Genomic DNA, 55,399 nt, shown 5'->3' with positions numbered 1-55,399 from the left:
GGTGCGCACGTACATCGCGCCCTCGCCCTCCACGCGGGCGAGGTAGTCGACTTCGATGGTGCGGGTCTCGCTCATGGCCGGTTTCCTGATTCTTCGGGCGGTGCCGTGCCGCTCTCCTGACGTTCGCTCTCCTCGCGGAAGGCGTCGGCGCCGGCGTTGAAGGTGCGGTAGAAGCGCACGCGCGTGGCGCGATCCATGCCCAGGGTCTCCAGCTGGCCGGACAGGCCCGGCGCGTTGGGGGTCTCCTTGGGCCCGAAGCAGCCATAGCAGCCGCGGTTGCAACCAGGGCACAACGCGCCGCAGCCGGCGTGGGTGACCGGGCCGAGACAGGGCGTGCCATGGGCGACCATCACGCAGACCTGTCCCGCCCGCTTGCACTCCTCGCAGACGCTGGCGCTGGCGACCTGCGGGCGCCGGCCGTAGAGGAAGGCGCTGACGACCTCCAGCAGCTGGTACTTGTCGATCGGGCAGCCGCGCAGCTCGAAGTCCACCGGCACGTGCTGGCTGATGGCATCCGAGGTGGCCAGGGTCTCGATGTATTCCGGGTGGGCGTAGACCTGGCGGGTGAATTCTTCGACATCCGCGAAGTTGCGCAGGGCCTGGATGCCGCCGGTGGTCGCGCAGGCGCCGATGGTCACGAGGAACTTCGATGCGCGGCGGATCTCGCGGATCTCCTCCGCCGCCTGTGGCGTGGTGATCGAGCCCTCCACCAGCGTCAGGTCCCACGGCCCTTCGATGCGGGTGCGCGTGGCCTCGGGGAAGTGCGCGATCCGGATGCGGTCGGTGACTGCCAGCAGCTCGTCCTCGCAGTCCAGCAGGCTGAGCTGGCAGCCGTCGCAGGAGGCGAACTTGAACACCGCCAGGGTGGGCTTTTCCCGACTCATAGCTCGCGTACCCGGAAGGCCGGTTCCATCACCGGGTAGGGGAACACGGGGCCGTCGCGGCAGACGAAATGCGCCCCGATCTGGCAGTGGCCGCAAAAGCCCACCGCGCAGCGCATGTTGCGTTCCATGGAGACATAGATGTCCTCCGGCTTCAGGCCGCGGCGCTCCAGCGCGGACGCGGTGAAGCGCATCATCACCTCCGGGCCGCAGGTCAGCGCCAGGGTGTTGCGCCGGTCGAAGCCGCCACGATCGACCAGCTGGGTGACCACGCCGACATCGCCGCGCCAGGCGGCGGTGCCGCGGTCCACGGTGATGCGCAGATCCACATCATCCCGCTCGGCCCAGGCGTCCAGCTCGTCGCGAAAGATCATGTCGCCGGGCGAGCGCGCGCCGTAACAGACCACCACGCGCCCGAACTCCGAACGGCGTTCCAGCGCCGCGTGGATCAACGGCCGCAGCGGCGCCAGGCCGATGCCGCCGGCGACCAGCACCAGATCGCGCCCGCGCGCCTGCTCCAGCGGCCAGGCCGTGCCGAACGGGCCGCGCAGGCCGACCACCGTGCCGGCCTCCAGATCCTGCATCGCGCGGGTCACGCTGCCCACCGCGCGGATGGTGTGCACGATGCCGCCGTCGTCGGTGATCGCGGAGACCGAGATCGGCACCTCGCCCACGCCGAAGAGGTAGAGCATGTTGAACTGCCCGGGTGCTGGCGCGGCGCCGGGCTCCACCCCCGGCTCGGGGTACAGCGTCCAGCTGAAGACCTCGTTGCTGGCCACGTCGCGGCGCACCGAGTGGATGCGCCAGGGCTCTGGCGCCATCGCCTGATCCGGCAGGGTTGCAACCGCGTCAGTTGCCATGACCGGGCCCTCCGTGGCTGTAGATATCCAGCGCCTGCAACCGCGCCGCCTGCAGGCGCTGGACGATCAGCGCGGCGAAGTGCTTCATCAGTACGTAGCCGAACGCCGGGTTGGCCTCCATGCGTTCGCGCAGCACGCCGGCATCGAAGCGCAGGGTATGGATGTCGGTCACCGCCCGCGCGTCGTAGCTGGCGCGGTACGGCGGCAGCAGCCAGGACCAGCCGAGGATGTCCCCGGGCCCGAGGGTCTGGAACGCCACGCTGCCTTCCCGCAGCGGGCTCTCCAGCGCGACCTGGCCTTCGCGGATCAGCCAGAAGGTCTCGGTCGGCTCATGGTCGCGCATCAGCCGGGTCCCGGGCGTATAGCTGCACTTCGCCGCGCAGGCCGCCAGCAGGCGCCGGTGCTCCGGCGCCATGTCCTCGAAAAACGGCTGTTCCTTGATGATCGCCAGCAGCTCGTTCATCCCCGGCCCTCCGGATCGCGGCGCACCGCGGTGACTTCCTCGGTGATGTCGATCCCCACCGGGCACCAGGTGATGCAGCGCCCGCAGCCGACACAGCCGGAGGTGCCGAACTGGTCGTGCCAGGTGGCCAGCTTGTGGGTGATCCATTGGCGATAGCGCGCGGCCACGGACTCGCGGTGTGGCCCGCCGACCAGGTGCGAGTGTTCCTGGTTGAAGCAGGAATCCCAGCGCCGCACGCGTTCGGTGCGCTGGCCTTCCAGGTCTGGCACCTCCTCGACCTGCGAGCAGAAGCAGGTAGGGCAGACCAGGGTGCAGTTGGAGCAGGACAGGCAGCGCTCGGCGGTTTCCTCCCAGCGCGGGTGCTCGAAGGCCCGGTTGAGCACCTCGCGGGCATCGCCGGGCATGCTCCGGCCCATCATTGAAGGCGCCTCGGCCCAGACGCGTTCGGCCGCAGCCTGCTCGGTGTCCGAGGCCGGGCGCGGCTCCAGCCGGTCGAGCATCGCGCGTCCGGCGTCGGACCCGGCCTCGGCGACCAGAAAGTGCTGGGTGGCGTCGATCACCTCGGTCAGCGCCAGGTCGAATCCCTCGCGGGCGCGCGGGCCGGTGTCCATGGAGGCGCAGAAGCAGGTGCCGCCCGGCTCGGCGCAGCTGACCGCGACCATGAACAGGTCCCGCCGGCGGGCGGCATAGCCGCGGTCCTGCACCGCCTGGCCGAGGAATACCCGGTCCTGCACGTCGATCGCCGCCAGCTCGCAGGCGCGCATGCCGATGAAGGCACGGCGCGGCGCGTCGGAGGGTCCGGGCTCGGTCACGAAGCTGCCGTCCGGCTGGCGGGTCAGCCGGAACAGGGTCTCCTCGGGCGGGAACAGGTACTTCTTCCAGGAATGCGGCCCGACCACGTAGCCGAACAGCGCGTCGTCGTCGCGTTCGCGCAGGCGGTAGTGCCCGGGGGCCTGCTCGTCGGTCCAGCCCACCGGCAGGTCCTCGAGGCCGCCCACCCGGTCGTAGACGATCGCGCCATCGCGCCGTGTCGGCCCCACCACCTCGTAGCCGTCGCCGCTCAGCAGGCGGATCAGCGTATCCACGGCTTGGGGTGCGATCACGTGCATGGGTCACCCTCGAACGCTTGCCACGGCCTGAGCCGAACGCGCTGGACGCAGCTCCGATCATAGTGCGCCAACCGCAGGTCGCGTTCCAGCCCGTACGCTGCCAGTCCCGGGTATGCTGGGGCGGAGTCCAGAGACCGTGCGAGGGTCCGATGAAGGTCGCCGTATTCAGTACCCAGCAGCATGACCGCGAGAACCTGATGCCGGCGCTGGTGGCGGCCGGCATGGCACCGGTGGTGTACGCCGAGCGTCTGACCGCGGAGACGGTGCACCTGGCGAGGGGTGCGGATGCGGTCTGTGTCTTCACCAACGACGACCTGCACCGGCGCGTGATCGACGGGCTGGCGGATCAGGGCATCCACGTGGTCGCGCTGCGCTGTTCCGGGTACGACAACCTGGATGTCGCGCGGGCCCGCGAGCGCGGCATGCGCGTGGGCCGGGTCCCGGCGTATTCGCCGAACGCGATCGCGGAGCATGCCGTCGCTCTGCTGATGACCCTGAACCGCCGGGTGCACCGGGCCTGGGAGCGGACCCGGCGTGGCGATTTTCGCCTGGACCATCTGACGGGCTTCGACCTCGCCGGGCGCACCGTGGGGGTCGTTGGTACCGGGCGCATCGGACAGGCCTTTGCCCGGATCATGCTCGGCTTTGGCTGCCGCGTGCTCGCGCACGATCCGTACCCGAACGCGGAGCTGCAGGCCGGGGGTGTGATGTACCAGGACCTGGATACCCTGCTGGCCGAGTCCTCGGTGGTGAGCCTGAGCTGCCCGATGACACCCGAGAACCGCCACATGATCAACGCCGATACCCTGGCCCGGATGCCGCGCGGGGCCTTTCTGATCAACACGGCGCGCGGCGCGCTGGTGGATACCGATGCCGCCGAGGTGGCCCTGGAATCCGGCCAGCTGGGCGGCTTTGCGCTGGATGTCTACGAGGGCGAGGCGGGGCTGTTCTTTCAGGACTGGTCACTGTCCGGTCTGCCGGATCGGCGCCTGGCACGGCTGATGCAGCGCGACGACGTGCTGGTCACGGGCCACCAGGCCTTCCTGACCCGCGAGGCCCTGACCAACATCGCCGACACCACCGTCGCCAACCTGACCGCGTTGCACCAGGACCCGGACGCCCAGCCCGAAGGCCGGGTCGTCTAGGGAGACGCTGATTGAATCGCGCGCTCACCTGCCTTGATCTAGAACAGGGCCATCTCGGCCTCCTGATAGGCGATGTTCGCGTTGCGCGGGGCCAGGTCGTCGAAGTCGGCCAGATCCTGCCAGGGCGAGTCGTCGAAGGCGCGGATCGCCGATTGCATGTCCGTGCCGATGTCCGCCGCTTCAAACATGTGGTCCCACAGCGCGCGCAGATAGTCGTGCGTGGGGTGCTCGAAGGTCGACAAGGCACCCGGTTCGCCGTGGCCCGGGACGAATTTCGCGTCCGCGTATTCGTTTTGTAGATGTTCGTAGGCCTGGAGCCAGCCCTCCACGCTGCCGTCGGGCAGGATGGCCAGCAGGCGCCCGCTGTAGAGCACGTCCCCGGCGAACACGACATTGTCCGGTTCGACCACTGCGATCAGGCTGCCGTGGGTGTGGGTGCTGCCCACGTGACGAATGGTCACGCTCACACCACCAAGATCCAGTTCCTTGTCCTCCTCGATCATCACATTCGGTGGTTCGGGCTGCTCGGTGGACCCTTCCGGCCGATCCAGGGCGTTCTCCAGTTGCATGGCGAACATCGAGGCGCTGCCCTGCATGCGCTCGACGGCCTCGGGCGCGGCCAGGATGTCGGCGCCGGCCTCGCGAAACACGTCGTTGCCCATGAAGCGATGCGGTTGCGAATTGGTGTTGATCACGTAGCGCACCGGCTTGTCGGTGGTGGCGCCGATATGCTCCAGCATCGCCTGCGCCATCTCCGGCGTGTAGCCGGAATCGATGACGGCCACGGCGTCGTCGCCGACCACGTAGCCCAGGTTCATGCGAAAGCCCTGGTTCTCCGCATCGGGTCCGCCGTAGGGGCCGATCCAGGCATGGGCGTGATCGGAGATCGCTTGCGGTTCGGGCAGGATCGGGGTGTCGTCGGCACCCAGGCTGACGCCGGGCGCCAGGATCAGGAGGGCCATTCCGGCCAGGGCCGAGGTGCGGGTGGGGTTCAGCATGGTGCGGACTCCTACAGCAGGAGCCGATACCCGGCGCCGAGCACGGCGCAGACGAGGATCAGCGGGATGATGCCCACCCGGAAACGGGCCAGGGCAATAAAGGCGGCGATGCCGAGCAGGGCCGAGAACCACTCGAAGCTGCCCTCGAAGCCGGCAGGCCACAGGACGTGCCAGGTAAAGAACACGGCCAGATTCACGATCACCCCGACCACGGCGGCGGTAATGCCGGTCAGCGGTCCGGTGAAGTGCAGATCGCCCCGGGTGCGCTCGACCAGGGGTGCGCCCACCAGGATGAACAGGAACGACGGCAGAAAGGTGAAGAAGGTCGCGACCAGCGCCCCGAGCAAGGCGGCGAGCAGCACCTGATCGGGGCCGAGGAAGGCCTGGGTCCAGCCGCCGATGAAGCCGACGAAGGTGACCACCATGATCAGCGGCCCCGGCGTGGCCTCGCCCAGTGCGAGCCCGTCGATCATCTGGGTCGGGCTCAGCCAGCCGTAGGTCTCTACCCCGCCCTGGTACACATACGGGAGCACCGCGTAGGCGCCGCCGAAGGTCACCAGGGCGGTCTGGGTAAAGAACTGCCCCATGCGGGTCAGCGTGGCGTCCCACCCAAATACCGCGAGCAGCAAGCCGAAGACGGCGGCCCACAGGCCGAGGCCGACCACGAGGAAGCGGATCACGCGCGACCAGCGAAACTGCATCCAGGGTGCGGGAGGAGTGTCGTCATCCACCACGGCCGGCCCCGTCGCCTTGTGGCTGCTGGCGCTGTGCGATTCGCCGCTGCGGAAGCGCTCCGGCCAGACCCGGCTGCCCAGCCAGCCGAGCACGCCCGCGGCGATGATGATGTACGGGAACGGGATGTTGAGCGCGAAGATCGCCAGGAACGCCGCCACGGCCATGAGCCATAGCAGGCCGTTGTTCAGGACACGTCCGCCGATGCGCCAGCCGGCATAGACGATGATCGCGATCACCGCTGGCTTGATGCCGTAGAACACGGCCTCCACCGCGGGCACGTCGCCAAAGGCCAGGTACACCCAGGACAGCCCGGTGATCAGGACCAGCGAAGGCAGGATGAACAGCAGCCCGGCCATCAGGCCGCCGAAAGTGCCGTGCAGGAGCCAGCCGAGATACGTGGCGAGCTGCTGCGCCTCCGGCCCCGGCAGGACCATCGCGTAGTTCAGCGCGTGCAGGAAGCGGTTCTCGGAGACCCAGCGCCGCCGTTCCACCAGCTCCTCGTGCATCATCCCGATCTGCCCGGCGGCCCCACCGAACGAGATGAAGCCGAGCTTCAGCCAGTAGCGAAAGGCCTCGGCCCGGGTGGGCCGGCTCGGACGTTGCGTGGTCGAGGTATCGGGGTCGGTCATGCGGGGTCGCGTCCGGATTGTTGTTCAAAGGCCTGGCGCAGGTCGTGCAGTACGGGCGTTACGCGGGCCAGCAGGGCATCGTCGTCTGCGCACTGCTGCTTCGCCCCGGTCAGGATGCTCTCGAAGCCCGCGGCCTCGGCGATGGGGCGCCCGCCCACGTCCAGGAAATGCACCATCTCCGCCAGCCCGGCGAGCCCGCTGTCGCGTTCTAGACTGAATGCCGCCAGCAACACTTCGAAGGTGACGCGTTCGCCGAAATGGGTGAACGCGGCGCCGTCGAAGTCGAAGCCAAGGGCCTCGGCCGGGCAATCGGCCGGGGTTGCGAGCCAGACGAAGCGCGCGTCGGGGTCGATGAATTCGCGGATCAGCCAGGCACTGGCGACCCGGTCTACCCACATTGCCGCGCGCGTCGCCCACAGTCGGCCCCGGTAGTCCGTCGGCTCCAGCCTGGCAATGCCCGCGTCCGGCTCGGGCGAGGGTTCGTCAGGCGACAGGACCGCCTGCGCGGCGGAATCCAGGCGGGCCAGCTGCGCCTCCAGCGGTGCGCGACCGGGGCCCGGGAAGTAGTCGGTGCGGCGCAACTGGTCGGCCTCGCGGTGGATCTGGCGCAGGCGCTTGAGGAGCTCGGATTCGCCCAGTCCGGGCAGCTGTCCCAGCAGGGTTTCCGCGTTGCCTTGCAGTGCCCGGTATTCCGTGTCCCGGTCGAACAGGCTGTGGTAATGCGCCTGCTCCTCGGGGTTGGCGGCCACCGGCAGGTGGTAGGCCTGGTTGCCCGCCGCGCGCGCCGACTCGGCCAGTTCCAGCAGGGCGTCGCGCAGGTCCGAGCGGTTGGGCAGCAGGTAGACCCCATCGCGCAGGGTGGCTGCGCCAAGTGCCTTCAGCGCCCGCCACAGTCGGACCCGGGTCGAGTCCTGCCCGCTCTGAAAGGCGAAGATCAGGAGTTGCCAATCGGTATCCCGAAAATTCATGTCACATGTATATCAGCAATGTAACGTCCGTTACAAATTCAGGGGGTGCGCGCACAAAAAGGCCCGGCGCCTTGCGGGGCCGGGCCTTGGGGAGCGCATCGGGGTGCCCGATGCGCGAGGGGGCTTAGCCCTCGTTGTGGTAGCGGGTGATCCGCTCCACTTCGTTCTTCGCGCCCAGGACTACCGGCACGCGCTGGTGAATGCCCGTGGGGCTGATATCCATGATGCGCTCGCGACCGGTGGTGGAGGCACCGCCGGCCTGCTCGATGATGAAGCTCATCGGGTTGGCCTCGTACATCAGGCGCAGCTTGCCGGCGGTGCCCTTGGCCTGCATCTTGGAGTCCATCGGGTACATGAACACGCCGCCGCGCGACAGGATGCGGTGCACCTCGGCGACCATGGAGGCCACCCAGCGCATGTTGAAGTCCTTGTCGCGGGCGCCTTCCTTGCCGGCCAGGCATTCGTCGATGTAGCGCTTGACGGGGGCCTCCCAGAAGCGGCTGTTGGACATGTTGATCGCGAATTCCTCGGTGTCTTCCGGGATCTGCACGCTGTCCTTGGTCAGCAGGAACTCGCCGAAGTCCTTGTCCAGGGTGAACATCTGCACGCCCTTGCCGGTGGTCAGCACCATCATGGTGGACGGACCGTACAGGCAGTAGCCGGCGGCGATCTGCTTGGTGCCCGGCTGCAGGAAGTCCTCGGTCTTCGGATCGGAGACGCCTTCCGGCGCCTTCAGGATGGAGAAGATCGTGCCGACGGAGACGTTCACGTCGATGTTGGAGGAGCCGTCCAGCGGGTCGAACAGGACCAGGTAATGACCGCGCGGGGCGCCGGCCGGCATCTCGCAGATCTCGTCCATCTCCTCGGAGGCGAGGCCGGCGGCGTGGCCATTGTGGCCCAGGGCCTCGATGAACACCTCGTTGGTGATGATGTCGAGCTTCTTCTGCGTCTCGCCCTGCACGTTCTCGGAGCCGGCGGAGCCGAGAACGCCGACCAGGTCACCCTTGTCGACGAGGTCGGAGATCTTCTTGCAGGCCACCGAGATATCGTTCAGCAGGCCGGTGAATTCGCCGGTCGCGCCCTGGATACCGCGCTGAGTCTCGATAATGTAGTTGGTCAAAGTCGTGCCGATATGCATGATGCAATCCTGATGCTGTTGTGAATCGGGTGACACCGCGCAATCGAGGTGCGTGAGCACCATGACGGGGCGAACGGCCCCGGTGCGCCGAGTGTCTTAACCGGCATAGTGTAGCAAAAGCACCCGGATGGGCCGATCCGACGGGTAGTTCATGGCTTGAGCGGGCTGGCACTTGTCGTGCATGGCATCCGGGGCTGTATCCACAAGGGAGATTCGCATGCCGCAAAACGCGCTGTACGCCCAGTCCGGCGGGGTTACCGCTGTCATCAACGCCAGCGCCTGGGGGGTGATCGAGGCGGTGCGCGCCCATCCGGCCCATTTCGGCAAGATCTATGCGGCGCGCGACGGCATCCTCGGTGTCCTGCGCGAGGAGATCATCGATCTGGATCAGGAGGACCCGCTGACCCTGGCGGCCCTGCGTCATACCCCCGGCGGGGCGTTCGGCTCCTGCCGCTTCGACCTGGGCGATCCCGACCAGGATCCGGAGCAGTACGAACGCCTGGTCGAGGTCTTCCGCGCCCATGACATCGGCACCTTCTTCTACAACGGCGGCGGCGGTTCCATGGATACCGCGCTGAAGATCGCCAGGATGGGGGATCGCATGGGTTTCCCGATCAAGGCGATCGGCGTGCCCAAGACGATCGACAACGATCTCGCCGTGACCGACTCCAGCCCCGGGTTCGGCTCCGCCGCCAAGTTCATCGCCACGGTCGTGCGCGAGGCCAGCCTGGATGTCGAGTCCATGCACACCAGTTCCACCAAGGTGTTCGTGCTCGAGGTAATGGGTCGGCATGCGGGCTGGCTGGCGGCCGCCGCCGCGCTGGCACAGGAGTTCGATGGCCAGCCGCCGATGCTGATCCTGTTCGCCGAGACCCTGTTTGACCAGGACGACTTTCTCGAGCACCTGAACCGGACCATCGAGCGTCACGGCTACTGTGTGGTGGTGGTCTCCGAGGGTCTGAAGAATCCGGATGGCACCCTGTTCTCGGTGGCACAAAGCCATGATGTGTATGCCTACACCCAGCTGGGCGGCGCCGCCCCGCGCCTGGCCGAGCTGATCCGCGAACAGACCGGACACAAGCTGCACTGGGCGGTGGTCGACTATATCCAGCGCTCCGCGCGGCATATCGCGTCGAAGGTGGACGTGGAGCAGGCCTATGCCTGTGGCCGTGCGGCGGTGGAGGGCGTGGTGGCCGGCGAGGATGCCTTCATGCCGATCATCCGCCGCGATTCCAACGATCCCTACCGCTGGAGTATCGGTTTTACCCCGCTGGAGACCGTGGCCGACGTCGAGCAGGGCATGCCGCGCGAGTACATCACCCCGGACGGCTACGGCATCACCCAGGCCGCGCGCGATTACCTGCGCCCGCTGATCCAGGGCGAGGACGCCCCGCCGTTCGACCAGGGCCTGCCCTGCTACCCGCGCATCCGGGGCGAATTGCTGCCCAAGCGTTGCCCTCCGTTCGAGGTCAAGACCGACTAGTCATTTCCGGGCGAGTGGGCGTCGGCGTCCAGCCAGGCCCGCTGGAAGGCGAAGAACTGCCGGGCGACCCTGTCCGCCTCGTCGACGCGCAGATAGTCCGCGTGTTCGGCCGGTGCACAACGCGCACAGACGAAGGTGATGCCCTCACAAAGGCTAATGCAGCACGGGGTGTTGTCCGTGCGGCGCGGCCGGTAATGCACCCAAACGGAGGCCGTATCCGCAACCGCGGTGGGCCCGGATTCCAGGCTGAGCGCGGCGCCGCAGTGGCTGCAAGCCGCCTCGATCCGGCTATGTGCACCGCTTAGCATCGGGATGGCCAGGGCATCGACGGCGCACATCGCGGCGACCGGGCTGCCATCGGCGACGCTGACCGTGATGCTGCCCGGTGCGGCGCTGTACGGGTAGCAGCCCAGACCCTGGGCCTGATGCGCCACGGCATCCAGCGCGGCCAGTCGCTCCAGCGCGCGGATATCCAGCTCCCGGGCCTCTGGTGGCCGTCCGCGCTGGTGCCAGTGTTCCAGGACTTCGAGATAGGCGGCGCGCACGGCTTCGGGGGCATCCCGCAGGCGCTGTTCCAGCGGGAAGTCGCCGCGCAGGCGTCCCAGGGCGGCGGTCACGTGCGCCGGCCTCATGACGAGGCGCAGCAGCCGCCCGGGCCCTCCTGCTGAATGGGCGGACAGGGCACGGTGCCGTAGGAGCAGAACACGCAGCAGTCCCCTGGAAGTGGCCGGAGCAGGGCCCCGCAGCCGGTGCATTCGTAGAACCACTGGCAGGCGTCGGTGGGCATCGTCTCCGTCTTCTGGTGCCCGCATTCCGGGCAGGTCAGGGTCGAATCGGGCACGATCTCGTTCATATGCGTTTCAGCTCGGTTTGCGAGGATGGGAGCCAACGACCGGGGCTGGCGGGAAAAACCCCGCCAGACAACCGGAATCGGCACAAACGCCGTCTGGCCAGCGTCTATTCTCTGCCAAGCCCGCGCAAGACGGGCCCATAACCGGATCCCGGATGGAGGAAATCATGTACTCGCGCATTCTCAATCGCACCCTCGCCCTGACCGCTGCCAGTGTGCTGGCCGCCGCGTTTGTCGCGCCCGGCCAGATCGCGGCCCAGGGCGCCTACTTTGCCCCGGCGGACGGTTCGCCGGACGAGGTCGCCTTCGAATACCGCATGCACGAATACGGCTGCGCCAATGTGCGCGGACAGTGGCGCGCGACCAACAACACGGATGACTGGCTGGAAGTCCGGGTCACCAAGACCGCCTACAACTGCCCCGGAGAGCTGGAAGACGACGTGCGCACGACGACCCGCCTGTGGCGCACGCTGGGTCCGGGCGAGACCCAGGAGCGCACGCGCGACAACTCCGTGTGCGGCGGGGCCTGGGCGCGTGGTGTCGAGGTCCTGGAGTACGAGATCAAGGTGGTCGACGCCCCCGACGAAAGCTGACAGACGTGTGAAACCGGCCGCGATTTTCGTTTGCGGCCGGTCAATTCGCGGTTCTGGCGGGCTACACTTCTAACAACCGTTCACCGATTTCAAGGAGTCTGCCCATGAGCGTTCATTCGTTCCGTCGAGTTCTGTCCGCACCCGCGGCACTGCTGGTCGCGCTGGCCCTGACCCTGCTGCCCGCCACCCCGGCATTCGCCGATGTCGGCATGCTGGATACCGGCAGCATGATCCAGCAGGCCAGCGCGGACGACACCCGCGCCCAGTTGCTGGAACAGCTCAATGACGCCGAGGTTCGCGCGCAGCTGATCGAGATGGGGGTTGATCCCGAACGTGCCGAGCAGCGTGTGGCCCGTCTGACCGACGACGAACTGGCGCAGCTGGAGGCGCACATGGAGACCGACCCGGCCGGCGCGGCCAGCGTCCTGGGTGTGGTCGCCATCGTGTTCGTGGTGTTCGTGATCCTGGATGCGGTGGGTGTGACCGACATCTTCTCGTTTGTCGGGCCGTCCCGCTAAGCCACGCCCTGCATGGGGTTCATCTCGACGCGGCGAGTCACGGCGTTTCTCGCGCTCGCCGCGCTTCTCTGGCTGACCGGTTGTGCCACCGCGCCGCAGAGCGCGGGTCTGGCGAGCGAGCGTCCGACGGACCTGCCGGCGCGCGTCGAACTGGCTGACACGCCGTTCTTTCCCCAGGAGCAATACCAGTGCGGCCCCGCCGCGCTGGCCACGGCGTTGAATGCCCGGGGTATCGATGCCGCGCTGGATGATCTGATCGAGGAGGTTTACATCCCCGCCCGCGAGGGCAGTCTGCAGACCGAGATGCGCGCGGCGGTGCGCGCGCGCGACCAGGTCGCCTACCGTATCGAGCCCCAACTGGAGGCGATCCTGCGCGAGGTGGCGGCGGGCAACCCGGTGGTGGTGTTCCAGAACCTCGGGGTGGCCCTGATCCCGGAATGGCACTTTGCGGTGGTTATCGGATACGACCTGGAAGATCGGGAGATCTTCCTGCGCAGCGGCCCGATCCAGCGCCACGTGAATTCCTTCGCCCGCTTCGAACGCACCTGGGCGCGGGGTGAGCGCTGGGCCTTCCTTGTGATGCCCCCCGATACCCTGCCGGCCACCGCCCAGCCGCTGCGCTGGCTGCGTGCGGTCAACGAACTGGAACAGACCGGGCGCTTTGCGGCGGCGGCCACGGGCTACGAAACCGCAATGGACCGTTGGCCCGATGAACCGATCCCCTACGTGGGTCGCGCCAACGTGGCCTTTGCCCAGGGCGATCTGCCGGCGGCGGAGAATGCCCTGCGGGCGCTGGTCGAGCGCGATCCGGCCCGCCACGAGGGCTGGAACAACCTCGCGCACGTGCTGATCGCTCGCGAGTGCGGCGAGCAGGCGCGCGAGGCCGCGAGCTGTGCGGCCGATCTGGCGGGACCGGGAGCGTATGCGCGCACCCTGGGCGCTGCGGCGGAGGCTCCGGACGGCGGCGCCGAGTGTCGGGCCCTGCCGCCCTGTGGCGTGGCGACCGAGGCACGCGCGCGGTAAGACCGCACGGGTTCCGTCATCGCGAGGCGCGAAGCCCGCGGCGATCGGCAGGGTGTGGATGACCGCGCAACGCTCGCAGGGACAGTCCCTGTTGCGTCAGGCCGAGCGTTTTTCCAGGGCCTGTTCGGCGTGCTTGAGCACCAGGCCCAGGTTCTGCTTCTCCACGTCCGTGACCTGCGGGTCATTCTTTACCGCTTGACGCAGGTGCTCCACCAATTGCGCCAGTTCGTCGCGCGAGATCTGATGGAAGTTGAAGCCGCCGCCGTAGCGGGACTCGAGCTGGTCCCAGTAGTCGGCGAGCGGGGGGCGGTAGTCGTCACTCATCGGGCAGTCCTTGTTTGATGCGGGCGCGGCGTGCGCGAAAGGCATTTTGTCTGTTCGCGGTGCTTGCGGTCTAATGGGGGCTTTCCCGACCGGCCTTTCGCCCATGTCCGTTACTGCCATCTATCCTGGCACCTTCGACCCGATCACCCACGGTCACACGGACATCGTGCGGCGTGCGGCACGGTTGTTCGATCGCGTGGTAGTCGCGGTGGCCGCCAGTCCCAACAAGGGTCCGGCCTTCCCGCTGGGGACCCGCGTGGCCCTGGCCGAACAGGCGGTAGGTGATATCCCCGGCGTGGAGGTGCAGGGCTTCGATGTCCTGCTCGCGCACTTTGTTCATGCGCAGCAGGCCAACGTGATCCTGCGCGGATTGCGCGCGGTGTCCGACTTTGAACATGAATTCCAGCTCGCAGCGATGAACCGGCAGCTAGCGCCGGAGGTCGAAACGCTGTTTCTGACGCCAGCGGAGGAGTACAGCTTCGTCTCCTCCAGTCTGGTACGGGAAATCGCCCGACTGGGCGGCGACGTCTCAAAATTCGTTAGCCCCGGTGTGGCGCGCATGCTGGCCGAACAAAACGGCGCAGCACGCTAGCCGGGCCCCGCCACTGGATACGAGGAACGGCCCATGGCCCTGATGATCACCGACGAATGCATCAACTGCGATGTCTGCGAGCCCGAGTGCCCGAATGAGGCCATCTACCCGGGGGACGAGATCTACGAGATCGACCCCACGCTGTGCACCGAATGTGTCGGCCATTTCGACGAGCCGCAGTGCCAGCAGGTCTGCCCGGTGGACTGCATCCCGCTGGATCCCGATCACAAGGAGACCCGCGAGCAGCTGACGGCCAAGTACGACGCCCTGATGGCCGCGAAGTAGGCCGCGACATGGATTGGCGCCGCCCGCTCCTGCACTGCACGGTCCTCGTCACCCTGTCGCTGGCGGCGCCGCTGGCGCTGGCCGGCCCGGGGCAGCACGCAGTGGCGAGTGCGCATCCGGCCGCCACCGAGGCGGGCGAGGCCGTGCTGCGCGACGGCGGCAACGCCTTCGATGCCGCCGTCGCGATTACCGCCGCCCTGGGTGTAGCCGAGCCCTACGGCTCCGGGCTCGGGGGCGGCGGGTTCTTCCTGCTGTACGAGGCATCCTCCGACCGCAGCGTGATGCTCGATGCCCGCGAGACCGCCCCGGCCGCGGCCGACCGCGACATGTATCTGGATGCCGACGGCGAGGTGATCGACGGCTTGTCGCTGGATGGCGTGCTTGGCGCCGGCATCCCCGGCATGCCCGCCGGCATGGATCACCTGGCGCGGGAATACGGACGCCTTTCGCTGGCCGACAGCCTGGCACCGGCGATCCGTCTGGCCGAGGACGGTGTTCCGGTCAGCGGCCGCTACCTGCAGATGGCGGGCTTTCGTCATCAGGCCCTGCGCGACGGGGCTGACGCACGAGACATTTACCTTGAGGCGGGTCGCCTGCCGGACGAAGGCGCGATTCTGCGCCAGCCGGAATTGGCCGTGACCCTCCGGCGCCTCGCGGACGAAGGCCGGAGCGGTTTCTATACCGGTGACCTGGCCGAGCGCCTGGTCGCCGGTGTGCGCGAGGCCGGTGGTATCTGGACCCTGGACGACCTGGCGGGGTACGCGGTCGTCGAGCGTGACCCCGTGCGTCTGGACTATCTTGGCGCCACGATCACCACCGCCTCGCCACCATCTTCCGGCGGGGTCGCGCTCGGCCAGATCCTGAACATCCTGGCGTTCTACGACCTCGAGGCACTGGCGCCGGATATGCGCGTCCACCTGACCATCGAGGCGATGCGCCGCGCCTATCGTGATCGCGCCGAGTACCTGGGCGACCCGGACCATGTGGATATTCCGCTGGAGCGGCTGCTGTCACGCGACTACGCAGCCGGTCTGCGCGCCACCATCCATCCCGACACGGCCACGCCCAGCCGCTACCTGCCGCTGTCGGTGGAGCCGCAGGCCGAGGTTCCGGGATCGGCCGCGGCCGAGAGCCGCGAGACGACGCACTTTTCCGTGATCGACGCCGAGGGCAACCGGGTCGCGGCCACGCTGACGCTGAACTACCCGTTTGGGTCCGGCTACGTGGTGCCCGGGACGGGCGTGCTATTGAATAATGAGATGGATGACTTCTCGGCCAAGCCGGGCGAGCCCAACGCCTATGGCCTGGTCGGTTTCGAGGCCAATGCCATCGCGCCGCAGCGCCGCCCGCTGTCGAGCATGAGCCCGACCTTCGTCGAGACCGAGGATCGCGTGGCGATCCTGGGCACGCCGGGTGGCAGCCGCATCATTACCATGGTCCTGCACGGCGTGTTCGGCGTGCTCGAGGGGCAATCCATCGAGGAGGTCGTCGCGGCGCCTCGCTATCACCACCAGTATTTGCCCGATCGGGTGGAACACGAGACCGGGGTGTTCGATGCCGAACTGCGTGGCCAGCTGGTCTCGCGTGGGCATCAGCTGGTGCCGCAGGTGCGTCCGTTCGGTGACATGCACGCCATCCTGTGGGAGCGCGGGGCGGGTCGCCTGGAGGCGGCTTCCGATCCGCGCGGCGAGGGCGAGGCGCGGGTGTTCCAGCCCTGAAGACGCGCTGATGGACGCGCGTGCCGGGAGGCGCGCGAATGGATCAGAGTATCCTAGGCCTTCACGAATTGCGCCCACACAAAAAGCCGCACCCCGAGATCGGGGAGCGGCTTTTTTCGATTCACTGCAACCGCCGGGCCGGCAGTGCCGGCCCGGAACCCGGGGGCTTAGCCCTGGGCCAGATCGCGGATGCGGGCGTTCAGACGGCTCTTGTGGCGAGCCGCCTTGTTGCGGTGAATCAGGCCCTTGCTCACGGTCTTGTCGATCACCGGAACGGCCTCTTTGTAGGCCTCGGCGGCCGCCTGGGCATCGCCCTTGTGCAGCGGCTTCAGCACGGCCTTCATGGCCGTGCGAAAACGGGAGCGCAGCCCCATGTTGTGGGCGCGGTTCTTGACCGCCTGACGGGCCCGCTTACGGGCAGAAGCAATATTTGCCAAAGTACTTCCCTCGCGTTAAATCGCTAGGTTCTGGAAAGGCGGCAGAGCATACCCCCGGGGCACTCCAGCGTCAACCGGGTCCTGCGCGTGATGGGGATGGCCTGGGGCCGTCCATGCGTCTACTGTAGAAGAAAGAAAGCCATTCAAAGGAGAACAGGATGAATCGATTCAACCAGACCCTTCGGGCCGCACCGGCGACAGCATCGGGCATGGCCCTGCTGTTCGCGGCGCTCCTGCTGGCGAGCATTGCCTTCATGCCGCAGGCCAAGGCCTTCGAGCCGGAGGCCAAGGTCGTCTATCACGCCGACTTCGCCGACCCGCGCCGCTTCTCCGCGATGCTGACCAGCATCAACAACATGATGACGCATTACCAGAACGAGTTTATCGATGCCGACGTGCGCATCGTGTTCGTGGCGCACGGCATCCGCTTCCTGACCGATGACGACCTGGCTGCTACCCCGTTCGAGGCCGACGAGGAACTCAAGGAAGAGCGCGACACCCTGCGTGGGCGCCTGATGAGCCTCGCCAGCACCCACGGCGTGAAGCTCGAGCTGTGCGAGATCACCCGTTCGCAGATCGGTCTGGACGAGGACCTGATCTACGATCACGTCAACTTCGTGCCCTCGGGTGTGGTGCGCGTGGCCGAGCTGCAGAACGAGGAAGGCTTCGCCTACATCAAGATCGAGTGATCGCCGTTCGGCTTGATGGTCACAAGCCCCGCCTCGGCGGGGCTTTTTGTGGCAACACGAAGCGTTCGAAGATACGAAGGCGGTCAAGGGCGTTTGCACCACAGAGGGCACAGAGAAAACGGTAAAAAGTAGGATGCGGTTGAGCGGAGCGAAACGCATCCATCCGGAACCGGGAGGCCCCGGGCCGCGACACGATGCGATTCGCAGTGCTCATCACATCCTACTCGCTCACAATGCCAGCCCCATTAATCCAGCCCTTCTCTTCCTGTCTCCCCACCTTCCTGTAAATCGCCCTGGCCCTTCTCCGTGCCCTCTGTGGTGAAAAAAGCCTAACCCAGGACCTCCAGCTTGGCGAAGCTCAGCACCAGCCACTTGGAGCCCGCGTGGGCGAAGTTCACCTGGACCCGGGCCGAGTTGCCGGAACCCTCGAACTGGGTGATCAGCCCCTCGCCGAACTTCGCGTGGTGCACCCGTGCGCCGATCGCCAGGCCCACCGCGGAGGCCTCGGCGGCCTGTGCATCCATGGCCCCGAAGCCCGCCGTCTTGTTCCGGGCCGCGGCAAAGCGGCCCGCGCCATACGGCGAGGCCTGCGGGCGCAGCACTTCCAGCGCGCCCTCGGGGATCTCGTTGATGAAGCGCGAGGCGACGTTGTAGGACTCGCGTCCATACAGCCGCCGCGTCTCGGCATGGATCAGGTACAGCTCCTGTTCGGCGCGGGTCATGCCGACATAGGCCAGGCGGCGTTCCTCCTCCAGTCGCCCCGGCTCCTCCAGCGAGCGGGCGTTGGGGAACAGCCCCTCTTCCATGCCGGTCAGGAAGACCAGCGGAAACTCCAGGCCCTTGGCCGAGTGCAGGGTCATCATCTGCACCGCGTCCTCGTGCGGGTCGGCCGCACCCTCGCCGGCCTCCAGTGCCGCGTGGGCGAGGAATTCGGTCAGGCGATTGCCCTCGCCTTCCTCGCTCTCGGCGGTGCTACTCATGTCGAAGGCGCGCGCGGCCCCCACCAGCTCGTCCAGGTTTTCCAGCCGAGCCTCGCCACGCTCGCCCTTTTCCTTTTTGTAGTGCTCGCGCAATTGCGCGCGCTCGATCGCCTGTTCCACCTGATCGGCCAGCGGCTGGCGCGGGAGCTCCTGCTGCAGGGTGCGGACCAGCTGCACGAACCCGGCGACTGCGGTGCGCGCGCGTCCGGGCAGGGCGTCGGCGTCCACCGCGTGGGTGGCGGCCTGCAGCAGGCTGGTGTCGGCTGCCTGGGCGGCCTGGCGCAGGCCCTCCAGGGTCTTCTCGCCGATCCCGCGCGGGGGCTGGTTGACCACGCGCAGGAAGGCGGCATCGTCATCGCCGTTGCCGGCCAGGCGCAGGTAGGCCAGGGCATCGCGGATCTCCTGGCGCTCGAAGAAGCGCAGGCCGCCGTAGACCCGGTAGGGCATGCGCCGGCCGATGAAGGTCTCTTCCAGCACGCGTGACTGGGCATTGGAGCGATACAGCACCGCACATTCGCGGTACAGCCCGCCCTGGTCCACGTGGCGGGCGATGGTCTCGGCGATGAAGCGCGCCTCTTCCTGCTCGTTCAGCGCGGTGTACAGGCGGACCGGTGCGCCTTCGTGGCCCTCGGTCCACAGCTCCTTGCCCAGGCGGCCGGAGTTGTGCCGGATCAGGGCGTTGGCGGCGTTCAGGATGTTGGCGCTGGAGCGGTAGTTCTGCTCCAGGCGCACGACCTGGGTGCCCGGGTAGTCCTTCTGGAAGTGCTGGATGTTCTCGATCTTCGCGCCGCGCCAGCCGTAGATCGACTGGTCGTCGTCGCCCACGGCGAACACCGGACTGTCCCCGGCGAGCAGGCGCAACCAGCCGTACTGGATGTCGTTGGTGTCCTGGAATTCGTCGACCAGCACGTGGCGAAAGCGCGTGCGGTAGTGCTCCAGCAGGGCCTTGTTGTCGCGCAGCAGTTCCAGCGAGCGCAGCATCAGCTCGGCGAAGTCCACCACACCGGCGCGCTCGCAGGCCTGCTGGTAGGTGGTGTAGACGCGTACCCACTGGCGGGCGACCGGGTCGCCGGTATCCGGCAGGTGTTCCGGGCGCGAGCCCTCGTCCTTGCGCGCGTTGATGTACCACTGCGCCTGCTTGGGCGGCCACCGCGACTCGTCCAGCTCCAGCCCGCGCAGCACGCGCTTGACCATGCGCAGCTGGTCATCGGAGTCGAGGATCTGGAAGGCCTGCGGCAGCTTCGCCTCCTGCCAGTGCTGGCGCAGCAGGCGGTGGGCGAGGCCATGGAAGGTCCCGACCCACAGCCCGGTGGCCGGGTGCCCCAGCAACGACTCGATGCGCCCGCGCATCTCGGCCGCCGCCTTGTTGGTAAAAGTGACCGCCAGCAGGCTGTGCGGGGCCACGCCCTCGACGCCAATCAGCCAGGCGATGCGGTGCACCAGCACGCGGGTCTTGCCGGAGCCGGCGCCGGCCAGGACCAGCACCGGATGCGGCGGGGCGGCCACGGCCTCGCGCTGGGCCGGGTTGAGGGAATCGAGCAGGGGGGAGACATCCATGCGCGAATGGTAGGGAAACCCGGCCGGAATCGCACGTTCCGCATGCGGGCCGTGTGCCTTCGCCCGCGCAAACGCGCTACCCTCGGAGGCAGCCTTCAAGAAGACGCTGATTCACCGACTCCGCGCGGGAACCTCTCGCGCCGATCAGGTCCCAAAGGCCGACGCATCAGGAATGGGAAGAGACCGCGAATGAACGAGATGCCATCCCGGCACCGGCTGGACAGCCCCGTATCCGGGCAGGAACTGCACCCGGATAACCTCGCTTTCGCCGAGGATCTGCTGGAGCGCTACCAGGACGACCCCGATTCCGTCCCGCCGGCCTGGGCCGATTACTTCCGCTCGCTGGAAGGGGCGCCGCGCCCGGAACGCCGCCGGCGCTCCACCGATCGGCCGGATCTGGCCCATGAACAGCTGCAGATCCGCGTGCTGCAGTTCATCAATGCCTACCGCTACCTCGGTCACTTTGGCGCCCGTCTGGATCCTCTGGAGCGCGAACCGCCGGAGCCACCGCGCGAGCTGAGCCGCGAGCATCACGGCCTCGACCAGGTCGGCCCCGATGTCACCTTTGATCCGGGCTCGCTGTTCATCGACGGGCGGGTCTCGCTGGATACGATCGAACGGGTGCTGAAGGAGACCTACTGCGCCGGTATTGGCGCGGAATACATGCATCTGATGGCCACCGACGAGAAGCGCTGGCTGCAGGAGCGTCTGGAATCGGCCCATGGCCACTTCGGTTTCGATGACGACACCCGCCTGGCGATCCTCGAGCGTCTGACCGCGGCCGAGGGTCTGGAGCGCTATCTGCATCGGCGCTATGTCGGGCAGAAGCGCTTCTCGCTGGAAGGCGCGGAGAGCCTGATCCCGCTGCTGAATGCCCTGATCCAGCGGGGCGGCGCGCGCGGGCTGCAGGAGTTCGTGGTCGGCATGGCACACCGCGGACGCCTCAACGTGCTGGTCAACCTGTTCGGCAAGTCCCCGGAGGAGCTGGCCAACGAGTTCGAGGGGCGTCCGCGCGACGACCGTGGCACCGGCGACGTGAAGTACCACATGGGTTTCTCCTCGGACCTGGATACCCCGGGTGGTCGGGTGCATCTGGCGCTGGCCTTCAATCCCTCGCACCTGGAGATCGTCACCCCGGTGGTGGAGGGTTCAGTGCGGGCGCGCCAGGTGCGGGTCGGCGATCGCAAGGGCAACCGGGTGATGCCGGTGGTGATCCATGGCGATGCCGCCTTTGCCGGGCAGGGCGTGGTCATGGAGACCCTGAACATGTCCCAGACCCGGGGCTTCTCCACCAAGGGCACCGTGCATGTGGTGGTGAACAACCAGATCGGTTTCACGACTTCGACCCTGAAGGACGCTCGTTCGACGCATTACGCCACGGATGTCGCCAAGATGGTGAACGCGCCCATCCTGCATGTGAATGGCGATGATCCCGAGGCCGTGGTGTTCATCACCCAGATCGCGCTGGACTACCGCATGCGCTTCGGCAAGGACGTGGTCATCGATCTCGTCTGCTACCGCCGCCAGGGCCACAACGAGGCCGACGAGCCGGCCGCGACGCAGCCGCATATGTATCGTCGTATCCGCGACCTGCCGACCACCCGCGAGCGTTACGCCAGACGCCTGATCCGCGAGGGCCTGACGACCGAAGACGCACAGGAGCAAGCGCTGGAGGACTATCGCGGCCGACTGGATGCCGGCCAGCCGGTGGCGCTGTCGTTGCTGCGCGAGCGCAACAGCCATGCCGGATCCTCGACCAACTGGGGCCCCTATCTGAACCAGACCTGGGACCAGGATGTGGACACCGGCGCCCCCGCCGACCGTCTGGCGCGCACCCTCGAGCAGCTTTCCACCCCGCCGGAGGGTTTCCGACTGAACGACCGCGTGCAGAAGATCCTGGATGCCCGCGTGGCCATGGCGCGCGGCGAGCAGCCGCTGGACTGGGGTGCGGCCGAGACCCTGGCCTACGGCGCGCTGATCCAGGACGGCTACCGCATTCGCCTGTCCGGGCAGGACTCCAGCCGGGGCACCTTCTTCCACCGCCACGCGGTCCTGCACGACCAGGAGACCGGCAAGGCCATCGTCCCGCTGCGGCGCCTGGATCCGGACCACCCGCGTTTCCTGGTGATCGATTCGCTGTTGTCCGAGGAGGGCGTGCTCGCCTTCGAATACGGCTATGCCACCGCCGCGCCCGAGGCTCTGGTGGTCTGGGAGGCGCAGTTCGGCGACTTCGTGAACGGCGCCCAGGTGGTGATCGACCAGTTCATCTCCTCCGGCGAGCAGAAGTGGGGGCGCCTGTCCGGCCTGACCCTGTTGCTGCCCCACGGCTACGAGGGGCAGGGGCCGGAGCACTCCTCGGCCCGCCCGGAGCGCTTCCTGCAACTGGCGGCGCAGGAGAACATGCAGGTCTGCGTGCCCACTACGCCGGCGCAGATGTTTCACCTGCTGCGCCGGCAGATGCTGCGGCCCTATCGCAAGCCACTGATCGTGATGACCCCGAAGAGCCTTTTGCGCCACAAGGACGCGGTCTCCGACCTCGATGCGCTGGCGACGGGCCAGTACCAGACGGTCATCGACGACGCCCGTATCGAGGATCCCGGCAAGGTGAAGCGCGTGCTGATGACCAGTGGGCGCATCTTCTACGATCTGGCCGCGCGCCAGGCCGAGGGCGAGCACGCGGATACGGCGATCCTGCGCCTGGAGCAGTGTTACCCCTTCCCCGAGGCGCGCCTGACCGAATTGCTGGGGCGTTATCCGGAGGCGGATGAATTCGTCTGGGTCCAGGATGAACCGGAGAACCAGGGTTACCTGGAGTTTGTCGCCCCGCGTATCAACCCGCTGCTGGCGGTGCGTGGCCAGACCCTGCACGCCGTCGCGAGACCCCCGGCCGCCGCGCCCGCCGTCGGTTACCCCGAGGTGCACAAGGCGCAGCTGAAAGATCTGCTCGAGCGCGCGTTCGGGCCGATCAGCTCGCGTGACACGCCGCACCCCACGCCCTGAACATTCGATAAAGACGCACAGAACAAGGAAGCGAGATGGCATCCGATCGCACCCCGATCCAGGTCCCGGAACTCCCCGAGTCGGTCGCCGATGCGACCGTGATCGCCCTGCACAAAAAGGCTGGTGACGCCGTCAAGCGCGACGAGCTGATCGCCGAGCTGGAGACCGACAAGGTGGTCCTTGAGGTGTCGGCCCCCAGTGCGGGCACCCTGGTGGAGCTCTCCGCCAACGAGGGCGATGTGGTCAAGGCCGACGCGATCCTGGGTTATCTGGGGCCCGCCGAAGCCGCCCCGGAGGACCCGGACGAAGAGACCGAGGATGAGGCAGCGCCTTCCAGGGCATCGACAGCCACGGAGGGCGGTAAGCCGGCGTCTGTTGCAACGGGGGAACGGGAAGAGGAACCGGCCGCTGCCTCCTCACCCGAGCCCGCGCCGTCCGGGGCCGGGAACGGAGCGGCCGGTAGCCCGCCGCCCACGCCGGCCGTGCGGCGCCTGCTGCAGGAAGCCGGCCTGCGTCCGGAGGATGTCGAGGGCACCGGCGACGACGGGCGCATCCAGCGTGCCGACGTGGAGCGGGCGCGCAGCGATCGCAGCGCGCCCGCGGCTTCTTCGACGCCATCGGGTTCCGTCGGGGCGGCGCGACCCCAGGCGCATCCGGCCGACCCCGGAGACCGCGCCGAGCGCATCGAGCGTGTGCCGATGACCCGCCTGCGGGCGCGCATCGCGGAACGGCTGCTGGAAGCGAAGCAGACCACCGCGATGCTGACCACCTTCAACGAGGTCGACATGTCCGCGGCGATGGCCCTGCGTAGCCGCTACAAGGAGCCCTTCGAGAAGCGCCATTCCATCAAGCTCGGCTTCATGGGTCTGTTCGTGGCCGCGGCCAGCCGCGCGCTCGAGCGCTTCCCGGTCGTCAATGCCGCACTGGATGGCGAAGAGATCGTCTATCACCACTACAGCGACATCGGCATCGCAGTCTCCTCCTCGCGCGGACTGGTGGTGCCGGTCCTGCGCGATACCGGCAACGCCTCCATTGCCGAGATCGAGCGGCGCATCCGCGACTACGCCGAGCGCGCGCGTGACGGCAAGCTGGATATCGACGAGCTGCGCGGTGGCACCTTCACCATCACCAACGGGGGCGTGTTCGGTTCGTTGTTCTCCACGCCGATCCTGAATCCGCCGCAGAGCGCGATCCTCGGCATGCACGCGATCAAGGAACGCCCGGTCGCGGTGGACGGCGAGGTCGTCGTCCGGCCGATGATGTACGTCGCCCTGTCCTACGACCACCGCCTGGTCGACGGTGCCGAGGCGGTGCAGTTCCTGGTCGCCATCAAGGAAGCCATCGAGGACCCGGCGCGGTTGCTGCTCGACGTCTGACCCTGCTGAGCCCCTGCGGGGGCTACTGGCAACAAAGGGGGGTGAAGAAGGCCGCCCTCAGTCGAACGGCGCGATCAGCCCGCGCACCACGTCATAATCGGCGTCGCTGACCGGGGCAAACCCGTCGTAGTTTTCGTCCAGGGCGCGCATTGCCGGTCCCGAGGCGGGGTCGTCCGGGCTGGCGGTCAGCAGCGCGGCGCGGATGCGATCCTGCAGTGCCGGGTCGAGGCCCGCGCGGGCCGCGATCACATACGGTGGCAGTGCGGGCGAGGCGTGCAGGATGCGGATGCCGTTGCCTTCCCAGCGATAGGCCGCGGTGTCCTTGAGGATGCCGGCGTCGAAGTCGCCGCTGATCACGCCGCGCACGATGTTGTCGTAGTGTCCGAGGAAGTGATACGCGCCGAGGTCGGCCAACTCAATCCCCGAATCGACTACGGCAGCACGCTGCAACAGCGCGGCCTCGTCACCAAAGGCGAAGCGCTTGCCGGCCAGTTCCTCCGGCGATTGCAAGGGGCTGTCTTCCGCGACCACGATCATCAGGCGGAAGCTGTCCTCGCCCTTGGTGATGGTGCGCGCCAGCGGCTCGACGCCGCCGCGCTGGTTTGCGCGGATATACGCTACCGGCGTCAGGTAGGCGATGTCGGAGCGCCCTTCGACGATCTCGCGGATTGCGTCCGGCATGCTGGAGGACAGGCGCAGGTTCACGTCCCGTTCGAGGGTGCCGGCCAGGTATTCGGTGAACGGCTCCAGCCGGCTCAGCATCTGCGCCGGAATATCCATCGCGACCGAGCCGAAAACCAGTTCATCGTCAGCGGTTGCCTGCGCCGTCAGTGGCAGGAGTAGCCCGAGCACCCCTCCCAGTAAGCCTTGGGTCATCCGGTTGTTCATGTCTCGTCTCCCTGGAAGTTTACTGAGAGCGGGTCTTCGCTGATCAGCGTGGTGTAGTTGGTAACGCGGTTACGGCCGCGGCGCTTGCTGGCATACATGGCCTGGTCCGCGGCCCGGCAGAGCCCCTTGGACGAGGTGACGCCCTCTTCCAGCGAGAGCGAGGCGAGTCCGATACTGACGGTCACGTGCAGTTGCTGACGGCCATCCTCGGTGGGGACTTCCATCGCTGCGACGGTCTGGCGCAACTTCTCGGCCGTCTTGAGGGCCCCCGGGGCGTCGCAGCGGCGGAGAAAAACGGCGAACTCCTCGCCGCCCATGCGACAGGTGGTGTCCGTGTCGCGACAATGTGTGCGGAGTAGCGCAGCGAAGGACTTGAGAATGCGGTCGCCGGTGTCGTGGCCCCAGGTATCGTTGATCGCCTTGAAGTTGTCCAGGTCCAGGATGAGCAGGCTGGCGGGGTCGCCGTGGCGTCGGAACAACGCGATATCCTGTTCCATGGCCTCCTGGAAGGCGCGACGGTTGCCGAGACCGGTCAGCGGATCGGTGCGCGTCAGCACTTCCAGCTCGGCATTGGAGGATTCCAGCTGCTTTTGTTGCTGGATCAGGCGTTCGTAGGCCTCGCGCAGCTCGCGGTCGGCGGACTCCACGCGGCCGCGCAGTTGCTCGTTGGCGGTATTGAGCTGGGCCCGCATTTGGTTGAAGCGTGCGGCCAGGTCGCCGATCTCGTCGTTGGAATGCACGTCGATATCCCGCAGGATCACGCCGTTTTCGTCGACGTTCGACTCCAGGGCGCGCGAAACGCGCGTCAGCGGTGCAATGATGATCCACGACAGCGCGACGAACTCGCCCAGTGCGATCAGGGCGATCACCGCGACCTCGCGGCGGATCAGGGAGGTCTTCTGCTGCTCCAGTTGGGCGAGGATCGGCTCGATGCTCAGCTCCATCTCCAGGTGCCCGACCTCGCGCCCATCCAGCTCGATGGGCCGCTGGAACTCGACGCGTTCGAGGTTCGCCCGGTCGGGGTGCTGTACCTCGGCCATGGTATTGCCGCGATCACTCAGCACCCGGGCGTGGACCACGCCCCCGGCCTCGACCACCTGGTCCAGCAGCAGCTGGATGGTGTGGTAGTCGTAGCCCACCACGCTGTAGGCGATCGACCGGGCGAGGTAGTCCGCGGTCTCGGCCCCGCGTCGGTCGGTCTCGCTGAGGACGTTTTGTTCGACATCGCGCATGACCAGATAGCCGCTGATCGACAGCGCGGTCAGCAGAACGGTCAGCAGGACCAGCACCACCTTCTGGCGAATCCCGAGTCGGAAAAGGCGGCGCCTGCGGGGCATGCAGTACTCTGGTCAGTGAATGGCCGGGTTCAGGTCGGCGTCCGTGCCGGGGATACTCGACAGCTTAAAAAGGTACGGGAGAGGGAACAAACAGGAATTGGTAATACACGCGCCCGAGGGCGGTCAGCGGTCGGAATGGCCCACTGGACGGGGTGGGGTTCAGGCGTCCCCGTCGCGGGCCCGGCGCCGGGGGCCGGGACGCAGGCTGAACAGCAGTATGCCGGCGCCGAACAGGGCGAGCGGCCAGACCGGCCAGGCGAGCCCCTGCCAGGCGGTGACCTCCAGCTGCGTGGCCAGCCCCGCGAGGGCCAGCAGGGCCACACCCGCCCAGCCCTCGTTGCGGCGGCGGGACTGGCGCCTCAGCCCGTTTTCCAGCTCGAGGATCTGGCGGCGTAGCGCGGCGTCGCGCTCGGCCCGCTGTTCCTCCACGGTCAGGGCCTTCTCCAGGTGCATCGGCAGTTCCGGCAGGTGCGCCAGCAGGCGCGGCAAGTGTTGCTGCGCGTTGCGGATGAATGCGCGCACGCCCATGCGTTCGTGCATCCATTTCTCGATGAACGGCTTGGCGGTGGTCCACAGGTCCAGCTGCGGGTAGAGCTGGCGGCCCAGGCCCTCGATGTTCAGCAGGGTCTTCTGCAGCAGCACGAGCTGCGGCTGGACCTCCATGTTGAATCGCCGCGCGGTCTGGAACAGGCGCAGCAGGACCTGGCCGAAGGAGATCTCGTCCAGCGGACGCTGGAAGATCGGTTCGCACACGGTGCGGATCGCCGCCTCGAACTCGTCGACGCGGGTGTCCTTCGGCACCCAGCCGGATTCCACGTGCAGTTCGGCCACGCGGCGGTAGTCGCGATTGAAGAAGGCGTGGAAGTTCTCGGCCAGATAGCGCTGGTCGGAGTCCAGCAGCGAGCCGACGATGCCGAAGTCCACCGCCAGGTAGGTCGGGTCGTCCGGGTGGGTGGCATCGACGAAGATGTTGCCCGGGTGCATGTCGGCGTGGAAGAAGTTGTGCTGGAACACCTGGGTGAAGAAGATCTCCACGCCGCGCTCGGCCAGCAGCTTGAGGTCCACGTTGCGTTCGCGCAGGGCGGCGACATCGGCCACCGGGAGGCCGCCGATGCGCTCCATCACCAGTACGCTGCGGCGGGTGTAATCCCAGATGATCTCCGGGATGTAGAGGAGGTGGCTGTCCTCGAAGTTGCGGTGGATCGCGGCGGCGTTGGCGCCCTCGCGGATCAGGTCCAGCTCGTCGGTGACGGTCTTTTCGTATTCGTCCACCACCTCGCGCGGGCGCAGGCGCTTGGCCTCGGACCAGTAGCGGTCCGCCAGGTCCGCGATCAGGTGCATGACCTCGAGATCCGCACGGATGGTCTTGAGGATGCCGGGGCGCACCACCTTCACGACCACCTCGCGCCCGTCCTGCAGCGTGGCCGCGTGCACTTGGGCGATGGAGGCCGAGGCGATTGGTGTGTCCTCGAAGGCGGCGAAGGCGATCTCGATCGGGCGTTCCAGCTCGGCCTCGATCACGGCGCGCGCCTGGTCACTGGGGAACGGCGGCACCCGGTCCTGCAGGCGCGCAAGCTCGATCGCGATGTCGTCCGGCAGCAGGTCGCGCCGGGTGGAGAGCATCTGTCCGAACTTGATGAAGATCGGGCCCAGATCCTCCAGCGCGCGGCGGATGCGCTCGCCGCGCGTGCCTTCAGTGCGGCGGAACCAGTTCCAGGGCGCGAGATAGAGCAGGAAGCTGAGCGGGCGTAGCGGCTTCAGCGTGAACAGGATGACGTCGAGGCGATAGCGCACCAGGACCCGCGCAATGGTCCACAGCCGCAGGCCCCGGTACAGCGCGCGGCGCATCAGGCCTGCCGGTCGTCAGGTGCGGAGGCCGGTGCCTCCAGACGACGCAGCCGCGCATCCAGCCGGGCGACGTCGTCGCGCAGCGTGGCGACGTCTTCGGCGAAGGCCTCGAACGCGCCGCCGGCCGGTAGCCACTCGAGCTCGTCGCGCAGGTAGTCGGCCGTGTCCTCGGCGGAGCGCCGGCCCAGGTGCCGCAGGCTGTCGCGCGCCTGGTCCAGCAGATGGCGCAGCGGTCCGGCCGCTCCGGCGCCGGCAAAGCGTTCGAACAGATCTTCCCAGTTGATGCCGGCATCGCGCAGTGCATGTTGCAGGTCGGAGAGCACGGTTGCATCACCCGTGATCGTCAACCCGGAGCGGTCGTCACGTGCCATCGCCGCGGCCAGTGACAGCGGCGAGCCCTTCAGCTGCACGTCCACTGGCTCCTCGACGCCGCCTGTAACCTGCAGCCGGTCGGCGGCCCCGACCAGCGACAGCGCGAGCCCCGGCGGCTCGATCACGATCGCGATCGCACGCCCGGCCAGCCGCGCCCGGTCCTTCTCCGGGGCGCTGGCCAGGTGTTCGTTCAGCGTGGCCTCGATCAGGGCCGCGAACGGACTGGGCAGGGCGAAGGGTTCGGCCATGAGAACGCTAGAGCTTGGTGCCGCGGTGCAGGGCGACGATGCCGCCGGTCAGGTTGTCGTATTCGACCCGTTCCAGCCCGGCGTCGCGCATCATGCCGGCCAGGGTCTCCTGGTCCGGGTGCATGCGGATGGATTCGGCCAGATAGCGGTAGCTGTCCGCGTCGTTGGCGACCAGCTTGCCCATCAGGGGGAGCATCTTGAACGAATAGACATCGTAGATCGGGCGCAGCGGCGCCATCGGCTGCGAGAACTCCAGCACCAGCACGCGCCCGCCCGGCTTGATCACCCGGCGCATCTCGGCCAGCGCGCGCTCCTTGCGGGTCACGTTGCGCAGGCCGAAGGCGATGGTCACGCGGTCGAAGTAGTCGTCCGGATAGGGGAGCTGTTCGGCGTCCGCCTGCACGAAGTCGAGGTTGCCCACATGGCCCTCGTCCAGCATGCGGTCGCGCCCGGCCTCCAGCATCGAGGCATTGATGTCGCAGACCACGATCTGACCCTTGGGTCCGACCCGTGGGGCAAAGGCCCCGGCGAGGTCCCCGGTGCCGCCGGCCAGGTCCAGGATCTTCATGCCTGGGCGCACGCCCGTGCGCTCCAGGGTGTAGCGCTTCCAGATGCGATGGACGCCCATGGACATCAGGTCGTTCATGACGTCGTAGCGCGACGCGACCGAATGGAACACCTCGCCGACCCGCGAGGCCTTCTCGGACTCGGGGACGCTCTGGTAGCCGAAGTGGGTCTTGCCGGATTCTTCTTTCATCAAAGTGCCGTTGTCAGTGCGTCTTGCGCTCGTGTCCGGCCTCTTTCAGCCGATCCAGGTAATCCTGCCACAGTCGCTCCTGGTTCGTGCCGAGCTCGTGCAGGTAGTCCCAGTCATAGATGCCGGTGTCGTGCCCGTCGGAGAACACGAGCTTCACCGCATAGTTTCCGACCGGCTCGATCCCGGTGATGTTCACGTCTTCCTTGCCGACCTGCAGCACCTCCTGGCCCTTGCCGTGCCCGCGCACCTCGGCCGAGGGCGAATACACGCGCAGGAACTCGCAGGGCAACTCGAAATGCGAGCCGTCCGAATACGTCAGCTCCAGGATGCGCGACTTCTGATGCAGCTGGATATCGGTGGGTCGGTGGGTACTGCTCATGTGGCCTCCAGAATCCTCGGTCCGGGATGGCCCGGAAGATCTTTCGCGACCGCCCAAAACGGCGGACGCCAACGGACTGCGAGGATACCAGCCCTGTGGGTCAGCGTGGCATCTCCCCGCGCACCGCAGGTCTGCCGGCCTTGACACCCTTCGGACCTCGCGCCAGAGTCGGCAACCTTAATCATGGAAAGGGAATGTCCATGACCTCGCCACGGACTGGCGCATTCGCCGTACAGGCACACCTCGATCTTTCAGCCGCCATGACCTTTCGTGCTCCCACGCTCGCGCGGGTCGGATTCGGGCGGGCGTTCGATTGTCGCCGCGGAGGTTTTTCCCATCCCCCCTTGCGGTTCCAGTTGGGCATATCACGAACCGCGAGAGGCGCTCCATGCTCTGGTTGATCGCCTATGTGATCGCACTGATCGCGGCGGCTGGCATCCTGTCCGAGCGATCGCGTGCGCCCGTTCGGGCCAGGGTCCTGTTCGCCCTTGCCGTTCTCGCGGTGCCATTCGTGCTGCAGACCTTCGGCTGGATGCTCCTGGGCGATGAACCCCATGATCTGATCGCGGCCCAGCTCGGGCTTCTGTCATACGTCATCGGCCCCATTCTGGTGGCCTGGTACTTCCTGTATCGCTATCCGCTGCCGGCATCCGCACGGCATGCCCCGAAACTGAAGAGCTTTCGTCTGGCGATTGGCGCCTGGCATCGCCATATCCTCATTCTTGGCTTCATGGCGTTTGTCGTGGTCGGGATGGGCGCCACATACAACCCGCTCACGCAGTGGGCGTACGACCGCGTTGGGCAGCACAACCTCGAAAACGAGGTAGTCCGGGCCAAGCTGGCGGACCAGCACTTCGATATCCCGATGCGATATTTCGTGATTGATGCGTACGTGCCGCGTGGATACTGGCCGAGAGCCAAGAATCGCCGGGTGGATGTCGGCGCCCTGAGCATCTACGTCCTGTTGCCGGATCTGCGACCCTTCTATCCCGAAGAGGAACATCTCTGGAATCTGGAGGGTGGCGGCCGCGGGGACCGGGTTCGTGTGACGATCCGGGAGGATGATTTTTCCAAATCCAACGTAAAAACCTTACGAGCGCGGGCCGCCGAATCAGGGGAGCCCCTCGCCCCGGAAACGGCAAAGACGTATGGCGTTGATCGGCACAATGAGGATGTGGAAGCTTTGTTGTACGCTCGCAGACTCCGTCTGTTTCCTCGCGATGAATCCGAAGCGTGGTTTATCACCTGCGCGAGTCCGAAGGACGTCCCTTCCCCCAGTTGCCGGATGAAGACCGCATTCCGTCCCGGCATCGCGCTGGAAAAGACCTTCGGCCTCGAATACCTCCCCGATTGGCGCCGCATCGCGACCAAGAGCGAGCGGCTGGTGGATTCTCTGGCGGTCGAAGGGGCCAACCCATGATGACCCTCAGGCGCTTTTGCGCCCTCGATGTCGAATGGTTCGCGCTCGGGTTTATTCAGTGGCCCAGCCGAAAGTCGGCCCCACGGAAACGAGGGCGGAGGTCATGAGCGTCGCCGGCCTGATGGGATCAGTGCTCATTGCCCTGATTCCCATGGCGGTTGCCATTGTTGCGGCCATTGGGGTGCTGATTGCCGTCCGTCGTGCGTCGGCTGCTGTCAGGATCGGCTATGCCCTGCTCATACTGGCCCTGCCGGTGGCCGTGATGCTGGGATTCATACTTCTTCTGGAAGAGTATGGGCGTGAGATATCCACGGGACTGCCGGTGGCCCTGTTCGCGTTCATTGGCATTCCGCTGATGGCCGTCTGGTGGTTTCGGCGGCGCCACCCAGTGCGGTTGGAGACGGGCGCGCCCGTCTCCCCCACGGTGCGCAGCTTCCGCCTTACGTTTCGCTACTGGAGGCTGGAGCTGGCCCTCGTAGCCCTGGTGGTGCTGGTCGTCTTCACGGAGAACCCGGTCTCGCACAAGATCAACGACTATGCGGGCAGGATTTATCTGAATATCGCAACGGCGCACTTCGACTTGTCAGGCCACAAGTTCGATGTGCCGGTGCGGTTTTTCTACTCGGTCTATGAAGAGCTGGGCCACTGGCCGTACCCCAGAGAGGGGCGGCATGAACCGGCGACCCTCCAGTTGAGCGTCCTCCTGCCGGATCTGCGGCCTTATCACCACGAAGACCGTGATCGCTGGACTCGGGATGACGACGCACTCGGAGACCGGGTGGAAATCGCGCTTTTGAACGATCCGCCGTTGTCGTTTGTTGGCTCGATGGCGCGGCTCGCAAGGGAGGACCCTCAGGACGTCCGGGCATCCGATGATGACCTCGCCGTGTTCGACATCGATCCCCAGGAAGTGAGCCTGAAGGCCCTGGGCCAGCCGCCGTTTTTCATCCCTGAAGACGCATCAAAGAACCTCGTAATCCATTGTGCCCCGCCAGGCGATCAGCCCGCTTCTGAATGCATGGCCATGACCGTCTTTCGCGATGACCTCGCATTGACCTATCGCTTCGCCCCCGAGCACCTTCCGGACTGGCAGCGAATGGATCGCGAGGTTCGACAGCTCCTGGACTCCCTTTCGGTCGAGCTCGACGCGCCATGAGTCCTTCCGCGCGTCTTTCCATCCCCCATGAGTGGCGGTCCCATTTCACTCTCTATCCGATCTTCGTGATCCGGGCGCAGAACGGGGGCAGGGGCACATGAGCGGCGCCGGCCGGCTGACCCTGATCGTGGTCGTCCTGGTGGCGATCTGGCTGGCGGGTTCCATCCTGTGGTCGGGCCTCGCACGACCCTGGCTCGCGGAGGTGGGGGTGTTCGACGCCCTGCACGAGATCTATGGCGAGCCGCCGAGGCTCGAGATCCAGGAATTTTCGCCCCCGATTCGCAAGGCCAACATCAATGGAGTGCCGATTGCGATCCCGTCCAACTATCTCGCGCTGGTCGGCATCGAATACAAGGATCAGAGCACCTGGGCGCCACGGGACCCGGATACGCCGAAGCCCGATGAGCGCACTTTCGAGGATGAGGCCCATGCCTTCACGCTCGCGGTTCGATGGCCGGATCTGAAGCCGCGCAGCCCGGAAACGCGGACAAGCTACTGGACCAAGGGCGATCCCGATGGCGATCCATGGTTGCAGATTGGCCTCGGCGCTTACAGCAATCCGGACGCAATCGGGCGGGATCTTGGTTGGGCACCGCTTGTGCGTGGAAGGATCGAGAGGATCGAGGAACGCACCCACACCAGGAGGCTCCCTCCACGAAACCCAACGGAAAGATGGGGTGGGACAGAAGAAGTGCGAATCCACTACGAAATGCGGGGTACCGATCCGGAGACTGGCCTGGAATGGGCCGAGCCAATGGGTCCCGGGACCGAACGCTTTCATGCCTGGAATCTAACGCTCCACTGGAAAGGCGATCTCGACGGCTACGTCAGCGACATGATCGAGTGCTACAACGGTCAAATGCCGAGGCCCGAGAGTCGCCCGTTCTGCCGGCATCGATTCACGCTGCCCGAGTGGGGTGCATGGGTTGATTTCGGTTACCCGCGCGCTTTGCTTCCGCAATGGCGGGAGATTCGGTCTGATGTGCGCGATCTCATTCTGGACTTTGAGGTGGCCCCCCTGGAGAACGCAGAAGAGGATCTATGAGCATTCGCCAATCGCTCATCAACCTTCTGGCGAAATACCCCGGCCCGACGGAGGCCGAGGCCCGTCGTTGGCGGTACGCCTTGATCGCAATGGGTGCACTGGCCCTTGTCGCCGAAGGGAGCCTTGTCTTCATCCTTTATCACATGGATCCGGCTGCTCCCCCATTCTGGTTAACTGCTCCGGCGGGCTGGCTATGGGAGCATGTTCCCGCTGCACGTGGTTTCACGAACAGCTCCTACGCCCTTCGCGCACAGATGCCGTACGTATTTGTGGTGTTTTTCTTATTGGTGATCGCAACTGCTGCGCTGGTGGCCTGCTGTAACCGCCGTGGCTCGATGTTCGGCATGGCCGTCAATTTTCTCCAAGAGAGGGTCTTTAGGCAGGCGGTTATCCTCGTCGTGGTACCCATCGTGTACTACGCCGTTGCCTTTTTCGTCTTTTCATCCGATCTGGACCCGGTTTCGAGTCCGAGCGAACGATCGTATCGGCATTACGGTTTGGTTTTCGAGACAGAGATGGGTGTTGCGACTGCCTGGGTGCCGCTGGCCTTGTTCTGCGGTTCCTTCATCGGGGTCCATCTCTCGATGATCGCGGAGGTTCCACGGCTTGTAAGGGCCGCCCGGGCTGGCCGAACTCGATTGCCAACGGATCCTGGAAGCTAATCGTCCATGTACACCTTGGCTTACTTCTCGGTATGGCTGTCTTTTCTTTTTGTCTGGGCGGCTCTCTTCAGTCTGATCATTCTTGGATCCCGTAGACGCGCTGGGTTGGGTGCGCGGATGTCCTGCGCATGCCTGACTCTGCTGGCCCCGTTTGCAGTGTTGTTCCTGGGGGCCCTGAGTGTCTGGTATGCGCCCGAAGGCGTGCCACGGTGGCTCGAGATGACGCTGGTGTTCTACCTCCCGCTTGTGACGCCGTATCTGGTCCGTACCCTGTTTGTGTTGCGCTGGCCGGTTCATGCGTAACGGCCCGTGCGCACTATCGCCGTCCTGCCGGACCTGATGGGCAGCAGCGAGGTGCATGATCTGCATCAGGCGCTGGTGCGCCCTGCCGCCAACGACGCGACCTCCGGAAAAGCCGTTGACAGAGCGGCCTGAAGCCGGGAGCCTTTAAACCCATCGCTCATGGACAGGGAAAAGCCATGACCTCGCCACGGATCGGCGTCCTCTCCGCAGTGCCGCTTCGGCTGATGCCGCATCACGCTCCGATAGCGTCGGCGCGTTGCCCCGCAATGCGTACCGGCGCACTGCTGGATTGGCTTCCGTCGTACTTGCGCCTCGCTAGGTGCACCCGCTTATTGAGTTGCCCACCGGCCGTTGCCATGGTCTGGCTGATCCTCTATCCCGCCGAGTTTGCGGGCTATGCCAACGAGTGGTCGGCCCGACCGGATTTTGAGGCAATCACGCTCGCGTTTCAGACGCGCTCGTGCTGCGGGATGCGCACATGATCCTTCGCCAATCCCTTATCGACATCCTGTCGACATATCCGGGACCAACAGGGGCCGAGGCCCGACGCTGGCGAATTGTCTCAATCGCCATGGGTTCGCTCGCGCTGCTAGTAGAAGGGATCCTTGTCTACATGTTGGGTAACGGATGATTCTATACCGCACGAGAAGGTGCGCCTGTTTCCACGAGGTAGCGCAATCCTTCGTCTTCAGGGGGGCTCGGATACCGCTGAGGCTGTCATCGAGCTCGCGAAAACTTGGGGGGCGAAACGATGAGACGGGTGCCTGAGTCTCTCTCTCATTCTAGGTTGGCTAGTTGGGCGAAAGGCAGCTGGCCCTATCAAGTGTTCGTTGTCCGGGCTCTTCAGCGCGGGACTTCTAGAGCTTGGTACATCGTCTCGTTTTGTTTCCTTTTATTTGCTGTATCCGACTATGTGGATTATCTAAATACTGTCCCCGATATGGGGGGATTGACGAGGCAAGAAGGCGTGGTGGAGCGCATTAATGAAGGGCGAGGGCGCGCTCGTCGTTCAATTGTCATGGACGTGGACGATGGCGATCCTGTTCGCTATTTTGGGGCGATCCCTTTGGGCGAGAATGGCGAGAAGATTATCGGGGAGCCCGTTACGGTCTGGTTGCACAGGAAGATTAGTGTATTTGGTCCATCAACCAGGGTTTATCATCTCGAATTCGAGGGGGAGACTCTCGTTAATTACGAGGAAATAAGGCCACGCTTGGAAGCGTCGCAGGAGAGGCTTCCGAGATTCGTAATATGGTGGCTCGTCCTCGGAGTGATTCCGCTCATGCGCGTCTGGTGGGTCAATAGAATTATGGATTAATAGAAGTTTAAACGGATAACAATACAAGAATGTTTGTTGCGGCTCGTGGGCTTGACGAAAAATATCATCACTTGATGAGGTCGGCTCTTCACATGAAGCTGTCGCCAGCGGAGTTTGCGAGTGCAGCGAATAATTTAAATGACAAGGACTCCCTCGGCGCGTCAATAGCGGCCTTGGACGGCTTGCAATCGCCGAATTCCGGTACATCCGCAATAGCACATCTCTCTCGATTCTGGCTGACACGACCTGCACCGGGCGCGTTCGGACGCCGAGTCGCTGCGCCAGGAGCTGATCAAGGCGCGCCGTCTGGACGAGCTGACCCGCCTGCGGGCCCCGGTGGATGGCACGGTCGAGCAACTGGCCGTGCACACGGTGGGCGGGGTCGTGGAGCCGGCCCGTCCGTTGATGGTCGTGGTCCCCGAGGATGGCGCAGTGGAGGTCGAGGCCACCCTGCCCAACAAGGACATCGGCTTTGTCTGGGCCGGCCAGGAGGCCGAGGTCAAGCTGCAGACGTTTCCCTATACCAAGTACGGCACCATCGGCGGTGTGGTGACGGACGTCTTGCAGGATGCGGTGCAGAATGACTGCACGGCAGTCACCGCGCCTTGTTCGCACGCAAAAGCGACTCGAGCGCGAGCGCGCGATTCAATCAGTGTCTCCCTAGGCGATAGGGCGGCATCGCATGATGTAAACGTTCGTGTTGGAGTCGGTCTGTGTACTGACCGGGCACGGTTAATGATCTGTCACCGCGCTGTATGGGCGAGCTGCAAAGCGATCAGCGTCCCATTGGGTTAGTTGCGGGATTGTAGTGCCCCCAAGGGATACATGCTCGGCTTGGCTCTCATCGCTGCCCGGTGTCGTGACGATGGGCTGAGTCCCTTCTCTGGAGTCAGATTGCCGCCGGTTTTTGTGCGCGGGGCATTGTTTGTGCGAAGGGAGCGATTAGCTCCAGGCGGTGCGGGCGCGGTGGTAGAAGTCGGAGTCTTCGCTGGTGGCGCCCTGCAGGGAGCAGACGGCGGCTGCGAACCCGAGCGCGCGCTCCAGGGTGGTTGTCCAGGGCCAGTCGTGTTGCAGGCCGATGATGGCGACACTGGCGAAGGCGTCGCCGGCGCCCACGGCGTCGCGGAAGCCGTCGACCGCGGGGGCCGGGGCCTCCCAGTGCTGGCCATCGGTGGTGTGGATGGCTGCGCCGTCGGCGCCGTGGGTGATGATCAGGGCGGAGCGGATCGCGGCGCGTTCCAGGAGCGCCGCCGAGCGCTCCGGTGCGGCGACGTCGGGGGCCAGCGTGGCCGCCTCGTCGGTGTTCAGCTTGACCACGTCGGCCCCGCGCATCAGCGCGAGGACGTCGTCTGGTTGGTACCACGGGGCGCGCAGGTTCACGTCGACGAAACGATGTTGTGCACGGGCCTGTAACCGTTCCAGTAGCTCGCGGTTGTCCGCGCGCAGGGCGAGCGTGCCGTGATAGAGGAGGCCCGCGGTGTCCGGCAGTTGGTCCGCCCATTCCGCCGGAACGGTGTCATAGGCCTGGTCAGGGACGATGGTGTAGGTCGGTTCGCCGTCTTCCAGGGCGATGCGGACCTGGCCGGTGGGGGCCGCGGGGTGCCTGTACAGGCCGCGGGTGTCCATCCCGATGCGGTTCATGCGCTCGCGGATGCTGCGGCCGTCCGCGTCGTCCCCGACTCCGCCCACGAAACAGGCGGCCTCGCCCAGCTGGTGCAGGTTCCAGGCGACGTTGAAGGGAGCGCCGCCGAGGACGCGCGTACCGTCGGGGAAGCAATCGAACAGGACTTCGCCGAAGATCAGGTGGGGTTGAGGCGTGCCGTTCATGGGTTCCCTCGGCAGTGGATCAGTCGCCGGCCCGCTCGATGCGGTCACGGCCTCGCTTTTTCGCTTGTAGCAGCGCGTGGTCGGCGGCATCGAATATCGCCTCCGGGGCGGCGGCGGGGTCGATTCCGGCCAGCCCGGCGGAGATGGTGACCTTCAGACGCGTCTTGCCGGAGCGCACGATCAGACGGTCCACAGCGTCGCGGATGGTATTGGCCTGGCTGTATGCAGCGTCAGGCTCGCGATGGATGATCATCACGAATTCCTCCCCGCCGTAGCGCGCGACGAAATCCGGCTCGCGCACGCCCTCGGCCAGGATCTCGGCGACCGCCCGCAGGACCTTGTCGCCGGCAGTGTGGCCGTACTCGTCATTGATGGTCTTGAAGTGGTCGATGTCCCAGACCAGCAGCGAGGCCGCGCCCGATTTCTCGAGCTCCGCGGGGAGTTGCTCCAGCCGCTGTTCGAAGGCCATTCGATTGGGCAGGCCGGTGAGGCTGTCGCGACTGGCTTCGGCGCGCGCCTGTTCCAGCCGGTTGCGCAGCGCTTGCACCTGACCCTCCAGGCTGCGGCCCTTGGAGCGCAGGAGGCGGTTCCGTTCCTGCACCACCTGCAGTTCGTCTTCCTGCTCGTTCCGAAACGTGGTGACGCGCTCCACCATGCGGTCGAGACCGCGGGTCACCTCGGTGCGCAGCGTCGCGAGGTCCTCGACGTCGACCACCCGGCCTTTGATGTGCTCGACATCCCCGGAGATCCCCGCGTGCAGTTCGGAGACCGATTCCCGGGCGCGCTGGCCGCGCGCCTCGTCTTCGGACAAGGCGGTATCCACGTCTTCCAGGCGGTGCCAGATCTCGCCGACGACCTCGGTGAGTTCTTCGCGCTCCGTCATTGCCTGCTCGCACTTGTCGTGCATCACCGAAAACAGACGTGTGAGGGTGCGTTCGATCTCTGCCTTGTCGCGCCGATCGGCGGCCCGGGTGAGGGCCTCCAGCTCGGGGTCGAGGAATTCGAAGCCGAGCAGGCCACGCTGGACGACCGCGAGGATGCCGTCGGCCAGGTCTTCTCGCTGATCGCTGGAGCGCACGGCATCGGCCAGCTGGCCGCTCAGGCGATCCAGCCAGGCCGTGTCGCCGGGGTCGGATTCGATGGCGCGGGTCAGGTCGCGCACGGCGCCTTCCAGTGCCGGCACCTTCGCGGAGACCACCGCGAGCGATCGCAGGGCGACGCGGCGGATCGCGTCCTGCAGGGCGCGCTCCCGATCCAGCGAGCGCTCGAGCTCGATAATGGTCTTGCGCAGATCGCTGTCGGACATCGGGAAATCCCGGATAGTAGGCGCGCCTATTTAAACGCGGAAATGGGGTGGATGCCAGGGAAACACGGACTAATGTACACACTGGCGCTCGAACCGTACCCGTCTTTCGACATCGGTTTAGTGCGCTGGATCATGAAGGGCCTGGCGCTGCGGCAGTTCGATCTCGATACCCACCGGCAGGTGGTCGGAGAGCGCCACGTTGTAGACACGCACGTCGCTGACGTGCAGGTCGGGGGTCAGCAGGATGTGGTCGAACACCAGGCGCGGGTCCCAGGCGGGATAGGTGGCCGGGCAGGCCATCGGCTCCATCAACCCGGTACGCGCGATCAGTTGCCGCAGTTCCTCGCTGTCCTGCTGGCAGTTGAGGTCGCCCATCACGATGGCATGCGGAAAATCCTGGATGCGCTCCGCGACGTAGGCCAGCTGGGATTTCCGCGTGCGCTTGCCCAGGGCCAGGTGCAGCAGGAACAGCACCAGTTCCTCGCCGTCGCCCATGGCGTAGCGGGCCTCGATCGCGCCGCGGCCGGGTAGCGCTCCGGGCAGACGGTGCATTTGCACCCGGTCCGGCTCCAGGCGCGAGAACAGGGCGAGGGAGTGCTTGGCGAACTGCCCCAGATCGCGGTTGATCCGGTTGTAGGTATACGGGAAATGCGCACGTTCGGAGAGATAGGAGGCCAGATCGACGAAGTTGCTGCGCAGGCTACCGCCGTCCAGCTCCTGCACACCGACGATGTCGAACTCCGAGATAAAGCGCGCCACCCGGTCGAGGTTGTCCATGCGCCCACCGTAGGGGAGGACGTGCTTCCAGCTGTTGGTCAGGTAGTGATGCAACCGGGAGGAGTGGATGCCGACCTGGGCGTTGAAGCTCAATAGCCGCAGGCGCTGGCTCCCCTGCTCGTGGTGATATCCCAGGCGTTCCGGGGTGGAGGCTTCCGGTTGTGTCGCGCCCTCGGGCCCGGTGGGCGCGGTGCGATCATGGCCGGACGCGATCGAGGTCATCGCGGGTCGTCTCCTGCTGGCGGGGAAGTCCGCGTTGTCAGAATGGACAAACCAGTTCGCCCAAACGTTCCGTCAGCTTCATGTTCTCGCTGTAGTCCACTGGGCAGTCGATGATGGTGACCCCGGGTGTTACGAGGGCCTCGCGGAGCGCCATCTCCAGGCTGTCGCCGGGTTCGATGCGCACGCCGTGCGCCCCGAACGACTGCGCCAGCTGCACGAAGTCCGGATTGCCGAACTCGACGAAGGCCTTGCGGCCATATTCGCGCACCTGCTTCCACTCGATCAGGCCGTAGGCGTTGTCGTTCCAGATCAGCACAACGAAGTTGAGGCCCAGGCGAACCGCCGTTTCCAGCTCCTGCACGTTCATCAGGAAGCCGGCATCGCCGGTGACCGCGACCACCTGGCGTTCGGGGTGGAGCTTGGCGGCGGCAATGGCGCCCGGCAGCGCAATGCCCATGCTGGCAAAGCCATTGGAGATCAGACAGGTATTGGGTAGCTCGCAGCGGAACATGCGCGCCATCCAGAGCTTGTGCGCGCCCACATCGGTGATCATGATCGCGTCGAGGTCGGCGGCGGTGCGCAGATCCCAGATCAGCTTCTGCGGCTTGAGCGGCACCTGGGTGTCGTTGCGGTGCTCGTTCATGTCGTCGATCAGACTCTGGCGTAGCGGACGCAGGATGGTCTCTTCGCGGGGGCTCACCTGTTCCGCCAGGCGGTGCAGGCAGGTCGTCAGATCGCCCAGTACCTCGGCGGTCACATTGTAGTGACCGTCGATCTCGGCCGGCGCGGAGTCGATATGGATCAGGGTCCGGTCGGCGTCCGGATGCCAGAAGCTGGGCGGGTATTCGACCAGGTCGTAGCCGATGCAGACGATCACATCGGCCTTGTGGAAGCCGAAATTCACGAAGTCCTGGCTTTGCAGGCCGACCGAGCCCAGCGCCAGCGGGTGGCGGAACGGCAGTACGCCCTTGGCCATGAAGGTGTTGGCGACCGGAATGTTCAGGGCGCTGGCGAGCATGGCCAGGGCGCCGCTGGCGCCGGAACGGATCACGCCGTTCCCGGCCAGGATCAGCGGGTGCCGGGCCTCGTTCAGCAGGCGCGCGGCCGCCTCCAGGGAGGCTTCGGCCGGTACGGCGGCCGGGCCGGCATGTACCGGCAAGGGTGGATTCGGGCACGGCAGCGAGGCGATGTTCTCTGGCAGCTCGATGAAGCTGGCACCGGGTTTGCCGCCTTCGGCCCACTTGAAGGCCTTGCGGATCACCTCGGGCAGGATCTCGGGTTCCAGCACCTGTGAGCTGTACTTGGTGATCGGCTGGAACAGGCCCTTCAGGTCGAGGACCTGGTGCGATTCCTTGTGCAGCCGATGGGTGCTGGCCTGGCCGGCAATTGCGACCAGGGGGGCGTGATCCATGTTGGCGTCGGCGACGCCGGTGATCAGGTTGGTGGCACCGGGCCCCAGGGTCGCCAGGCAGACGCCCGCCTTGCCGGACAGCCGCCCGTGAACGTCGGCCATGAAGGCCGCACCCTGCTCGTGACGGGTGGTGACGAACTCGATGGGGGAATCGGCCAGGGCGTCGAGAACGGCCATGTTCTCTTCCCCGGGGAGGCCGAAGATGCGTTCAACGCCCTCCTGTTCGAGGCACTCGACCAGACGCTGCGCGGTGGTCGGATCGCTCATGGCCGAACCCGCCGGAACGGGCCCGCGTTAGCCGCGGGCACGTTCGATCAGGTAGTCGGCAACCTCCAGCATTTCGTCGTGCCCGCCGGCCATGCTGGCAGAGACGATAGCCTCGCCATTGACGACCAGGGTGGGGACGCCGCCCACGCCGTAGTCCTGCACCGCCTCGGTGGCCTCGACGATCCGCTGGCGAATCGCGTCGGAGCGCATGGTTTCGCGGAACTCGTCGGCGTCCAGTCCGCGCTGGTTGATGAAGCGCAGGATGGCGCTTTCCGAGCGCAGCTGGCGGCCCTGATCGTGGATCGCGTCGTAGAACGCCTGATGCACCTCGTCGAGCACGCCCAGTTTCTCGGCGGTGTAGTAGACCCGGGCATGCAGCGCCCAGACATCGTTCATCGGTGCCGGCAGGTATTCGAACTGTACGTCGTCGGCCAGGCCGGGCTTCCACGCCTGGACCTTGGGCTCGAATTCGTAGCAGTGCGGGCAGCCATACCAGAAGATCTCGACGACCTGGATCTTGCCGTCCTCCAGGCCGGTGTCGAGCGGCGGCTGGATGGCGCGGTAGTGCTGACCTTCGCGGTATTCGGCCGCGAGGCTGGTACCGGTGGCGAGCAGCAGGCCGGCGCCGCCCAGGGCGCCCATGAATTCACGACGCTTCATTTACAGTTCTCCGTAGGAATGCAGGCCGGACAGGAACATGTTCACACCCAGGAACGCGAAGGTGGTGATGAACAGACCCACGATCGCCCACCAGGCCATGGTCGGGCCGCGCCAACCCTTGGTAAAGCGCATGTGCAGCCAGGCCGCGTAGTTCAGCCAGACGATCAGCGCCCAGGTCTCTTTCGGGTCCCACGACCAGTAGCCGCCCCAGGCCTCGGCCGCCCACATCGCGCCGAGCACGGTGGCGATGGTGAAGAAGGCGAAGCCGATCGCGATGGCCTTGTACATCACGCTGTCCAGGGTGTCCTTGGACGGGATGCGCTGGGTGATCGCGGCGTCCGGCCGCGTGCGTTCCAGGCGATCGCGGATCAGGAAGGCGACGCCCAGCATGGCGGCGATGGCAAAGCCGCCGTAGCCCACGAAATTGGTGGGTACGTGGATCTTCATCCACCAGCTGTTCAGCGCCGGCACCAGCGGTTCTACGATGTGCGCGTCGCGGGTGAACATGTACCACAGCAGGAAGGTGACCGCGGCCGCGATGATGAGCATCACGAAGGCGCCCATGTTGCGCGAGCCGGTGCGCTGCTCGTAGTACAGGTACATCAGCGCAGTCAGGGCCGCAAACAGGATGAACACCTCGTAGAGGTTGGCCACCGGGATGTAGCCCCAGGTCGGATCGGTCAGGTAGATCTCGCGCCAGCGCACCAGCAGCGCCATGGTCCCGGCACCCGCGCCGACCCAGGCGAAGGCGGCACCTACGCGGGCGGGGAAATCGGAATTGGAGAACAGGCCCATGAGGTAGGCGACGGTGGAGAGATAGAGGAACACGCTCATCCACATGACGCCGGCCTGACCGGAACCGATGTAGTTCAGCCAGAAATTGGTCTCGTTGGCGGCCAGGCTGTCGCCGTAAAGCCAGATGCCGAACAGCGCCAGCACTCCGACGATGACCGAGAAGGCCTGCCATGGGCGCCAGAACCAGCCCATCCAGGCGCTGGTGCCGACCGCGAGGATCAGGCCGCCGATGTCGTAGCGGTCCATGTTCTCGCCGAAGAGCGTTAGCGAGATCACCGCTACGGCGGCCATCAGTGCAAAGTAGGCCCAGTCGCGCAACTGCAGTTGGCGGAAGAAACCGGGCCGTTCGAAATCCAGGGCCTCGTGGGGTACAGACATGGTGTGCTCCTCCGGTGACGCGCGGGTCAGGCGTTCTTGTTGTGACTGTCGTCGCCAGCCGAGTCCGAACGGACTGGCTTTTGCTCGATGATCCAGCGCTTAAGATGCGCGAAACGTTCCTCGAATTCCACTTGATGGCGGTTACTGGTGCCGGCCATCACCACGTGGGTGCCTTCGCCGTCCTCGCGCCGCCGCGCCATGATCCACAGGCGCTGATAGGACACGTAGAACAGCAGGAAGATCCCGACAATCAGCATGGTGCTGCCGACGTACACCGTGCTCTGGCCCGGGGCGCGGGCGATCTGCAGGCCCGAGGCCTCGCGGTGCTCGAAGTCCTTCAGGTGGAAGAAGAACGGCGACTGATACAGGCTGATCGCGTTGATCGCCGAGATTGTGTCCTCCAGGAAGCGCTGTTCTTCTTCCTGGATCGAGACCACACCCTCGTCCTGCAGGACCTCCATGTAAAGCCCCTGGAGGCCGGCGTGAAGGATGCGGACCATCAGGTCGCGTACTTCCTCGATGCGTTCGGCCGGGACGCGGCGTTCGATCTCGTTGTGCACGGCCATGTAGCCGCCCTGGGCGAACAGCCCCATCAACTCGGCCGCGGTTTGCGCAATCGCCTGGTTCTGCGACCCCTCGACGGTGTCGTCGTCACGGGCGACCTGGCGGGCGATCTCGTTGCGCACCTCGGGGTTGTGCAGCATGGCCAGATAGGTGCGGAAACGTTCCAGCGAGTTGTCGGCATCGGCCGGAAGGAACAGGTAATGGAACTCGTCGGCCGGGCTCTCGCGCACGCCGCTCAGGAAATACATCGCCCCTTCCTGCAGGGCCGGGCGCTGGTAGTTGCGGTAGTACAGGCCATGGCCGGTGCGGTCCATCAGGCGGAAGTCGAAGCTCGGGCCCATGTGCCGGTTTTCGCGCACGCCTTCTTCATTCAGGAGCGGGACCACGTTCTCCAGCTGGAAGTTGGTGAACTCGATGGTGCGGGTATCGCCATCCGGGGTCGGGATGTCCATCTCCTGGAACACGCGGCCGGGGACTTCGAGCGCTTGCAGCGCCTCGGGACCCAGCGGGATGGCGTCGATGTCCAGGCGGGTGCCGCCGTCGGCAAAACTGGCCTGGAAGATGGCATAGCCGTTGTAGATCAGCGGATAGTTGACCGAGATCGTATGCCGCAGCGGCTCGTCGCGGTTCGGATCGTGGATGATCAGGTCCGATTCGTAGGAGCTCTCGGCGCCGGTGGAGAAGCGCTCAATGCGGAACTCCTCCAGTTCGATGCGGAACGGCAGTTCCTGGACGAAATAGCCTTCCCGCATCGGCAGGAAGACCACGTTGGCCGAGGCGCCCTCGGGGATCTCCACCGAACCGCGGAAGGACGGGTTCCAGTCCGGGATCCAGGCCGAGCGCGGGACCTCGGAGATCGGCACGCTGCGGGTCTCGATCTCCAGGTTCCCCAGCCATTCGTTGATCTTGAGCAGGGTCGTGCCATCGGCCAGGGCACCGACACAGATGACGACAATGCCGACGTGGGTCAGCAGGTAGCCCAGGCGGTTCCAGCGCCCGCGCATCGCGGCAATGACGGTCTGGCCATCGCTGTTCTTCTCGCGGGCCTTGAAGCCCTGAGCCTTCAGAACCCGATGGGCGTGCTCGACGAACTCATCCTGCGGCTGGTCGAGGTCGCCGGTGGCGCTCGAGTGAAACGAGCGCAGGGACTTTTCCTTGACCTGCAGGTTGTAGCGGCGCAGATCCTTCAGCAGTCCGGGCGATTGGCGATAGACGCAGAAGGAGGTGGAGATGACCAGGAAGGCCACCACCAGCAGGAACCAAGTGGCGGAGTACACCTGATACAGGCCCATCCCGGCGAAGATCTCGTGCCAGAACGGCCCGAAATCCATCAGGTACTCCGTATAGGGCTCGTTCTGCACCAGTACGGTGCCGATCACGGAGGCGATGGACAGCGCCACCAGCAGGGTGATCGCCAGAGTCATCGAGCCCATGAAATCCACAAGGATGCGGCTGCGCCGCGGCTTGCGGGCGGCTTTCTGGCGAGATGCGGAGGACGGGCCGGCGTCTGCGGCCTGATCGATATTCGACATTCTGAAACCTGCTTTAACCCTGGCGACTATGCGAAGCAACCCGAGGGGGTTCAATTTCCAAGACAAACTGCACGGGCGTTCCGCGAGCACTGGGTGGACCGATGGCGTGCCGAGGAGTTCGGCCGTGCCCCACCATGACGCAAGTGGCTACGAGGGCATTCCCGCAAAACGTGTATTTCTTGCGCCCAACAAAAAGGGGCGGCCGAGGCCGCCCCTTTCCTGGGTCGCTTTGCCGCCCATCCTGCGCGGCACAACTGCGGACCGGATCAGTTACCGGTCTGCAGGCCGGCCATGTACTGGGACACGGCCTCGATGTCGGAATCCGACATGTTGCGCGCGACATTGCGCATCATGCGACCGTTGTCGTTGGCGCGGTCGCCGCTGCGGAAGTAGCGCAGCTGGTCGGCGCTGTACTGCGCGTGCTGGCCGGCGACGGCCGGGAACATCGCTTCCGGGTTGCCGTTGCCGTTGGGGCCGTGGCAGGCGATGCAGGCGGCGACATTCTGCGACGGGATGCCGCCGCGGTAGATCTGTTCGCCGCGCTCGACGACTTCTTCGTCGGCGGTGCCGCTGCTGATGCTCTGCTCGGCGAAGTAGGCGGACAGGTCACGCATGTCCTGCTCGTCCAGGTTGGCAACCTGGCCGGCCATCAGCGAGTTTTCACGGCGGCCGGACTTGTAGTCTTCCAGCTGCTTGGTGGTGTACTTCGGGTGCTGGCCGGCGAGCTTGGGCCATTCCGGGTTGACGCTGTTGCCGTCAGCCTGGTGGCAAGCCGCGCAGGACTGGGAGAGTTCCTGGCCGCGCTGAGGATCGCCCGCCTGGGCCGCCGACAGCGGGAGCAGCAGGGATACGGACAGGGCAGCAAAGAGAGCGGAAAGCTTGTGGTTCATGATGGAGAATCTCCTGCTTGTAAATGCGTGCCGGGTCTCGACCCGTTCCTTGTGCCCCATGGCAGGGCGATCAACATAAGGGGCGCAGTTTATAGCACAATGCTAATTTGTACTCAAAAATAAACCGAGCCCCGCACTCGGCCAAGGACTGTATCCCCCCATGCAACCCCGATTCCGCGAGACCGCCTTCATGCGCGGGGTGGCTCAGCTATCCCAGCTCCCCGAGGATGCCGGCGTCGAGATCGCCTTTGCCGGGCGTTCCAATGCCGGTAAGTCGAGTGCCCTGAATGCCCTGTGCGGGCGCAAGGCGCTGGCGCGGGTCGGGCGCACACCGGGACGCACTCAGGAGATCAACCTGTTCAGCCTGCCGCCGGCAGAGCACTGGCGGCTGGTGGACCTGCCGGGTTACGGCTTTGCCAAGGTCTCGGCCGGCAAGCGGGCCGAGTGGGACCAGTTGCTGGGGGCATATCTGCGGACGCGCCAAAACCTGATCGGGCTGGTGCTGATCATGGATATCCGCCGCCCGCTGACGGACCTGGATCGCCAGCTGCTGGAGTGGGTCCCGCTGGAGCGCTGCCGCCTGCACTGTGTGTTGACCAAGGCGGACAAGCTCTCGCGCCAGGAGGCCGATCGGCAGCTGCGCAAGGCCCATGGCGAGCTCGAGGTCATGGGCGTGGAGGCGACGCTGCAGACCTTTTCTTCCCTGAAAAACCAGGGCGTGGACGATTTGCGCGGCCTGCTCGGCGACTGGCTGGTCGACCACGAGTCCGATTGACCCGCGGGCATGGGTCCGGGTGTCAGGCGTTGGGTCAGGAGGCTTGGACAAAAAGAAGCCCCGGCCTTGGGGTGGGACCGGGGCTAATTTCGGCCTCTACAGGGGGTGGAGAGGCCTAGTGCCCGCTCAGGGAGAGAAGCGGGCCGCGCTGGGCTAGAGCGCTTATGAAGTGAGAAAGCGTCGTCCGGGCAAAGTTCCGGCCGGATCCGTCTGGATTGCGAATTTTTTCACAGAATCGATTGCCCCGGCCTCACACAGGCGTCCTGCGTGAAAGGGGCGAACTTATTCGCGGCCCTCATGGCCCTCTATTCGGGCCTGCAAGGTAGCCACCAGCTCGCTTGCCGATGTCCCGTGCGGGTGGATCTCCAGGAGTTCGCCTTCGGGCCCGATCAGGTAGGTGGAAGAGCTGTGATCCACCACATACCCCATGGCCGAGTCGATCTCGGTGCGCTCGTAGTACACCCCGTAGCGTTCGGTGATGGGACGTAGCTCCTCGTGGGAACCCGTGGCGGCCTGGATGGCCGGGTGGAAGTGGCCGACGTAGGTTTCCAGGCGCTGGGCGTCGTCGCGTTCCGGGTCGACGCTCACCAGTACCGCTGCCACCTTGTCCTTCAGTTCCGGGGGCAGGCGATCCAGCGCGGCGCTGATCCAGCCCAGGCTGGTGGGGCAGGCATCCGGGCAGGCGGTGTAGCCGAAGTACACCCAGACGTATTGCCCTTCCAGGTCCGCGAGCCGGAACCGGTTGCCCTCGGTGGATACCGGCAGTTCGATCGGCCCGCCGGATACCGCATCCGCCACCGGCAGGCGTTCGTGGTCGGCCCCCTGGGGTACGGGCGGCGGTGCCGGGCGGAGCATCACGAAGACGAGCAGGGCGCCGGCCGCCAGCACGGCCAGCGCCCATAACAGGCTGCTCAGCGGAATGCGCTGCATGTCGATCTCCCTCAGGGTGTGTCGCTGTGGCTGCGGCGGGTGACGAAGCGGAACTGGACCCGGGCCGCATCGGGGTCGCCCGCGGGCATGACGGTGGCGGCCCAGGTCATGGCCTCGGTGGTGCAGATGGGCAGCGTCGTCTCGCCGGCGTAGCGGCCGTCGCCGGTATGTTCCAGTCGCGGGCGCTGAAAACCCATGTACATCTCCACCCCGGCCAGGTCCAGTTCCAGGGCCTCCGGGTCGCCCAAGTGGGTCCGCGCGGTCGCATCCAGATCCAGGGTCAGGGCCAGGGGTTGCAGCATCGGCACCGGGCGCGGCGCGATCTCGAGGGTGAGCGTGCCGCCTGCCGGATGGGTGGCGGTGCAGGGGGCGACGTTCAGATCGCACTCGCCCGGCTGGAGAATCGTGACGTCGCCCGAACCGCCGGTGTCCAGATAGCGATCAGCCAGCACCCAGGCCGTAGCCAGCAACAGGATCGCGACCAGCCAGGGGGCGACCCGATTGAAGCGCATGGCGGGCGCGTCCGTCATTTAGTGCGCATCGTCCCAGTTGGCGCCGACGCCGATATCCACCACCAGCTCCACGTCGAGATCGGCGGCGCCGCTCATGGCCTGGCGCACGAGGTCGGTCAACGCATCCAGTGCGTCGTCGGCGACTTCGAATACGAGTTCATCGTGTACCTGCATGATCATGCGGGCATCGATTCGCGCCTCTGACAGGTCGTTCGCGACCCGTACCATCGCGCGCTTGATGATGTCGGCGGCCGTGCCCTGCATCGGGGCGTTGATCGCGACGCGCTCGGACTGCTGGCGCCGGGCGCCGTTGCGACTGTTGATCTCCGGCAGGTACAGGCGGCGACCGAACAGCGTCTCGACATAGCCGTTCTCGCGCCCGCTGGCGCGCGCCTTCTCCATATAGTCGTGCACGCCGGGATAGCGATTGAAGTAGCGGTCGATGTATTCGCGCGCCTCGCCCTGCTCGATGCCGAGGTTGCGCGCCAGCCCCCAGGCGGACATGCCGTAGATCAAGCCGAAGTTGATCGCCTTGGCCGCCCGGCGCTGGTCGTTCGAGACCTGGTCCGGCTCTGTGCCAAAGACCTCGGCGGCGGTCGCGCGGTGGATGTCCTGCCCCTCGGCGAAGGCGCGCAGCAGGCCCGCGTCCTGCGACAGGTGGGCCATGATGCGCAGCTCGATCTGCGAGTAGTCGGCCGCCAGCAGCTGGTGGCCCGCTTCGGCGATGAACGCTTGCCGGATGCGCCGCCCGGCCTCGGTGCGCACCGGGATGTTCTGCAGGTTCGGTTCCGACGACGACAGGCGTCCGGTGGCCGCGCCCGACTGGTGATAGGACGTATGCACCCGCCCGGTCTTGGGGTGGATGCGCCGGGGCAGGGTCTCGGTGTAGGTGCTGCGCAGCTTGGACAGCCCGCGGTGCTCCAGGATCAGGCGTGGCAGGGCGTAGTCACCCGCCATCTGTTCCAGCACGTCCTCGGCGGTCGAGGGCTGGCCCTTGGGCGTGCGCCGCAGCACCGGCAGCCCCAGGCGTTCAAACAGGATCTCCTGGATCTGCTTGGGCGAGCCGAGGTTGAACTCGCCACCAGCCTCCTCGAAGGCCTCGCGCTCGATACGTTCCATCTCGGTCAGCAGCGCCTGGCTCTGCGCGCCGAGCTGGTCCGGGTCGACCTTCACGCCTGCACGCTCGATATCCGCCAGGACCGGGACCAGCGGCATCTCGATCTCGCGGTAGACGAAGGCCGGGCCTTCCGCTTCCTTCAGGCGCGGCTGGAACACCGCATCCAGCTGCAGGCAGATGTCGGCATCCTCGCCGGCGTAATCGGTGGCGATGCCGATATCCACCTCGGCGAACGGGATCTGCTTCGCGCCCTTGCCCGCCACGTCCTCGTAGTGCGTGGTCTTGTAGTCCAGGTGGCGCTCGGCCAGGGAATCCAGGTCGTGGCGGTTGGCGCCGGCGTCCAGGCAGAAGGACTCCAGCAGCGTGTCATCGACGATGCCCCGCAGGGTGATGCCGTGATTGCCCAGCACGTTGCGGTCGTACTTCAGGTGATGGCCGAGCTTGCCGTGGCCCGGGGACTCCAGCCACGGCTTCAGGCGCTCCAGCGTCGTGTCGAACGGTAACTGTGGATCGGCATCCGGCCCGGTATGGGCCAGCGGCAGGTAGTACGCGGTACCCGGCTCGAACGCGAACGACATGCCGACCAGTTCGGCACGCATCGCATCCAGGCTGGTGGTCTCGGTGTCGAAGGCCACGCGCTCGGCCTTGTCCAGGCGCTCCAGTAGCCCAGCGAAATCGGCCTCTTCGCGAACGGTCTGGTAGTCGCCCTTCGTCTGCGCGGGTCCGGGGTTGTCGGCGGCGGTATCGCCGTTGCCGCCCTCCAGTTCCGCGCGCCAGCGAGTGAAGCCGTAGCGGCGCACCATCTCCAGCAGGCGGTCATGGTCCGGCTCCTGGATCGCGAGGTCGTCGGGGCCGACATCCAGCGGGACATCGCGCTTGACCGTGATCAGCTCGCGCGAGGTCGGCAACCGGTCGGTGGCCGCCCGCAGGTTCTCGCCGATCTTGCCGCCGATGTCGTCGGCCTGCTCGAGGATGGTGTCGAGGTCGCCGTACTTCGCGATCCACTTGGCCGCGGTCTTCGGGCCGACCTTGTCGACGCCCGGGATGTTGTCGACGCTGTCGCCCATTAGCGCGAGATAATCGACGATCTGCTCCGGGGCGACGCCGAACTTCTCCCGCACGCCGTCCGGGTCCAGGGTGACGCCGCTCATGGTGTTCACCAGCGTGATGCGGTCATCCACCAGCTGGGCGAGATCCTTGTCGCCGGTGGAGATCACCACCGCGTGGCCGGCGCGTGCCGCCTGGTCGGCCAGGGTCGCGATCACGTCGTCGGCCTCGACGCCCCCGACGCACAGCAGCGGCAGGCCCATCGCCCGGACCAGCTCGTGCAGGGGCTCGATCTGGGCCGCCAGCTCATCCGGCATCGGGGGGCGGGTGGCCTTGTATTCGGGGTAGATGTCGTCGCGGAAGGTCTTGCCCTTGGCGTCGAACACCACCGCCATGTGCTCCGGCCCGTAGTCCGCGCGCAGCTTGCGCAGCATGTTGGCCACGCCGATCATCGCGCCGGTCGGGGCGCCATCCGGCGCGGTCAGTGGCGGCAGGGCGTGGAACGCGCGGAACAGGTAGGAGGAGCCGTCGACCAGGACGAGGGGCGGTTGCGACATGCAGGCGGAATCCGGACAGGGGACGCGCGCCATTCTACAGGGCTGGCCGTGAGGCGCCCATTCGTGCGGGCCATTTGTATGGATACGTTTGTATGGACGCGGGGCGCCCGTTACGCTTGAGTCTCCATCCGAGGAACCCGCCGCATGAACAACCGTGAACGTGCCGAACACCCGGGCCTGCGTCCGATTGATGACTCTGCCCTGACCCGCGAAAGCTGGAAGATCTTCCAGATCATGGCGGAGTTCGTGGAGGGCTTCGAGCGCCTGGCGCACATCAAGCCCTCGGTCAGCATCTTTGGTTCTGCACGCTTTCCCCCGGAACATCGCTATTACCAGCTGGGCGAGACGACCGCGCGCCAGTTGTCGGATGCCGGCTTTGCGGTGGTCAGCGGTGGCGGGCCGGGCATCATGGAGGCGGCCAACAAGGGCGCCTTCGCCGGGCACTCGCCCAGCATCGGCCTGAACATCCAGCTGCCCCACGAGCAAAGTTCCAATCCCTATCAGGACATCGGGCTCGGTTTTCGCCACTTCTTTTCGCGCAAGGTGATGTTCGTGAAGTATGCATCCGCCTACGTGGTCCTGCCGGGCGGCTTTGGCACACTGGACGAGCTGGCGGAGATCCTGACGCTGGTGCAGACCGGCAAGACTCGGCGTATTCCCGTGGTCCTCGTGGGCAGCGAGTTCTGGAAGGGGCTGCTCGACTGGTTCCAGGATACCCTGGTGGAACAGGGCACCATCGACCAGGAGGACCTGCAGCTATACTCGTTGGTGGATTCGCCGGAGGATGTGGTGAGCGCGATTTTCGAGCACTACGAGACGCGCAGCTTCGAGCCGTCCGCGGAAGAAAAGAAACGACTGATGGAGCTGTGACGATGACCCCGACCCGCCTGAGCCTGCCCCTGTCGCTGCTGGCGGCCCTGCTGCTGGTGCCCGGTTCGGCGCTGGCGCAGGAAGACCGCGAGTGGGGGGATGCCCCGCCGCCGCCGGAACTGGACGAGGCTGCCGACCCGTCGCCTCCGGTGCTGGACGAGCGCGCCCGCGAGCAGCGCTCCCTGGAAGAAGCCGACATCATCATTATCGAGCGCGATGGCGAGACTCGGCGCGAATACCGCATGGGCGGCCAGCTGGTGATGGTCGAGGTCACGCCTGCGGTCGGCCCGACCTACTACCTGATTGATACCACCGGCGATGGCACGCTGGATGGTCGCCGCAACGAGCTGGATCCCGACTTTGTACCCCCGTCCTGGGTGATTTTCCGATGGTAATGAATGAATCCGAAATTCAGCGCTGCGGCGAGCTTGTCGATCTGGCACTGACGGTCGGTCCCGAGGGGCCGGAATTCGACGGCCGGCCGGTGCAGTGCCTGCGCCTGCCGGCTGCTGCGGCGCCGGCCCTGGAGCAGGCACTCGGCGAGGTCCCTGCTGGCTGTGGCCGTGTGATCGGCCGGGGTAAGGATGATGCGGCCGGGCAGGTGGTCCTGGTGCTCGAGCGTGGCCAGGCCATTCGTGGCCAGGCCATTCAGGGCACGGTCGCGGCCGAGGGGCCTGGCAGCCTGGAGGCCCTGGGCGAGCGCGCGGCCGACTGGCAGGGCCGCCACACGGCCGGTGCCCTGCCCGCTGGAGACGGCTATCGCCGCGGCGTGCTGCAGCAGAGGATGCGCGAGCGTGCGGACACAATCACGTCTTCGCTGGATGCCGAATCGCGGACGATCCTGGATGCCGAGCTGCACCATCAGGGGCTGTACCGTTTCGAGGACCTGCCGCTGGCGGGAAGCGTCTGGCAGACGGTCCGCATCTATCCGGAGGGCGCCGGCCTGGCCGATTTGGTCCTCCCGCCCGCGCCGGTGCCGGCCTTCTGGCAGGTCGCACGGCTCGCCCTGGCGGTCGCCGTGGATGACGCGGGGCGGCCGGATGCCGAGGGCTACCGGGCGTTGCTGTCCGGATATAACGGGCGGCGGCCGTTGACCGCCATCGAGCGAGGGGCGGCGCCGACCCTGCTGCGCCTGGCTGCGCTGGACGACTGGCTCGCCGCACTGGAGGCCGGGGTCGATGGGCGCGCCGAGCGCGAACGGCTGGCGGCCCTTCAGGTAGAAGCGGCTCGCTTGCAGGGTGTCTGGGTTCGCGCCGCGGCTTGATGGCCCAGCCGGCCCGCATGACGTGCGGGGTGCCTGGTCCGGTCGTTCGCAAACACAACGAGGCGGGGTCGTGGATCCGTGCCTTCCAAGGAGGAAAGCCCATGTTCCGAATCGCTGTTTGGCTGGCGCTGCCCCTGGCCGCCCTTCTCGCCCCTGCGCTCCTGAGTGCCGACGTCTATCGCTGGACCGACGATCAAGGCAATGTCCACTTCGGCGACCGCCCCCCCGAGGGGAGCCGTAGCGAATCGGTCGATGTGCGTGAGCCGATGCGGGGCGTGCCGCTGGAGGGCGCGCGTGAGATCCTCGAGCGCCCCGTGCGCCCGCGCGGTCAGCCCGAAGCGGAGGGTGCCTACCAGCGGGTCGCTATCGCGCGGCCGGGGGATGGCGAGGGCGTGCGGGCGAACGATGGCAATGTGACCGCGGAGCTCGAGATTGAACCGGCGCTTGACGCTGATGCCGGTCACCGTGTGGTCTGGTTGCTGGACGGGGAGGCTGCCGGCGAGGGGGCCTCGACGAGCGCGACCTTCCAGGGCCTGAACCGCGGTGCCTATACCCTGCAGGCGCGGGTCGTGGACGAGTCGGGTCAGGAACTGGGCGCCAGCGATACCATCGAGTTCAACGTGCTGCGCATGGCCATCCCGCGCAGTCAGCAACAGCAGCAACGGCCCCAGCAGTTTCCGTCGGGCGGAGCACCGCAGGCACCGCAGGCTCCCCGGGCGCCGCAGCCGGTGACGCCTGGCCCGAATTGACGCCGGCACTCGCATAGCGCACCGAAGTGGTGCGGTAGACGCCCCAGATTGGTGCTATTATTGCACCACTCTGGGGCGTTTCGGTTTCAAGGGTGTCGGCGGCCAGGCTCCTGGTGTGACGCAGCCCTCGGCTTCAGCGTCCCGCCCGGCGATTTTCGCTTGGCGCGATTCCTGCTTGAGGCCTTTCGATGACTACGCCCGCTGCCAATCCCGGTATGACCACCCCGCCCTGGTGGGACGACCTCTCCACGGCCGTGCTGGTGACCGATGCGGAACTGCGCCTGCTGAGCCTGAACAGTGCGGCCGAGGTCCTGCTCGGGCTTAGCCGCGAACGCATCGTCGGTCACGGACTGGGGCAATGGCTCAAGCTGGACCGGAATCTGGCCAACCGCCTGCGTTCGGCGCTGACCCTGGATCAGCCGATCACGCTGCGTGCCCGTCAGATGGAGCCCCTCCGAGCCGACAGCTTCCTGGCCGACGTGATCATCACGCCACTGCACGCCGCCGGCGAGCGGCCAGGCCAGCTGCTGTTCGAACTGAACGCCATCGATCGCCACGAGCGCATCAGCCGCGAGGAACAGTTGCAGAAGCAGCAGGCGATCACCCGTGCAGTGACGCGCGGGCTGGCCCACGAGATCAAGAACCCGCTGGGCGGGCTGCGCGGCGCGGCGCAGTTGCTCGCCAGCGAGCTGGACGACTCGGGCCTCAAGGAATACACCCAGATCATCATCCGCGAGGCGGACCGCCTGCGCAGCCTGGTCGACCGCATGCTGGGGCCGAATAACATGCCGCGGCGCGAGGCCGTCAATCTGCACGAGGTCCTGGAGCACGTCCGAGGCCTGGTCAGCGTGCAACTGCCGCTGGG

General features: G+C 66.3%; 53 protein-coding genes and 1 pseudogene (2 of these 54 only partly in view). 23 read left to right on the top strand and 31 right to left on the bottom strand.

Going from position 1 to position 55,399, the window contains the following annotated elements; translation table 11 throughout:
- The 5 genes in view from TVD_RS13260 to TVD_RS13240 are tightly spaced (each overlapping or abutting the next) and all read right to left on the bottom strand, a layout consistent with a single transcriptional unit that may run on beyond the window.
- Nucleotides 1–75, bottom strand: the beginning of a protein-coding gene (locus tag TVD_RS13260) for a Ni/Fe hydrogenase subunit alpha (protein WP_047251814.1). 1,224 nt of this gene lie to the left of the window's left edge; 75 of the gene's 1,299 nt are visible here — the first part of the coding sequence; the start codon lies at nt 73–75; the stop codon falls past the left edge of the window.
- Nucleotides 72–884, bottom strand: a complete 813-nt coding sequence (locus TVD_RS13255; protein WP_047251813.1) for an NADH-quinone oxidoreductase subunit B family protein — start codon at nt 882–884, stop codon at nt 72–74. The genes TVD_RS13260 and TVD_RS13255 overlap by 4 nt, the downstream gene beginning before the upstream one ends.
- Complete coding sequence (locus TVD_RS13250; RefSeq protein WP_047251812.1) at nt 881–1,741, bottom strand: FAD/NAD(P)-binding protein; 861 nt, start codon at nt 1,739–1,741, stop codon at nt 881–883. Before TVD_RS13250 ends, TVD_RS13255 begins: the two co-directional genes overlap by 4 nt.
- Nucleotides 1,731–2,204, bottom strand: coding sequence for a cyclic nucleotide-binding domain-containing protein (locus TVD_RS13245; protein WP_047251811.1), 474 nt, complete (start codon nt 2,202–2,204; stop codon nt 1,731–1,733). The genes TVD_RS13250 and TVD_RS13245 overlap by 11 nt, the downstream gene beginning before the upstream one ends.
- Nucleotides 2,201–3,313 (bottom strand): 4Fe-4S dicluster domain-containing protein, encoded by a 1,113-nt coding sequence (locus TVD_RS13240; RefSeq protein WP_047251810.1) that lies wholly within the window; start codon nt 3,311–3,313, stop codon nt 2,201–2,203. Before TVD_RS13240 ends, TVD_RS13245 begins: the two co-directional genes overlap by 4 nt.
- 149 nt (nt 3,314–3,462) lie before the next feature.
- On the opposite strand from TVD_RS13240, the gene TVD_RS13235 reads away from it, so the two are divergent.
- Nucleotides 3,463–4,458: a 2-hydroxyacid dehydrogenase gene (locus TVD_RS13235; protein WP_047251809.1), complete on the top strand. Its 996-nt coding sequence runs from the start codon at nt 3,463–3,465 to the stop codon at nt 4,456–4,458.
- Between the two features lie 38 nt (nt 4,459–4,496).
- Here TVD_RS13235 and TVD_RS13230 read toward each other — a convergent pair whose 3' ends face one another.
- The 4 genes from TVD_RS13230 to TVD_RS13215 form a co-directional block, all read right to left on the bottom strand.
- The gene (locus tag TVD_RS13230; protein ID WP_047251808.1) at nt 4,497–5,456 is read right to left on the bottom strand and encodes an MBL fold metallo-hydrolase; all 960 of its coding nucleotides are present in this window, start codon (nt 5,454–5,456) and stop codon (nt 4,497–4,499) included.
- Nucleotides 5,457–5,467: 11 nt separating this feature from the next.
- Nucleotides 5,468–6,820, bottom strand: a complete 1,353-nt coding sequence (gene chrA / locus TVD_RS13225; RefSeq protein WP_047251807.1) for a chromate efflux transporter — start codon at nt 6,818–6,820, stop codon at nt 5,468–5,470.
- A complete protein-coding gene (locus TVD_RS13220; RefSeq protein WP_047251806.1) occupies nt 6,817–7,788 on the bottom strand; it encodes a chromate resistance protein ChrB domain-containing protein in 972 nt (323 codons plus the stop codon). The genes chrA and TVD_RS13220 overlap by 4 nt, the downstream gene beginning before the upstream one ends.
- A 124-nt stretch (nt 7,789–7,912) precedes the next feature.
- Nucleotides 7,913–8,926: a class 1 fructose-bisphosphatase gene (locus TVD_RS13215; RefSeq protein WP_018168849.1), complete on the bottom strand. Its 1,014-nt coding sequence runs from the start codon at nt 8,924–8,926 to the stop codon at nt 7,913–7,915.
- Nucleotides 8,927–9,143: 217 nt separating this feature from the next.
- On the opposite strand from TVD_RS13215, the gene TVD_RS13210 reads away from it, so the two are divergent.
- A complete protein-coding gene (locus tag TVD_RS13210; RefSeq protein WP_018168850.1) occupies nt 9,144–10,409 on the top strand; it encodes a 6-phosphofructokinase in 1,266 nt (421 codons plus the stop codon).
- On the opposite strand, the gene merB is transcribed toward TVD_RS13210, so the two are convergent.
- Complete coding sequence (gene merB / locus TVD_RS13205; RefSeq protein WP_047251805.1) at nt 10,406–11,041, bottom strand: organomercurial lyase; 636 nt, start codon at nt 11,039–11,041, stop codon at nt 10,406–10,408. The genes TVD_RS13210 and merB overlap by 4 nt on opposite strands.
- Nucleotides 11,038–11,262 (bottom strand): GDCCVxC domain-containing (seleno)protein, encoded by a 225-nt coding sequence (locus tag TVD_RS13200; protein WP_018168852.1) that lies wholly within the window; start codon nt 11,260–11,262, stop codon nt 11,038–11,040. The genes merB and TVD_RS13200 overlap by 4 nt, the downstream gene beginning before the upstream one ends.
- Before the next feature lie 152 nt (nt 11,263–11,414).
- On the opposite strand from TVD_RS13200, the gene TVD_RS13195 reads away from it, so the two are divergent.
- The 3 genes from TVD_RS13195 (at nt 11,415) to TVD_RS13185 (ending at nt 13,393) form a co-directional block, all read left to right on the top strand.
- A complete protein-coding gene (locus tag TVD_RS13195; protein WP_047251804.1) occupies nt 11,415–11,852 on the top strand; it encodes a hypothetical protein in 438 nt (145 codons plus the stop codon).
- Nucleotides 11,853–11,956: 104 nt separating this feature from the next.
- A complete protein-coding gene (locus TVD_RS13190; RefSeq protein WP_018145017.1) occupies nt 11,957–12,370 on the top strand; it encodes a PA2779 family protein in 414 nt (137 codons plus the stop codon).
- A 12-nt stretch (nt 12,371–12,382) separates the two neighbouring features.
- On the top strand, nt 12,383–13,393 hold the full coding sequence (locus TVD_RS13185) for a PA2778 family cysteine peptidase (protein ID WP_047251803.1): 1,011 nt from the start codon (nt 12,383–12,385) through the stop codon (nt 13,391–13,393).
- Nucleotides 13,394–13,489: 96 nt separating this feature from the next.
- Here the strand turns inward: TVD_RS13185 and TVD_RS13180 are convergent, their stop codons facing one another.
- Nucleotides 13,490–13,717: a hypothetical protein gene (locus tag TVD_RS13180; RefSeq protein WP_018145019.1), complete on the bottom strand. Its 228-nt coding sequence runs from the start codon at nt 13,715–13,717 to the stop codon at nt 13,490–13,492.
- A gap of 103 nt (nt 13,718–13,820) precedes the next feature.
- Between TVD_RS13180 and coaD the strand changes: the two genes are divergently transcribed.
- Genes coaD through ggt form a run of 3 tightly spaced genes read left to right on the top strand, consistent with a single transcriptional unit; the run spans nt 13,821 to nt 16,312 of the window.
- A complete protein-coding gene (coaD, locus tag TVD_RS13175; RefSeq protein ID WP_018939163.1) occupies nt 13,821–14,309 on the top strand; it encodes a pantetheine-phosphate adenylyltransferase in 489 nt (162 codons plus the stop codon).
- Nucleotides 14,310–14,342: 33 nt separating this feature from the next.
- Nucleotides 14,343–14,594: a YfhL family 4Fe-4S dicluster ferredoxin gene (locus TVD_RS13170; protein ID WP_018145021.1), complete on the top strand. Its 252-nt coding sequence runs from the start codon at nt 14,343–14,345 to the stop codon at nt 14,592–14,594.
- Between the two features lie 8 nt (nt 14,595–14,602).
- Complete coding sequence (gene ggt / locus TVD_RS13165) at nt 14,603–16,312, top strand: gamma-glutamyltransferase (RefSeq protein ID WP_047251802.1); 1,710 nt, start codon at nt 14,603–14,605, stop codon at nt 16,310–16,312.
- Nucleotides 16,313–16,479: 167 nt separating this feature from the next.
- Here ggt and rpsT read toward each other — a convergent pair whose 3' ends face one another.
- Nucleotides 16,480–16,749 (bottom strand): 30S ribosomal protein S20, encoded by a 270-nt coding sequence (gene rpsT, locus TVD_RS13160; RefSeq protein ID WP_019612252.1) that lies wholly within the window; start codon nt 16,747–16,749, stop codon nt 16,480–16,482.
- A 158-nt stretch (nt 16,750–16,907) separates the two neighbouring features.
- On the opposite strand from rpsT, the gene TVD_RS13155 reads away from it, so the two are divergent.
- Complete coding sequence (locus TVD_RS13155) at nt 16,908–17,438, top strand: DsrE family protein (RefSeq protein ID WP_047251801.1); 531 nt, start codon at nt 16,908–16,910, stop codon at nt 17,436–17,438.
- A 329-nt stretch (nt 17,439–17,767) separates the two neighbouring features.
- On the opposite strand, the gene uvrD is transcribed toward TVD_RS13155, so the two are convergent.
- Entirely contained in the window at nt 17,768–19,975 is a 2,208-nt protein-coding gene (gene uvrD, locus TVD_RS13150) for a DNA helicase II (RefSeq protein WP_047251983.1), read from the bottom strand.
- A 189-nt stretch (nt 19,976–20,164) separates the two neighbouring features.
- Here uvrD and TVD_RS13145 point away from each other — a divergent pair, with 189 nt between their 5' ends.
- Both TVD_RS13145 and odhB read left to right on the top strand, forming a co-directional pair.
- Nucleotides 20,165–22,975 carry a 2-oxoglutarate dehydrogenase E1 component gene (locus TVD_RS13145; protein WP_019595190.1) on the top strand — a complete coding sequence of 937 codons (2,811 nt, stop codon included), beginning with the start codon at nt 20,165–20,167 and terminating at the stop codon, nt 22,973–22,975.
- A gap of 35 nt (nt 22,976–23,010) precedes the next feature.
- Nucleotides 23,011–24,351, top strand: a complete 1,341-nt coding sequence (gene odhB, locus TVD_RS13140) for a 2-oxoglutarate dehydrogenase complex dihydrolipoyllysine-residue succinyltransferase (RefSeq protein ID WP_047251800.1) — start codon at nt 23,011–23,013, stop codon at nt 24,349–24,351.
- A 57-nt stretch (nt 24,352–24,408) separates the two neighbouring features.
- Here the strand turns inward: odhB and TVD_RS13135 are convergent, their stop codons facing one another.
- The 6 genes from TVD_RS13135 to TVD_RS13110 form a co-directional block, all read right to left on the bottom strand.
- On the bottom strand, nt 24,409–25,239 hold the full coding sequence (locus TVD_RS13135; protein ID WP_047251799.1) for a PhnD/SsuA/transferrin family substrate-binding protein: 831 nt from the start codon (nt 25,237–25,239) through the stop codon (nt 24,409–24,411).
- Nucleotides 25,236–26,576, bottom strand: a complete 1,341-nt coding sequence (locus tag TVD_RS13130; RefSeq protein WP_047251798.1) for a diguanylate cyclase — start codon at nt 26,574–26,576, stop codon at nt 25,236–25,238. Before TVD_RS13130 ends, TVD_RS13135 begins: the two co-directional genes overlap by 4 nt.
- Before the next feature lie 159 nt (nt 26,577–26,735).
- Nucleotides 26,736–28,424 (bottom strand): ubiquinone biosynthesis regulatory protein kinase UbiB, encoded by a 1,689-nt coding sequence (gene ubiB, locus TVD_RS13125; RefSeq protein ID WP_047251797.1) that lies wholly within the window; start codon nt 28,422–28,424, stop codon nt 26,736–26,738.
- Nucleotides 28,424–29,044: a ubiquinone biosynthesis accessory factor UbiJ gene (locus TVD_RS13120; protein WP_018937454.1), complete on the bottom strand. Its 621-nt coding sequence runs from the start codon at nt 29,042–29,044 to the stop codon at nt 28,424–28,426. Before TVD_RS13120 ends, ubiB begins: the two co-directional genes overlap by 1 nt.
- A 7-nt stretch (nt 29,045–29,051) precedes the next feature.
- Complete coding sequence (gene ubiE, locus TVD_RS13115; protein WP_018168865.1) at nt 29,052–29,801, bottom strand: bifunctional demethylmenaquinone methyltransferase/2-methoxy-6-polyprenyl-1,4-benzoquinol methylase UbiE; 750 nt, start codon at nt 29,799–29,801, stop codon at nt 29,052–29,054.
- Nucleotides 29,802–29,814: 13 nt separating this feature from the next.
- Nucleotides 29,815–30,180: a gamma-butyrobetaine hydroxylase family protein gene (locus TVD_RS13110; protein WP_018145031.1), complete on the bottom strand. Its 366-nt coding sequence runs from the start codon at nt 30,178–30,180 to the stop codon at nt 29,815–29,817.
- A gap of 388 nt (nt 30,181–30,568) precedes the next feature.
- On the opposite strand from TVD_RS13110, the gene TVD_RS13105 reads away from it, so the two are divergent.
- From TVD_RS13105 to TVD_RS14980, 6 genes and pseudogenes are all read left to right on the top strand, one after another.
- Entirely contained in the window at nt 30,569–31,600 is a 1,032-nt protein-coding gene (locus TVD_RS13105) for a hypothetical protein (protein ID WP_019563773.1), read from the top strand.
- 103 nt (nt 31,601–31,703) lie between these two features.
- On the top strand, nt 31,704–32,756 hold the full coding sequence (locus tag TVD_RS13100) for a hypothetical protein (protein WP_047251982.1): 1,053 nt from the start codon (nt 31,704–31,706) through the stop codon (nt 32,754–32,756).
- 97 nt (nt 32,757–32,853) lie between these two features.
- Nucleotides 32,854–33,801, top strand: coding sequence for a hypothetical protein (locus tag TVD_RS13095; RefSeq protein WP_047251796.1), 948 nt, complete (start codon nt 32,854–32,856; stop codon nt 33,799–33,801).
- Nucleotides 33,798–34,463: a hypothetical protein gene (locus TVD_RS13090; protein WP_047251795.1), complete on the top strand. Its 666-nt coding sequence runs from the start codon at nt 33,798–33,800 to the stop codon at nt 34,461–34,463. Before TVD_RS13095 ends, TVD_RS13090 begins: the two co-directional genes overlap by 4 nt.
- A 6-nt stretch (nt 34,464–34,469) precedes the next feature.
- Entirely contained in the window at nt 34,470–34,766 is a 297-nt protein-coding gene (locus TVD_RS15085) for a hypothetical protein (protein WP_047251794.1), read from the top strand.
- A 1,564-nt stretch (nt 34,767–36,330) separates the two neighbouring features.
- A pseudogene (locus tag TVD_RS14980) lies at nt 36,331–36,669 on the top strand (beta-barrel domain-containing protein); the annotation flags it as partial.
- Between the two features lie 357 nt (nt 36,670–37,026).
- Here the strand turns inward: TVD_RS14980 and TVD_RS13070 are convergent.
- From TVD_RS13070 to TVD_RS13035, 8 genes are all read right to left on the bottom strand, one after another.
- Entirely contained in the window at nt 37,027–37,911 is an 885-nt protein-coding gene (locus tag TVD_RS13070; RefSeq protein ID WP_047251791.1) for a carbohydrate kinase family protein, read from the bottom strand.
- 19 nt (nt 37,912–37,930) lie between these two features.
- On the bottom strand, nt 37,931–39,217 hold the full coding sequence (locus TVD_RS13065; RefSeq protein ID WP_018175966.1) for a GGDEF domain-containing protein: 1,287 nt from the start codon (nt 39,215–39,217) through the stop codon (nt 37,931–37,933).
- 117 nt (nt 39,218–39,334) lie between these two features.
- On the bottom strand, nt 39,335–40,216 hold the full coding sequence (locus TVD_RS13060) for an endonuclease/exonuclease/phosphatase family protein (RefSeq protein ID WP_018950922.1): 882 nt from the start codon (nt 40,214–40,216) through the stop codon (nt 39,335–39,337).
- 37 nt (nt 40,217–40,253) lie between these two features.
- Nucleotides 40,254–41,894, bottom strand: coding sequence for an acetolactate synthase large subunit (locus tag TVD_RS13055; RefSeq protein WP_018950923.1), 1,641 nt, complete (start codon nt 41,892–41,894; stop codon nt 40,254–40,256).
- Between the two features lie 27 nt (nt 41,895–41,921).
- Nucleotides 41,922–42,554 (bottom strand): thiol:disulfide interchange protein DsbA/DsbL, encoded by a 633-nt coding sequence (locus tag TVD_RS13050; protein ID WP_018937447.1) that lies wholly within the window; start codon nt 42,552–42,554, stop codon nt 41,922–41,924.
- A complete protein-coding gene (gene ccsB / locus TVD_RS13045) occupies nt 42,555–43,727 on the bottom strand; it encodes a c-type cytochrome biogenesis protein CcsB (protein ID WP_018937446.1) in 1,173 nt (390 codons plus the stop codon). It lies immediately after the preceding gene.
- A gap of 26 nt (nt 43,728–43,753) precedes the next feature.
- A complete protein-coding gene (locus tag TVD_RS13040; RefSeq protein ID WP_047251790.1) occupies nt 43,754–45,823 on the bottom strand; it encodes a cytochrome c biogenesis protein ResB in 2,070 nt (689 codons plus the stop codon).
- 266 nt (nt 45,824–46,089) lie between these two features.
- Nucleotides 46,090–46,713, bottom strand: coding sequence for a c-type cytochrome (locus TVD_RS13035; protein WP_019595158.1), 624 nt, complete (start codon nt 46,711–46,713; stop codon nt 46,090–46,092).
- Between the two features lie 160 nt (nt 46,714–46,873).
- Between TVD_RS13035 and yihA the strand changes: the two genes are divergently transcribed.
- Nucleotides 46,874–47,488 (top strand): ribosome biogenesis GTP-binding protein YihA/YsxC, encoded by a 615-nt coding sequence (yihA, locus tag TVD_RS13030; RefSeq protein WP_018175968.1) that lies wholly within the window; start codon nt 46,874–46,876, stop codon nt 47,486–47,488.
- 282 nt (nt 47,489–47,770) lie between these two features.
- Here yihA and TVD_RS13025 read toward each other — a convergent pair whose 3' ends face one another.
- The 3 genes from TVD_RS13025 to polA are packed head-to-tail and all read right to left on the bottom strand — an operon-like array spanning nt 47,771 to nt 51,651.
- Nucleotides 47,771–48,418: an SCO family protein gene (locus TVD_RS13025; protein WP_047251789.1), complete on the bottom strand. Its 648-nt coding sequence runs from the start codon at nt 48,416–48,418 to the stop codon at nt 47,771–47,773.
- Between the two features lie 11 nt (nt 48,419–48,429).
- On the bottom strand, nt 48,430–48,948 hold the full coding sequence (locus tag TVD_RS13020; RefSeq protein ID WP_018950928.1) for a hypothetical protein: 519 nt from the start codon (nt 48,946–48,948) through the stop codon (nt 48,430–48,432).
- Nucleotides 48,949–51,651: a DNA polymerase I gene (gene polA, locus TVD_RS13015; RefSeq protein WP_047251788.1), complete on the bottom strand. Its 2,703-nt coding sequence runs from the start codon at nt 51,649–51,651 to the stop codon at nt 48,949–48,951.
- 144 nt (nt 51,652–51,795) lie between these two features.
- On the opposite strand from polA, the gene TVD_RS13010 reads away from it, so the two are divergent.
- The 5 genes from TVD_RS13010 to glnL all read left to right on the top strand — a co-directional run.
- The gene (locus tag TVD_RS13010; RefSeq protein WP_047251787.1) at nt 51,796–52,521 is read left to right on the top strand and encodes an LOG family protein; all 726 of its coding nucleotides are present in this window, start codon (nt 51,796–51,798) and stop codon (nt 52,519–52,521) included.
- A gap of 2 nt (nt 52,522–52,523) precedes the next feature.
- Nucleotides 52,524–52,916, top strand: a complete 393-nt coding sequence (locus TVD_RS13005) for a DUF2782 domain-containing protein (RefSeq protein ID WP_047251786.1) — start codon at nt 52,524–52,526, stop codon at nt 52,914–52,916.
- Entirely contained in the window at nt 52,916–53,785 is an 870-nt protein-coding gene (locus TVD_RS13000; protein WP_047251785.1) for a hypothetical protein, read from the top strand. Before TVD_RS13005 ends, TVD_RS13000 begins: the two co-directional genes overlap by 1 nt.
- Nucleotides 53,786–53,886: 101 nt before the next feature.
- Nucleotides 53,887–54,534: a DUF4124 domain-containing protein gene (locus TVD_RS12995; protein ID WP_019571578.1), complete on the top strand. Its 648-nt coding sequence runs from the start codon at nt 53,887–53,889 to the stop codon at nt 54,532–54,534.
- A gap of 188 nt (nt 54,535–54,722) precedes the next feature.
- A protein-coding gene (glnL, locus tag TVD_RS12990) for a nitrogen regulation protein NR(II) (protein ID WP_018937437.1) crosses the window boundary here: on the top strand, nt 54,723–55,399 show its 5' portion. Its footprint extends 421 nt past the window's final position; only the first 677 of its 1,098 coding nucleotides appear in the window; its start codon is at nt 54,723–54,725; the stop codon falls past the right edge of the window.

Source organism: Thioalkalivibrio versutus, from assembly GCF_001020955.1.
Classification (GTDB): Bacteria; Pseudomonadota; Gammaproteobacteria; order Ectothiorhodospirales; family Ectothiorhodospiraceae; genus Thioalkalivibrio; species Thioalkalivibrio versutus.
The sequence above is the reverse complement of the archived record's forward strand: the minus strand, read 5'-3'. Positions and strand labels throughout refer to the sequence as shown.

Excerpts from the sequence above, each read along its gene's own strand:
- TVD_RS13100 (WP_047251982.1), top strand. The coding sequence starts at position 31,704 with ATGAGCGTCGCCGGCCTGATGGGATCAGTGCTCATTGCCCTGATTCCC.
- TVD_RS13155 (WP_047251801.1), top strand. The coding sequence starts at position 16,908 with ATGAATCGATTCAACCAGACCCTTCGGGCCGCACCGGCGACAGCATCG.
- TVD_RS13095 (WP_047251796.1), top strand. The coding sequence starts at position 32,854 with ATGAGCGGCGCCGGCCGGCTGACCCTGATCGTGGTCGTCCTGGTGGCG.
- TVD_RS13240 (WP_047251810.1), bottom strand. The coding sequence starts at position 3,313 with ATGCACGTGATCGCACCCCAAGCCGTGGATACGCTGATCCGCCTGCTG.
- ggt (WP_047251802.1), top strand. The coding sequence starts at position 14,603 with ATGGATTGGCGCCGCCCGCTCCTGCACTGCACGGTCCTCGTCACCCTG.
- TVD_RS12995 (WP_019571578.1), top strand. The coding sequence starts at position 53,887 with ATGTTCCGAATCGCTGTTTGGCTGGCGCTGCCCCTGGCCGCCCTTCTC.
- TVD_RS13235 (WP_047251809.1), top strand. The coding sequence starts at position 3,463 with ATGAAGGTCGCCGTATTCAGTACCCAGCAGCATGACCGCGAGAACCTG.
- TVD_RS15085 (WP_047251794.1), top strand. The coding sequence starts at position 34,470 with ATGTACACCTTGGCTTACTTCTCGGTATGGCTGTCTTTTCTTTTTGTC.
- TVD_RS13020 (WP_018950928.1), bottom strand. The coding sequence starts at position 48,948 with ATGACGGACGCGCCCGCCATGCGCTTCAATCGGGTCGCCCCCTGGCTG.
- TVD_RS13255 (WP_047251813.1), bottom strand. The coding sequence starts at position 884 with ATGAGTCGGGAAAAGCCCACCCTGGCGGTGTTCAAGTTCGCCTCCTGC.
- TVD_RS13000 (WP_047251785.1), top strand. The coding sequence starts at position 52,916 with ATGAATGAATCCGAAATTCAGCGCTGCGGCGAGCTTGTCGATCTGGCA.
- TVD_RS13195 (WP_047251804.1), top strand. The coding sequence starts at position 11,415 with ATGGAGGAAATCATGTACTCGCGCATTCTCAATCGCACCCTCGCCCTG.
- coaD (WP_018939163.1), top strand. The coding sequence starts at position 13,821 with ATGTCCGTTACTGCCATCTATCCTGGCACCTTCGACCCGATCACCCAC.
- TVD_RS13005 (WP_047251786.1), top strand. The coding sequence starts at position 52,524 with ATGACCCCGACCCGCCTGAGCCTGCCCCTGTCGCTGCTGGCGGCCCTG.
- yihA (WP_018175968.1), top strand. The coding sequence starts at position 46,874 with ATGCAACCCCGATTCCGCGAGACCGCCTTCATGCGCGGGGTGGCTCAG.
- ubiE (WP_018168865.1), bottom strand. The coding sequence starts at position 29,801 with ATGAAAGAAGAATCCGGCAAGACCCACTTCGGCTACCAGAGCGTCCCC.
- TVD_RS13230 (WP_047251808.1), bottom strand. The coding sequence starts at position 5,456 with ATGCTGAACCCCACCCGCACCTCGGCCCTGGCCGGAATGGCCCTCCTG.
- TVD_RS13050 (WP_018937447.1), bottom strand. The coding sequence starts at position 42,554 with ATGAAGCGTCGTGAATTCATGGGCGCCCTGGGCGGCGCCGGCCTGCTG.
- odhB (WP_047251800.1), top strand. The coding sequence starts at position 23,011 with ATGGCATCCGATCGCACCCCGATCCAGGTCCCGGAACTCCCCGAGTCG.
- TVD_RS13200 (WP_018168852.1), bottom strand. The coding sequence starts at position 11,262 with ATGAACGAGATCGTGCCCGATTCGACCCTGACCTGCCCGGAATGCGGG.
- TVD_RS13060 (WP_018950922.1), bottom strand. The coding sequence starts at position 40,216 with ATGACCTCGATCGCGTCCGGCCATGATCGCACCGCGCCCACCGGGCCC.
- ccsB (WP_018937446.1), bottom strand. The coding sequence starts at position 43,727 with ATGTCTGTACCCCACGAGGCCCTGGATTTCGAACGGCCCGGTTTCTTC.
- uvrD (WP_047251983.1), bottom strand. The coding sequence starts at position 19,975 with ATGGATGTCTCCCCCCTGCTCGATTCCCTCAACCCGGCCCAGCGCGAG.
- TVD_RS13215 (WP_018168849.1), bottom strand. The coding sequence starts at position 8,926 with ATGCATATCGGCACGACTTTGACCAACTACATTATCGAGACTCAGCGC.
- TVD_RS13090 (WP_047251795.1), top strand. The coding sequence starts at position 33,798 with ATGAGCATTCGCCAATCGCTCATCAACCTTCTGGCGAAATACCCCGGC.
- TVD_RS13110 (WP_018145031.1), bottom strand. The coding sequence starts at position 30,180 with ATGAGCAGTACCCACCGACCCACCGATATCCAGCTGCATCAGAAGTCG.
- merB (WP_047251805.1), bottom strand. The coding sequence starts at position 11,041 with ATGAGGCCGGCGCACGTGACCGCCGCCCTGGGACGCCTGCGCGGCGAC.
- TVD_RS13040 (WP_047251790.1), bottom strand. The coding sequence starts at position 45,823 with ATGTCGAATATCGATCAGGCCGCAGACGCCGGCCCGTCCTCCGCATCT.
- chrA (WP_047251807.1), bottom strand. The coding sequence starts at position 6,820 with ATGACCGACCCCGATACCTCGACCACGCAACGTCCGAGCCGGCCCACC.
- TVD_RS13105 (WP_019563773.1), top strand. The coding sequence starts at position 30,569 with ATGCTCTGGTTGATCGCCTATGTGATCGCACTGATCGCGGCGGCTGGC.
- TVD_RS13120 (WP_018937454.1), bottom strand. The coding sequence starts at position 29,044 with ATGGCCGAACCCTTCGCCCTGCCCAGTCCGTTCGCGGCCCTGATCGAG.
- TVD_RS13190 (WP_018145017.1), top strand. The coding sequence starts at position 11,957 with ATGAGCGTTCATTCGTTCCGTCGAGTTCTGTCCGCACCCGCGGCACTG.
- TVD_RS13250 (WP_047251812.1), bottom strand. The coding sequence starts at position 1,741 with ATGGCAACTGACGCGGTTGCAACCCTGCCGGATCAGGCGATGGCGCCA.
- TVD_RS13170 (WP_018145021.1), top strand. The coding sequence starts at position 14,343 with ATGGCCCTGATGATCACCGACGAATGCATCAACTGCGATGTCTGCGAG.
- TVD_RS13220 (WP_047251806.1), bottom strand. The coding sequence starts at position 7,788 with ATGAATTTTCGGGATACCGATTGGCAACTCCTGATCTTCGCCTTTCAG.
- TVD_RS13185 (WP_047251803.1), top strand. The coding sequence starts at position 12,383 with ATGGGGTTCATCTCGACGCGGCGAGTCACGGCGTTTCTCGCGCTCGCC.
- TVD_RS13130 (WP_047251798.1), bottom strand. The coding sequence starts at position 26,576 with ATGCCCCGCAGGCGCCGCCTTTTCCGACTCGGGATTCGCCAGAAGGTG.
- TVD_RS13010 (WP_047251787.1), top strand. The coding sequence starts at position 51,796 with ATGAACAACCGTGAACGTGCCGAACACCCGGGCCTGCGTCCGATTGAT.
- TVD_RS13180 (WP_018145019.1), bottom strand. The coding sequence starts at position 13,717 with ATGAGTGACGACTACCGCCCCCCGCTCGCCGACTACTGGGACCAGCTC.
- TVD_RS13145 (WP_019595190.1), top strand. The coding sequence starts at position 20,165 with ATGAACGAGATGCCATCCCGGCACCGGCTGGACAGCCCCGTATCCGGG.
- TVD_RS13245 (WP_047251811.1), bottom strand. The coding sequence starts at position 2,204 with ATGAACGAGCTGCTGGCGATCATCAAGGAACAGCCGTTTTTCGAGGAC.
- TVD_RS13035 (WP_019595158.1), bottom strand. The coding sequence starts at position 46,713 with ATGAACCACAAGCTTTCCGCTCTCTTTGCTGCCCTGTCCGTATCCCTG.
- TVD_RS13025 (WP_047251789.1), bottom strand. The coding sequence starts at position 48,418 with ATGCAGCGCATTCCGCTGAGCAGCCTGTTATGGGCGCTGGCCGTGCTG.
- TVD_RS13070 (WP_047251791.1), bottom strand. The coding sequence starts at position 37,911 with ATGAACGGCACGCCTCAACCCCACCTGATCTTCGGCGAAGTCCTGTTC.
- TVD_RS13210 (WP_018168850.1), top strand. The coding sequence starts at position 9,144 with ATGCCGCAAAACGCGCTGTACGCCCAGTCCGGCGGGGTTACCGCTGTC.
- TVD_RS13135 (WP_047251799.1), bottom strand. The coding sequence starts at position 25,239 with ATGAACAACCGGATGACCCAAGGCTTACTGGGAGGGGTGCTCGGGCTA.
- polA (WP_047251788.1), bottom strand. The coding sequence starts at position 51,651 with ATGTCGCAACCGCCCCTCGTCCTGGTCGACGGCTCCTCCTACCTGTTC.
- TVD_RS13055 (WP_018950923.1), bottom strand. The coding sequence starts at position 41,894 with ATGAGCGATCCGACCACCGCGCAGCGTCTGGTCGAGTGCCTCGAACAG.
- ubiB (WP_047251797.1), bottom strand. The coding sequence starts at position 28,424 with ATGCGCCGCGCGCTGTACCGGGGCCTGCGGCTGTGGACCATTGCGCGG.
- TVD_RS13065 (WP_018175966.1), bottom strand. The coding sequence starts at position 39,217 with ATGTCCGACAGCGATCTGCGCAAGACCATTATCGAGCTCGAGCGCTCG.